Origin of the sequence: Streptomyces sp. CA2R106 (genome assembly GCF_037034245.1) — a bacterium.
GTDB lineage: Bacteria > Actinomycetota > Actinomycetes > Streptomycetales > Streptomycetaceae > Actinacidiphila.
This window is the reverse complement of the sequence record NZ_JBAGKC010000019.1, coordinates 1-57,671: the sequence shown is the minus strand read 5'-3', so window position 1 is coordinate 57,671 and position 57,671 is coordinate 1. Positions and strand designations below refer to the sequence as shown.

Sequence of the window (57,671 nt, the reverse complement as noted above, 5' to 3'; positions counted from 1 at the left end):
GGCGGGCGCAGTGCGGAGTCGCGCAGGTCGGCGTGCATCATGTCGTGCTTGCGGGCGAGCCAGGTCCGCAGATTGGTGAGGCCGCCGATCGTGTAGTCGCTCTCCTTGAGCCGGACGCGCTCGATGCCGGTGAGGTCGCTGAAGATGCGGTCCTTGGCCTGGGCGAGCCCGAGGACGTCGGCCTTGAGGATGGACCCCTTGGCGGCGATGGTGGCCATCAGGTTGACGCACTCGGCTTCGGTGACGCCGTTCAGGAACTCGGCCGCGCGCCGGGCGTCGTCGTCGTCCCACTCGATCGGGATGTGGCCGCTGTGGTCGCCGAGGAAGGCGGTCAGGGTGCCGTACATCTCCTCGGTGTTCGGCAGGTCGAGGGTCAGGCTCATGCCCAGGCGCTGGAGGCCGCTCCAGATGGGCGCGTCCGTGATCAGCACGATGCTGCCGGAGTTCTCGTCGGCGAGCCGGGCGAGTTCGGCGATGTGCCGGGTGACGGGGGTGTCCTCCTCCAGGTGGTCGGGGCTGACCAGCACCACGGTGGCGTTGGCCCGGCTGCCGAACTGCTTCCCGGCGAACTCCATGGCGCCGACCAGTGAACGGTCCTCCTGGACCGGGGAGTTGGTGCGCAGGTCGCGCAGGCCGGTGGCCCGGGTGTAGATCCAGAACGGCATGCTGCTGCGGCGGGGCTGCCCGGCCGCCTCCCGCAGCAGCCGCAGGGCGCGCTGCTGCTCGATGGAGCGCATCCCGATCACGGGCACCCGGGCGGAGATGTAGCTGTCGAGGTGGGCCAGGCTTTCGGAGTAGTTCGACATGCGGGCCTTCGGTCGCGTGGGCGGGTGGCGGACAGGCAGGGCGGGCAGCGTGCAAGCAGCGGGGCGGGCGGCGGACATGGAGCGGAAGAGCGGAAGGGGCGGAGGAGCGCGGCCGGCGTACGGTCCCGGGTCCGTTGCGGTCCCGGGTCCGTTGTGGGATCGGGTCCGCGTCTGTCCCGGCCCGCGTCAGTCGGTGATCACCCGGCGGCGCGGCCGGTCCGGGGGCAGCCGCCCCCACGGATCGGGCGCCGGGGCGGCGGAAGCGCCGGGCGGCGACCCGGACTTGGCGCCGCGCCGGCGCCCGGACCCCGCACCAGGCGGCCGGCCCGGCGGCGCCCCCTCCGCGCCGCCCTCCGCCCCGCCCGCCGGGATCGCCGCGGTCAGCGGATTGTCCCGCAGCGTCCGCCGCCGCTCCTCCACCCCGCGCGGATCGGCCCCGTCCTGCCCGGCGGCGTCGTCGAGCGACCGCTCCAACTGCTCCTGCACGTCCCGGATCTGGCCGTCCACCATGCCCGTCAGCTGCTCCCGTAGCGAGGCGGGCAGCCCGGGGTGACCGGCGAGTGCCCGTACGGCCAGCAGCCCGCCGCGCGCCTGGGCGAGCGCGCGGCCGGCCGAGAACTCGTCCGGGGCCGCCTCCAGCGCACCGGTGAGCTGCTCGGCCCAGACCCTGAGCCGGAGGTCGAGCGCCTGACCGAGGTGCAGCCCGAGCCGCGCCCAGGTGTCCGGGGGGAAATCCGGCTCGGCGAGCGGCGGCAGGGCGCCCGGGTCCGCCTCCTCCTGTGCGGACCAGCGGCGCAGGAACTCCACCCACGTCTCGTACGGCCCGCCGCGCCCCCAGTACGCGGTCACGTCCGGCTGCCGGGGCGCCGTACGAGGGTCTCGCCCGGCGGGAGCGGCTCCCAGTCGGGCAGGCCCTCGGCGATCTTGCGGACCCGGCTGGTCACACGTTCGGCGCCGGGCGCCCGGGAGGCGGCGGCCCACGGCGAACCACTGCGGGGAGCAGGCCATGGGGAGCGCGCCGCCGCAGGGGACGCGAGGTGCGGTTGGGAGTCCGTGGCACTCATGACGCGGTTTCCTCCTTCGCTACGGTGCGGCCCTCGAAGCGCGAACCGCCGCTCATCGCGGTGCGCAGGGAGCGGATCAGCTCCCGGCAGGCCGGCTCGGTCTCCTCGGCCGCGGCCAACTTCGCCTTCCAGTCCGTGAGTTCGGCGGACGCGGCGCGCAGCTGGTGCACGGACTCCAGTTTGGCGCTGTCGAGGATCGTGCGGGCGTCGTCCTGGAGCCGGCGGGCGGTCTGCGAGCCGTTGTACAGGACCAGGCCCCACACGGCGCCCACGATCGCCGCGATGATCAGCGCGGCCGTCATCCGGAAGGACCCGATGATCACCAGGATGCCCGCGAGGGTGAGGGCCAGTGGCGCCGCCTTCCGTACCCAGGGGAAGGCGTATCCGGCGATGAAGGGGGCGGCGTGCCGGTCCCAGTGCGCGGTGAGCGACTTCTCCAGCTCCTCCATCGCGAGAGTGAACGAGCCGGTCCACGAGGGGAGTTGGAACGTCCTGGCCGCCACCGTGTACCCCGTGCCGAAGTGCGCCTCGACATCGGGCGGTACGGCGGCGCGGTAGTCCCGGGTGAAGCCGGCGTGCGCCTGCGCGAACCACTCGTGGCAGGCGGCGACGGCGAGTTGGCGGGTGGCGGCCGAGGTGCCGATGGCCGCAGGGTTGAGCGCGGCGGTGGTCTGCACGGTCAGGTAGTCGAGCGTCTCGTCGTAGGAGGCGGCGTCCGCGTCGGCGGCGGTGCGGGCGGCGTCCAGGTCGCCGCCGTGGTCGATGACCGCGTGGTGGAAGGCCAGGTCGCGCCGGAGCGGCAGTTCTTCGTTGTCGTAGTTGGAGACGAGCTGGTCGAGGATGTCGTCGACGGCGTCCTCGATGCGCTCGGAGGGCCGTACGGCGTGGTCCATGACGGCCCGGTACCGCTCGGTCAGCGGCCGGTGGACGCGGGCGCGGCGCAGGACGTCGTCGAGCCGCGGCCACTGCGGGCTGACCTGGGCCAGGCGCGGGAACTCGGCCGCCGTGGACGCCGGGACGAGCGAGTCGACCTCGCCGCGCCAGCGGGTGATCTGCCGCTGCTGGGCGTCCGCGTCGTCGAGCAGGTTCTCCCGCCAGCCGGTCAGGGTGCGGTCGAGCAGTTCGCGCCCCGCGAGCCCGAACGCGCCCTGGGCGATGGACTCCAGGATGACGGCGAACTCCCGGCCGAGCGCGGCCGGGTCCTGGGCGGCCAGGTAGTGCCGCAGCCAGCGCACGGCCGCCTCCCGGCGGCCCTGGCGGCGCAGCACCAGCGCGAAGAACAGCGAGGTGCGGTCGGGCGCGCGCCGGAACGCCTCCTCCACGGCCTTCTCGCACAGCGCGCGGTCGTCGGCGGACCAGGACGCCAGGGCCACCAGGGCGGGCGCGAGCCAGTAGCGGGGTGTCTGGAGCATCAGCTGGTCGCCGACCTGCCGCACGGTGTCCTCGGAGACCAGCCCGAGGTCGAACGCCTGGAGCATGCCGACCGCGGTGCGCCGCACCGTCCGGTGGTGGCCGAACTCGTGGTCGACCTGGTCCTGGATGACGCCGATCCGGGTCTCGGCGCGCTGGACGTTGGCGGTCAGCTGCGCGGTCCTGACGAAGGCCAGGAACTCCGCGCGCAGCTCCTGGAGTTCGGTCCGGGTCTGCTGCTGGTGCGACTCGACGGCCGCCACCTGGCCGGACACGTTGCCCACCTGCTCGCTGAGCCGGACCACGAGGTTGCTGACCTGCTGCACCTTCTGGTGAAGGGCGTAGTCCACCTCGGACATGCGGTTTCTCCGATCACGTATGCGGTGCGGGGTGGCGGTGCCGTGCCGGTGCCGGGGACGGCCGCCGGTGCTGTCAGGGCCGTACCACCGTGCCGTCGTCGAGGACCGGCAGGAGCAGCCCGCCGGAGTAGACCTCGACGAAGGCGTAGCCGCCCGAGCGCACCAGCATCCGGGCGCGCGCGAACGGCTCGGGCACCGGGTCGGCGGGGGCGAAGTGGCGGACGATGGTGTGGCGGAGGTCGAGTTGGTGGTCGACGTACGGCGGGCCGAGGTGGCAGACGGCGAAGAAGCCGACCGGGACCTCGCCGTAGTCGGCCAGGTAGGTGTCGTGCAGCCAGCCGGCCAGGCGCGCGCACCCGGCCTCGTCCAGCCCGGCGTCCAGGCGGCCCACCGTGGCGCGCAGTTCCCGCGGGCGCGGGGCGAGGGCCGCCCGGCGCAGCGCGCCGCCGGTGCCGCCGGTGCTGTGCGGCCCTGCGGCCGGGCCGCCCACCCGGCGGCCGGTGCGCCCGGCGGTGGGTGGCGCGGTCGGTGGCGCCGGCATGGTCGGGGTGGCCGGCGTGGTCGTCGGCGCGGTGGTGTCCGGCCGTACGATCCGCCGCGGCCGTTCGAAATACCCCATGCGTCCCCCGAGTCGAGTCAAGGCGTCACCGCCCCCGTCGCGACCCGCCGCCCGGCCGGAACCGGGGTGGCGGTGCCCATCGGTGACGCCACGTCAATTCTGCGCCAGAACGGCGGATCGGTGGCCGGAAGCCCGAATTCCGCCCCGGATTCGCCCCGTTGCCGACCAGTCGGGCCGTACGGACGGAGGGGCGTGGCTGGCACACTTCCCGCCATGGGGTCGATCCATGCGTTCATGACGGGTGTCAACGCCTATCCGGCGGCCGTCGCCACGCCGCTCACCGGCTGCGTCAACGACGTCACCGAGGCCACCCGGCTCCTGGCCGACCGCACCGGCGGCACCGCGAGGGTGCGCACCCTGCTCGACGGCGCGGTGACGGTCGCGGCGGTGGAGGACGGCATCCGCAGCCACCTGGGGGCCGCGGCGGCGGGCGACACGGCGCTGTTCTGGTTCTCCGGGCACGGCACCGACGCGCCCGCCTCCGGCGCGGACCTGCTGGTGGAGGCGACCGGCCGCACCCAGGCGCTGGTCTGCGCGGACGGCCCGCTGCCCGACAAGCGGCTGGGCGCGCTGCTCGACGAGGTCGCGGCCCGCGGGGTCCACGTCCTGGCGGTCCTGGACTGCTGCTACTCCGGCGGCGCCACCCGCGACGGGGCGGGCCCGGCCGGCAGCGCCGCGCGCTTCGCACCACCGCGCCCGCAGTGGCGGCGGGCACTGGCGGCCAAGGACATGACGCTGCCCGAAAGGACCCCGGGACACCTGCTGTTGGCGGCCAGCCGACTCGACCAGGTTTCCTACGAGGGGGACTTCGGCGGGCGGCGGCACGGCGTCTTCACGTATGCGCTGCTGGACGCGGTGCGGGCGGCCGAACCGGGCACGCCCTACCGGCAGTTGATGGCGCTGGCCGAGGCGCGGGTCCGGCGGTCCGGCCACCGGCAGCGGCCCGTGCTCCACCCGGAGGGGCCCGGCGCCGCCGATCTGCCCTTCCTCGGCGGGGCGGACACGGGCCCGGCGGGTGACCACCTGCTGCGGTACGGCGCGGACGGGTGGGAGGTCGACTGCGGCACCGGCCACGGGCTACGGGACGGCGCCGGGGCCGACGGCACCGAGTTCACCGTGGTGGCCGCGGACGGTCCGGACGGTCCGGCCGGGGCAGGGAGCGGCCGGGTGCTGCGCGCGCGGGCGGTCCGCGCCGACCGGACCCTGGTGGACCCCGTGGACTGGGCGCCGGAGCGGGAGCGCGCCTACCCGGTGGTGCTCTCCGCGCTGGCGTCGGCGCCCGCGACCGTGGAGGTGGTGGAGGACGCCCGGACCGAAGGGCAGGCGGATGCGCGGCCGGGTCTGGCCGAACGGCTCGCGGCGGCCCTCGCGGGGTCCGGCCCCGGCAACAGTCCCACCCCGCTGCTGCGCCTCACGGACACGCCCCCGGCAGGCGGCGCCCCGCACTTCCGCGTGGTCGCGGACCGCGGCGGCACCCACGTACGCGACCGGGCGGGCACACCCCTGGTCGCGCCGCTGCCCCGCGCCGCCGACCCGCGGACCCTCGCGGACTGCCTGACGCACCTCGCCGGCTGGCACCGGCTGCGGGACTTCACCTCCCGGCCCTCCCCGCTCGACAACCGGATACGGGTGGACGTGGTGCCCTGGGACACCCCGGACGGGCCGCCCCTGCTCCCCGACGGCCGGGGCGAGATCGTCTGCTCCTACAGCGCCCCGGACGGCGAACGGCCGCGCGAACCCTGGGTCGCGATCCGCCTGCACAACCGCGGGCACCGCCCCCTGTGGTGCGTGCTGCTCGACCTCACCGACAGCTACGCCGCCAACTCCGCACTTTTCCCCGGCCACTTCATCGGACCCGGCCGCACCGGCCACGCCCTGGACGGCGACCCGGTGCAGCTCTCCCTGCCGCCCGGCCGGCCCGCCGTACCGGGCGCGCAGGTCCGGGACTGGCTCAAACTCATCGTGGCCGAAGGCGAGTTGAACACGGTGCCGTTCCACATGGCGGCGTGGGACCCGGAGCGTACGGCCGAGGTGCGCGGCCCCTCCGGCACGGGGCGGCAGCCATGGGCCGCGGGTGCGCTGCGGTTCGAGCACCCCGGGCGGCCCGGCGCCGTACGCGACGCGGGGCGGGTCGGCGGGGGCGGCCCCGTACGGTGGGCCACACGGACGATCGCGCTGCGTACCGTCGTACCGCGGGAGGCTACCGGCCCAGGTGCGTGAACCCGGCCCAGGCGCTGAGGTCGTCGGGGTCGATGTGCGGGACCCGCGCGGCCAGCGACGGCGGCAGGGTGGCGGGGAGCGCGCGGGCCGGGTCGAGCATCCACAACTGGCCGCGCCGCAGCGCCGTCGCGGGCGGCTCGCCCTCCGCGCGCAGGTAGTGGTGGACCATGAACATCAGCAGCGAGGTCGCCTCGTCGGGCACCGGCCACAGCGAGCCGACCACCGAGCGCGCCCCCGCCACCAGGAAGGCGGTCGCCAGGCTGTACGCCTCGTTGTGGCCGCGGCCCGAGACGTGGCTGCGGCACGCGGCGAGCACCACGAGCCCGAGCGCCCCGCCCGCGGCCCCGCCGTCGGCGCCGTCCCCTGCCTCGGTCAGCTCCTCGGCCGCCAAGTCGCCTCCGTGCAGGGCGAGATGGGCGCTGTGCCGCCCGCCCCGCGCCACTGCCGCATGGCACGCCAGGTGCAGCATCGCGCCCGGCTCGGCCCCGGCCGCGCCGCCCGCCATCCAGGCCAGCACCTCCGCCGCGGTGCCGGGCCCGTCCGGCGCCCCGCTCCCGCGGTGGCCGAGGAAGCGGCCGCGCGGGTAGAACGCGCGCTGCACCGCGTCGGCCTCCTCACCGGCGTACCGCAGGTCCCCGGTCGGGTCGCCCACGACGAGCGCCGCACCCGTGTGCGCGACGGGCGGCCGGGCGGCGACGTCGCACAGCAGCCGCGCGGAGGCGGCGTACGAGATCTCCGCCTCACGCAGGGCGTAGCGGCGTCCGCCGTCCGCGCCCCGGCCCCACGCGGCGTGCCAGGGCACGAGGCTCAGCGTGCCCATCGGCACCAGCACCAGCCGCGGCGCCCGCCCGGTCCGGGTGGCGAACACCTCCAGCATCGGCCGCATCGCGGTGTACCAGGCCCACCCGCAGACCCGGTCCAGCCGCTCGCGCAGTGCCGGGGCGGGGGAGCCCGCGGCGCCGGAGGCGAAGCCGGGCACGGGACCGAGGTCCCGACCGGGCCCGCCGCCCGGGCGCAGCCCCGCACTTGGCTCCGCACCCGCACCCGCACCCGCGCCCGGGGCCAGCCCCGGCCCCGGCCCGGCACCCGCATCCGGACCCGGCCCCAGTCCCGCACTCGGCCCCGTGCCCGCACCCGGCCCGACACCCGCACTCGCATCCGGCCCCGCACTCGCATCCGGCCCCGGGCCCAGTCCCGCACTCGGCCCCGTGCCCGCACCCGGCCCGGCACCCGCACTCGCATCCGGACCCGCACTCGCATCCGGCCCCGGACCCGTGCTCCGGCCTGCTGCCGCCGCACCCTCGGCGTCCGCGTCCAGCGCCGCGGCGAAGTCCCGCAGCGCGGCGGCGTCCTCCTTGAGCGCCGGCAGCGGCACCGCGTGCACCGCGCCGGAGGAGGTGGCGACCACCGCGGTGCCGGGCGTGTCGTCCGTCGCCGGGACGAGGTAGACCAGGGCGTCCTTGCGCAGGGCGCGCAGCGCGGCCGCGATCTCCGCCGGGCCGGGCGGGTCGAGCAGGTCGTCCTGGACGGAGTCGGTGCCGGTCAGCGCAGCCAGCACGCGGCGGCGCAGGCTGCTGGGCACGGCGGCCGGGCGCCGCGCCCCGGCCAGCAGGTCCACCGCGGCGCCCTCGTCGAACCCCGCGGCCCGCCACTCCTCCGCGAGGGCCGCGTGCCCGGCGGCGGCCAGGCGTTCGGGCACGGTGCGGGAGGTGGTGGCGGCGTGCAGCACCAGGCCGCGGCAGGCGTCGAGGGCCCGGACGGCCTGCTCGGGCACATCGTCGCGCAGGCACCAGCCCGCGACCTCGAGCGCGGTGCCGGTGGCCTGCGCCACAGCCTGCGCGGCGTGTTCGGTGCCCGACTGGAGCAGCGCGGCCCAGGCGTGGCCGCGCAGCGCGTCGAGTCCGATCCGGCGGCCCGCCCCGCGGTCGTCGCGGCGCAGTTCGCCGCGGGTGCGGTAGGCGCGGCCGAGGGCGAGCCCGGCGAGCGCGTACAGGCGGTGCTCCGGCCCGCCGGCCATCGCGAACGCGGACTCCAACAGCTCGATCCCTCGCGACAGATGGCGGGCCCTGGCCGAGGGCAGCCGCTGGATCTCCGCGAGCGCGCAGTGCCCGAAGCCCAGGCAGTGGGCGTACCGCAGCTTGCTGTCGGTGCCCTCGTCCACGAGGTCGTGGGCCTCCTGGAGCAGCTCCATCATCGCGGCGAGCTCCACCGGGTCCTGGCGCTCGGTGGCCCGGGCGAAGCGCACGATGGCGTTGTCGCCCAGTACCCAGGCCCGGTGGTCGCGGGGCAGGTGCCGTGCCGCGGCGCGCAGTTCGGCCACGGACGGGCGGCCGGTGAGCGGCGGCGCGGGCGGGGCGCCGAGGGTGCGGGCGAGCTGGTCGCGGGCGGCGCGGGCGTTCTCCAGCAGCGTCCACAGCTCGATCCGGGACGGGTCGTCGGCCGTGAGGGCCGTATGTGTGGCGTGCAGGTCGGCGAGGTGGCGGTCGGCGGCGGCGAGGTCCGCGCGCTGCACGGCGCTCTGCGCGTCGGCCGCGGCCTGCTGGGCGTCGAGCAACTGCCGCAGATACGGCGTGACATGGGCGCTGTCGCGCAGCCGCTGCCACTGGGCGCGGGCGGAGACGGCGTCGTCGCCGGTCGCGGTGATCTGCCCGCGCAGGCCGGTGGCGACCAGCCGCATCAGGTCGATGCCGCCTCCGGAATCGTCGGTGCCGTCGGCACCGACAGCCGTCCCGGTGTGCGCGAGGTGGTCGATCACCGCGTCGATGCCGTCGCCCGAGCGGGCGTCGTTGCCGAGCAGCAGGGCCTGCGCGGCCACGCTGTGCGCGCGGCTCTGCCACCGCGGGTCGTCCCGGTCGTGGGAGACGGCGCACGTGATCAGCTCGTCCTTCTGCGCGGCGGTGACGTACCTGCCGTGCGGGTCGACGAACACCAGGCTCTGGAGCAGGGTGACGGCCAAGCGGGCCCGGTCCCGCGGCGAGGTCAGCGCACGGAACCGCGCGTACTGCGTGTCGAAGAACCGGCCCCGCCGCCCGTCGTGGCCCGCGCTGTCGAAGATGCCCGGGAAGTCGTCGTCGGCGTCCCGGAAGTCCAGGAAGGAGCGGCCCTGTTCGACGTCGCCGAGCATGCGCCGGAACGCCTGGAACGCGTCGTCGAGGTGGTCCTGCCGCGCCGCGCCGGCCGGGCCCTCGGCGGTGATGCCGTGCGCCTCCTGAAGGGCCAGCCGGGCCACGGCGCCGATGAGGCCGACCATCCCGCGCAGGTCCTCGTTCAACTGCTCGTCGCCGAGGGCCAGGTCCGCGGCCCGGGCCGCGTCCCGCAGCCGCGCCGGGTCGGGGTCCTGCTGGTAGCGGTACTGCTGGAAGACGGCGAGCATCAGGGCGGTGACGCCGATCCGGCCGTCCCGCGCGGGCTGCCACGTGTCGAGGGCACGCCGGATCAGCCCGATCGCCCGGTCCTGCTGGGCGGCGTCGCGCCGGACGCCGCCCCGCTCGTACAGCAGCCGCCCGAAGCCGTCGAGGAACTGCGGCGGCAGCCGGCCGACGTCCGCGGGATCGGCCAGCAGGCCGGTCCGGCCGGTCAGTTCGGCCTCGGCAGCGGTGGCCTGTGCCTGGTCCTTCCAGGTGGACCAGATCAGGTAGCGGACGAAGGCGCTGCGGACGCCGGCCTCCCAGGCCCAGTCGGGGCGTCCGCCCGCCGACCGGTGCGCCTCCAGCAGGGCGGTACCGAACTCGACGCGTGCTTCCTCCAGTTCGTCCCGGTCGCGGGTGGCCCGGCCGTGCACCATCAGGGCCACGGCACGGCTGTAGCGCAGGAACGGCGGGTCGTACCAGGGCAGTTCGGCCTCCCTCGCCTGCCCGTAGTGGTGGGCCGCGGCCGCCGCGTCCGCCGGGTCGGCGCTCAGCTCGCACCGGGTCAGGTGCAGCCAGGCCCGCGAGGCCGCCACCTCCACGGCCGCCTCGCTGCCGGGCGCCAGGTCTGCGGCGGCCTGCTCGTAGCGGCGCAGGGCCTCGTCGAGGAGTACGGCGCGCCGCTCCGGCGGTTCCGCGCAGGTGGTGACGCGCTCCTTGGCGCAGGTCGCGAAGAGCAACCGCCCCAGCGTCCGGGCGGACGCTGTGTCCTCGTCCCCGGCCGGAGGCTCCGCCGGCCCGTCCAGCCCGGCGAGTCCCGCCCGCAGCAACTCCTCTGCCTTATCGAGGAGTTCGGAGTCCGGCGCCGCGTCGTACTGCCCGGCCCGCACATGCCCGAACCGGATGCGCCACACCGCCCAGTCGGCGCCGTCGCCGGGCGAGCGGAACGCCGACTCGAACGCCTCCGCGGCCAGTTCCAGGTCCTCCGGGCGTTCCTCCAGCAGCCACAGGCGGTGGCTGACCCCACCGGCGGCGGCGCACAGCGCGGGGGCCTCGGGGCTGTCGGACGCGGTCGCGGCCAGCGTGCGGAGGATCTCCTCGCGCCGGGCGCGCAACTCCTCGCCCGTCTCCTCCTGTTCGGGGGCAGGGCTCGATCGCGGCGCAGTCATGGCACGAGGGTCCCAGGCCCGGGCCGGGCGCCGCGGGCCGTTCGCCCGTTTCCGGCCCCGCTTTCGCGATGACGCGTCTCAGAGCGCGGGCACACGGCCCGTCACGGCGCGAGCCGGACGACGTACGGCTGGAGCACCGCGTCCAGCCACGCCCGCCCCTCGTCCGTGTCGAAGTCCACCACGTCCTCCTCCTCGGCGCCCAGCACGTGGGCCGGGACCCGGTCGCCGAACAGCACCACCGACCGGTCCGCCGGCTCCCGCTTGGACGACCACAGCAGCCCCTGCGCCCACGGCCCGGCCTGCCGCCGCAGCCAGTGCGCCCAGTCCCGGGTGTACGGGTACTCCTGCGCCTCGGCGTGCACCAGCCAGGTGTCCTGGTGGACCGCGGCCAGGTCGCGCGCGCTGACCAGCGGCAGCAGCCGCAGCTCCGCGGTGAGCCGCAGCGCGCTCAGCCGGCGCCCCTCGACCGCGCGGCGCGGCAGCAGCCGGGGCCCGCCCGCGGGGTCGAACGGCAGCGAGCGCAGCAGCGTCTCGCACACCGCGGCCGCGGTGCTCAGCCCGGCGTAGAGGTATCCGTACCGGTCGCAGGAGGTCGCGTCGAACCGGCCGCCGCCGTAAAGGCAGTGCGCGGGGCGGGGGTTGAAACCGTCGGCCGGACGGTGTGAGCCGTGCACGCGGTGCAGCAGCGTCCCGGCGGGCAGCACCACCGGGGTGGGGGAGCCCGTGAGGGCGTCGGGCGGGCGGTAGTTGGGCACCGGCTAGTCGTCCTCCCGCAGAAAGCCCGCGGCGTCGGCGAGTTGCCGCTCGCGGTGCGTGCCGAGCAGGTCCACCGGGCGCGCGCCGAGCCAGGCGTTCGCCGACAGCCACCAGTCGGCGGCGCCCCAGGGGTCGCGGCCGGCGGCCAGCAGCGCGTTGACCTCCAGCACGGGCGGCAGCGGGCGCAGCCCGGCGGTGAACTGGAAGCGCGGCAACCGCAGGCGGCCGCCGGCCGCCGGCAGCCGGATCAGCTCCGGCCGGTACGGGTCGCCGCCCCGCGCCGCCACGGCCGCGGCGTCCACCGCGCTCTGCGCGAGCAGCCGGTCGCGTACCGGGCCGAGCACCGGCCCGACCATGCGGTGCCCGTCGGTGAGCAGCACCCCGAAGTCCTCGGCGCTGAACCCCTCGACGGTGAGCAGCGCGGCGAAGTCCGCCGCCCCCGGGTGCGCCTCCACGGCGGTCGCGACGAGCCGCTCCCCGCCCGGCCCGAACTCCTCCGGCAACCGCGCGCGCAGCAGCCCGGCGGCGTCGGCGGCGGCGCGGTCGCGTGCCCCGGCGGTGTCCTCCCGGTCGCGGACCACGCCGAGCAGCGCCGCCAGCCGTGCGCGCAGCGGCGGTTCGAGCCGCGGCTCGATCCGGTCCCAGCGGGCCGCGGCGGCGGCGAGGACGGCGTACGGCTCGGCCGCCGCGCCCGGGTCGGGGTTCACACGCTCCCCTTCTGGCCGGCCAGCAGGCGTTCGAGCAGGTCGGCGCGGTCGTGGCGGCGTACGACGAGGTGGACGTCCCAGTCGGCGCCCCGGGCCAGTTCGGCTTCGACCGCGGCCCACAGCGCGGCGAAACTCGCCGCCGGGGTGAGGCCGCCGCGTCCGGCGCCGAGCAGCGGCAGGCACACCGAGCGCAGCGGCGGGTCGTGCCGTGCGGACTCCTCGGCGAGCAGGGCCAGGGCCCGGGCGACCCCGCGGGTGATGTCGGCGGGCTGCACTTCGTAGTCGTTGCTCTCGGGTCGGGGCACGGCCAGGGCGACGTGGTAGATCCGGCGGATGCCCTGCCGGGCCAGCTCGCCGCCGGACGTCACGGCGACGGTGCCTGGTTGGGCGGCCCGGCCGGGGCTGCCGTGCCGGGCCGCCCACTGCCGCAACTCGTCCTCGATCCGGTCGTCCATGAGCCCGCCCATCGCGTCCCGCCGCGCCCCCGCGCGCCGCAGGGCCGCGGACACCGACGACTTGTAGGGCGGCGGCAGCACGAAGTAGGTGTTCGACGGCGAGACGACGACGTCCACGTCCCGCAGCAGGTCGACGGCGTGGACGTGCACGGTCACCGCGACGGTGCGGCCGTGCACCCGGACGTGCGCGGTCCGGTGCGCTGCGGGAGCCGACGCCGGGGCCGGAGCCGGAGCTGGTACGAGAGCCGGGGCAGGGCCCGTAGCCGGAACCGGGGCGCCCGGGGAGGGGACGGCGCCGCCGCCAGGAGCCTGCCGCGCGAGCAGCGCCACCTGCTCGGCGACCTCCCCGAGGACGATCAGCTCCTGGTGCTTGCGGAAGCGTTCGACGCTCACCCCGTACACCTGCGCGGCGCGCCGGCGCCGGTCGGCCGCCGGCCAGTCCCGGGTGCCCGGGTGGAGCCCGAGCCCGTAGGCGGCGGCGGTCCGCAGGGTGCCGCCGTCCAGCCGTGCGACGGCCAGCCGCAGGACGCGTTCCACCGCGCCGCCCGCCGGGTCGGCGCCGTCGAAGGGGACGTCCCGGGCGAGGTCGGCGATCCCGGCGAGCCCGGGCAGGTCGAGAGTGCGCAGCCGGACGAGGCCGGCCCGCCGCACCCGCCGCACCTCCGCCAGGATCGCGCCGTGGTCCGGCACCCGGCCGGGCGCGTGATCCGGCGCGTCGGGAAGCGGGGCCATGGCGGTCAGCATCGCACCGGCCCCGCGGGCCTCACAAGCCCGACGCGGACCCGGACCGGCGAGGCCCCTGGGGACGCCGCAACTCCGGTTTCCCCAGGGGCAGTTCACCGTGCGGCCGGGGTGATCAGGGACCAGAGTTCAGATAGGTCACCGTGCTGCCGCCGGTGACCTTCCCGCCGGAGTTGTTGATCACATGGCTGATGGTGCCGTCGCCGCCCAGGGACACGGTCACCATGTCCTTGAAGGACGAGCCGCTGCCGGGCACCTCGATGGCGCGGTCGGCCACCACCGACGGGTTGGTGCTCATGTAGCAGTAGACGCCGAGCCCCCACGCCTGGTGCGAGGTCACCGCGTCCGCGACCTTGTACGAGGGGTAGCCGTTCTCGCCGCCGCCCGGTGTCCAACTGGCGTTGTCCGGCACGTCGTAGGGCATCTCGGACTGGTAGAAGTACGTCCGGCCGCCGTTGCCGTTCCAGAGGGTCTGGTACTTCTGGTAGTGCTCGACGGCCAGGCCGTACATGGTGACGTCGTCGCCATTGACCACCAGCCCATTGGCCGCGGTGTTGGTGTTCCAGCCGACGGTGCCGCTGTTGCCGTGGTCCGCGCGCCAGATCCACAGGTCGCTGCCGATGGTGTCGTCGCTGTTGACGACGAGCGACGCGGTGGCCTTGCCCGCGGCGTCGCCGCCGACCCGGAAGAAGACGTCCTGGAGGGCGATCGGGTCGGCCGCGTGGTCGGCGGAGGAGCCCGACGGGCCGATCTGCACCAGGGAGTTGCTGTTGGTGGTGCCCGCGCTGACGATCAGCCCGGCGATGTCGATGCCGTTCACGTCGGCGGTGGTGATCGCGGTGACGCCGTTGTCCGGCACCAGCGTGGCCAGGCCGAGTCCGAGCACGACGGTGTCCGGCCGGGTGATGTCGATCGGCGCGCTGAGGTGGTACACGCCGGGGGTGAAGAGCAGGTTGGACCCTGCGGCCAGCGCCGCGTTGATGGTCGCCGCGGTGTCACCGGACCTCACCACGTAGAACTTGGTGATCGGGATCGAGGTGCCCGCCGTCGAACCGCCGGTCCAGTCCGGGCCGGTGGCGTTCGTGCGCAGGCCCGGCACCATCACGTTGTACAGGCCGGTCGAGTCGGTGTAGAGGTACGGCTTCTCGCGCACGGCGGGGGACTGCCCGACCGTGGTGTAGGTGGGGAACGACTGGGCGGGGGCGCCGTTGTCGCCGACGAAGACCATGTTCCAGTTGGAGCCGGCCCAGCTGCCCATGGCGGTGTCCTGGGTCAGGAACTGCTGCTGGGTACCGGAGTTGATCTGGCCGGAGACGCGCGAGTCGCCGATGAAGCCGCCGGAGGACCAGTTGCTGCTGGTGTTCCCGGAGGAGTTGTCGTCCAGGACCATGTTGCCGTGCACGTCCACCCGCCGGAACGGGTCGGCCTGCGAGACGGCGTACTCCAGCGTTCCCGAAGCGGGCGTGTCCGACAGGTTCTCCACGTCGCGCCAGAAGTTCTGCGTGGCGTTGCCGCCCGACCAGCCGGCGTCCACGTGCACCCCGCCGCCGGTCAGCGAGACGTCGTCCGGGGACGCGCCGAGCCCGGCCACCTGGGTGTAGAAGCCCACCGGCACGTCCACGTCGTAGCTGCCGGGCGTGAACAGCAGCGCGTAGCGGTTGCCGCCGAACTGGTTCGACTCCTGCGTGTCGTAGACCGAGTCGATGGTCGACTGGATGGACGACGCGGACATCGAGGGGTCGAAGACCTTGACGTTGGGCCCGAGGTCGGGGTTGTCGGGGTTGGTCGGCGGGGCGGTGCCGCTGCCGCCGCCGGCGTCGTCGAGTGCGAACGACTGGGCGCTGGTGCCGTTGCAGGTGTACTGCTGCAACTGGACCGCGTTCGCGGTCGAGGCGCTGGGCACGTCGAGGCACAGCCCGCTGTAGTGGTTGACGAAGTGGTAGCCGCCGCCGGCCTCCTGGACCGGCTTCCACTCCTGGCTGCTCCAACCGCCGTCGGACCACAGGTGGATGAGGGCGCCGCTCGCGGTGGACGGGCCGTCCACGTCGATGGCCGGCTGGTCGCCGCCCGCGTTGACGATTCCGTAGTAGCCGGCGTCGGCGGCAGGGCGCAGCTGCCACTGCTGGGCGGCGGTGCCGTTGCAGGTGTACTGCTGCACGGCGGTGCCGTCGGCGGTGGCGGCCGAGGCCGCGTCCACGCACTTGCCGCTGTTGGCGGCGACCAGGTTGTACCAGCTCGACGGGGAGACGGCGGCGTGCGCGCCGGTCGCGCCGACGGTCGACAGCGCGGTGGCGACGAGCACCGCGGCCACCGCGGGGCCGGCCGCGCGGCGCGCCGCCCGGCCCGGTTTCAGGAAACGTTTCATGAGGCCCTTCCCGGCAGGGTTCGTGTTTCTGAAACAAGAAAGTGCGGCACATCCCGGACCAGCGCCGGTCGGCGGCGTGGTCGCGCGCCGACGGCTGAACGACCGTCCGGCCTCTCGAGCAATGTGTGTTTCCCGAAGGAAGCAGAGCGGTCGCAGACATGTCAAGACGTGGGTACGGCGCCGTGGCTTCACTTGTCGGACGCTTCCAGTGCCGGGTGGGACGGGAGGAGGGCAACGGGCCGCGGGTGCCTCCAGGTTGTGAACGCACAGGTCGGGGCCGGGAGCGGCCGGCGGGAGGCGGCCGGGCGGCGGGCGCGGCGGTGTGGCCGGAACCCGTACGGCCGCGCTGGGCCGCCCCCTCAGGTCAGGAAGGTTTATTTACAGACGTCTTGACGCGGTCTCGTGTTCCGGCGCAGACTCCGGTTCTGCTCGGCCGACATGAAACACCCCCCCCACCAACCGGCCCCCGGAGCCCACGCATGCGCCTCAGACACTGCATCGCGTCCCTCGCCACCACGGCCCTCGCCGCGACCGCCGCCTTCCTCGGCACCGCCGGCGAAGCCCACGCCGCGACGGGCCTGCCCGCCCACTTCGCCGCCCCCTACCTCCAGATCGACGGCACCACGGCCAACGACATGGCGGCGGACCTCAACGCCACCGGCCTGAAGTACTACACGCTCGCCTTCCTCATCCCGAAGTCCGGCTGCACCGCGCAGTGGGAGGCCAGCGGCGACGCGGTCGGCGCGTACTCCGCGCAGATCAACGCGCTCAAGGCGGCCGGCGGCACCGCGATCGTCTCCTTCGGCGGCGCCGAGGGCGGTGAGCTCGCCCAGACCTGCACCTCCGTCTCCTCGCTCACCGCCGCCTACGCCAACGTGGTGAACACCTACGGGATCACCCGGCTCGACTTCGACATCGAGGGCGGCACGCTGGGCGACACCGCCGCCAACCAGCGCCGCAACCAGGCGCTCGCCGCGCTCCAGGCGCAGAACCCGGCCGTCCAGGTCGCCTACACCCTCGCCGTCGACCCCGGCGGGCTGCCCTCGCAGGAGTACAACGTGCTCACCGACGCCAAGAGCAAGGGCGTCGACGTCAGCGCGGTGAACATCATGACGATGGACTTCGGCGACGGCGAGAACGCGCTCAACGACGCCGAGTCCGGCGCCCGCGCCACCGCCGGCCAGCTCGCCGGGCTGTACGGCATCTCCACCTCCGCCGCCTACGGCCGCCTCGGGCTGACCCCGATCGCCGGCCAGAACGACGACAACGAGTACTTCTCGCAGTCCGACGCGCAGACCCTGGAGAGCTTCGCCGCCTCCAACGGCGTGCAGGAGCTGTCGTTCTGGGAGGTCGACTACTACGACAAGCCCGTCGGCTACGCCTACTCCCGGATCTTCGACCAGCTCACCACCGGCAGCAGCGGCGGCGGGACCGGCGGCGGCACCACCGGCGCGATCACCGGCTACGGCGGCAAGTGCGTGGACGTGGCCGCCGCCTCCAGCGCCAACGGCGCCGCGGTCCAGCTCTACGACTGCAACGGCACCAACGCGCAGCAGTGGACGGTGGGTTCGGACGGCACCCTGCGGGCGCTGGGCAAGTGCATGGACGTGACGTCCGCGGGCACCGCCGACGGCACCCAGATCCAGCTGTACGACTGCAACGGCACCGGCGCGCAGGTCTGGCAGGCCCAGTCCAACGGTGAGTTGGTGAACTCCGCCTCCGGGAAGTGCCTGGACGCGACCGGCCCCAGCTCGGCCAACGGCACCCGGTTGCAGATCTGGACCTGCTACGACAGTGCCAACCAGCAGTGGAGTCTGCCGAGCTGACGCTCTGTCAACTCAGGTTCACAACTCGGCTTCACAGCAAGCGAATTGATCGGCCGGCCGGACCGGCCGGGGAGCGTACCTGTGCCCCCGGCCCGGTCCGGCCGTCCGTGTTGCGTCGTTACGACCCCGGTATCCACTGGGGTGCTGCCGGCTGCCCGCTGTTCGGCAAGTGTTCAACTCGCGGCCTGTGGAGGGGCTGTGTGCGGTCTTTATGGTCCTTGAGGCTCAGCTGGGGAAGGGACTCATGGACACACCGCTCGCGGTCCGGGCTCAGGGAATCACCAAGTGCTTCGGCGACGTCGTCGCCCTCGACGGCATCGATCTGGAGGTGGCGCAGGGACAGGTGCACGGCCTGGTTGGGCCGAACGGCGCGGGCAAGACCACGCTGCTCGGCCTGCTGCTGGGCCTGGCCGTCGCCGACGGCGGCCGGCTGGACATCCTGGGCACGCAGGTCGGCCGGGCGCTCGCCGCCCCCGACGGCGTCGCCGGCTTCGTCGACGGCCCGGGCCTGTACCCCTCGCTCACCGCCCGGCAGAACCTCGCGGCACTGGCCGCGCTGCGCGGGCAGGACCCGCGCGGCGGCGCGATCGCCGAGGCGCTCGACGAGGTCGGGCTCACCGACGTGGCCGACGACCGCGTACGCGGCTACTCCCTGGGGATGCGCCAGCGGCTGGGACTGGCCGCCGCGCTCCTGACCAGGCTGCGGCTGCTGGTGCTCGACGAGCCGTCCAACGGCCTGGACCCGGCGGGCAAGAAGCACGTGCACGACGTGCTCGGGCGGCTCGCGGCCGACGGCGCGGCCGTGGTCGTCTCCAGCCACCGCATGGACGACATCGAGGCGCTCTGCTCCCAGGCGACCCTGCTGGCCACCGGCCGGGTGGTCTTCTCCGGCCCGCTCAGCGGCCTCGCGGCGGCGAACTCCGCGCTCGACTACCGCCTGCTCACCTCCGACCTGCTCGCCGCCCGCCGCGCCGCCGCAAAGACCCCTGGGATCGACGTGGTGGACGGCGCCCGTCCCTGGCGCGGCGCCGAGATCCTCGTCGTCCGCGCCGAAGTCCCCGCGCTCGACGCCCTGGTGGCCCGCCTGGTCGGCGCCGGCGTCGCGATCCGCGAACTCGCCCCCGTCACCTCGCCCCTCGAAGCAGCCTTCCTCACCCTCACCGCGCCCCAGGAGACCGCACGATGACCGCCGACCCGGACGCCACGGAAGCGATGACCGCCGCCCCGGCCGCGGCCCCGCCGGCTGCGGAAGCCGTGGACGCGCCCGTCACGGCCCCGTCGGCCGCCGACGCGCCCGCTGCCGCCGCAACGGTCGCCGCCAGCCCCGCCGGCAGGCGCCCCGTCTCGGTCGCGCGCGGCTACCACGCCCCGGCCGCGGCCCCGCCGGACGTGGAAGCCGCAGAAGCCGCGGACCCGCCCGTCACGGCCCCGCCGGCCGCCGACGCGCCCGCTGCCGACGCGCCGGTCGCCGCCGCGCCGGCCGCCGACGCGCCCGCTGCCGACGCGCCGGTCGCCGACGCGCCAGCCGCCGCCGCAACGGTCGCCGCCGGCCCCGCCGGCAGGCCCCCCGTCTCGGTCGCGCGCGGCTACCGCTTCGAGCTGGTGAAGCTCGTCTCGCAGTGGCGGGTCCGGCTGCTGGTGCTGGTGTGCTGGCTCGCGCCCGGGCTCTTCGTGGCCGCGGTCAGCATGCAGAGCACGCTGCCGTCGGACACGCTGTTCGGCCGGTGGATGCACGGCACCGGGTGGGCCGGGCCGCTGGTGGTGCTGGGGTTCGCCGGGAGCTGGGCGCTGCCGCTGCTGACCTCGCTGGTCGCCGGGGACGTTTTCGCCGCGGAGGACCGACTCGGCACCTGGCGGCACCTGCTGGTCGCGGTCCGCTCGCACCGCCGGATCTTCGCCGCGAAGGCCCTCGCCAGCCTGACCGTCATCCTGCTGCTCGTCGTCGGGCTGACCGCGTCCGGTATCGCCGGCGGCCTCGCCGCGGTCGGCGACCACCCGCTGGTCGGCCTGGACGGGCACCTGCTGTCGCCGTCCGCCGCGGCCGGACACGTCCTGCTCGCCTGGGCCTGCGCGCTCGCCCCGACCCTGGCGCTGGCCGCGATCGGCCTGCTCGGGTCGGTCGTGCTGGGCCGCTCCCCGATGGGCCTGCTGCTGCCCGCGCTCGTCGCGCTGGCGATGCAGCTGGCCCAGCTGCTGCCGCTGCCCGTCGCGGTGCGCCTGGCCCTGCCCGGCTACGCCTTCATCGCCTGGAACGGCCTGTTCACCGCTCCGGCGCAGCTCGCCCCGCTGCTGATCGGCGTCGCGGTGAGCCTGGTGTGGGCCGTCACCGCGACCGTACTGGCGTATCTGCTCTTCGTGCGCCGGGACTTCACCAACCTCACCGGCGACGGCTCCGGGCGGCGCGCGCTGACCGCCGGGCTGCTGCCGCTGGCCGGGCTGCTCGCCGCGACGTGCGCGGTGATCGCGCTCGCCACCCCGTCGACCGGCTCCGGCATCGACCAGGACAAGGTGCAGCGGTCGGTCGCCACCGCCTTCGGCCACCTGTACCGGATGCAGACCGCGCAGCTCAACCGCCCCGCCGTCACCGAGGCCCAACTGCGGGTCGGTGCGGCGTGCGACCGGAGCGACGGCCATGTCGCGGCCAAGGGCGCCGGCAACGACTGGCGCTGCGTCGTCACCTGGCACCTGCCGGGCGTCCAGGCCCCGGGCACCGCGATCTACCAGCTCGATGTCACCTCGGACGGGCGGTTCGTGGCCGACGGCGACGGACCGAAGGACGTGAACGGCTACTTCCTCGTACGGTCCGCCACCGGCGACGCCCCGAACCCGCTCTGGCAGTTCGACGGCACTGTCGAACTGCTCCACACCACCCGGAAGGGATAATCGGATGCAGGTAACACGCCGCAGAAGGCGTGTCGAGAAGGCGGGCCTCGTCTTCCTCGGCCGGCGCATCGGCCGCCGGACCGCCCTGGTCACCGCGGGCCTCACCACCCTGGCGCTGGGCGCCACCGGCACGGCCTTCGCCCAGACCCACCAGTTCGGCACCGAACAGGTCGGCCAGAGCACCGACAAGGGCCAGGTCATCTCCAGCGACCAGTACCTCGCCCCGTACGGCACCCGTACGGTCATCGACAACGGCAAGATCATGTCGTCCGCGGTCAGCCCGGACGGCACCCACCTGGCGGCCGCGGTCACCGACGGCGGGGTCGCGCTGACGGTCCTGGACCTGAAGACCTGGAAGGTGCAGCAGGTCGTCGGCAACTCCGCCGCCGCGGACCTGCGGATCAGCGGCAACGACGTGGGCCAGGAGGGCCCGACGTACTCGCCCGACGGCAAGCAGCTGTGGCTCGGCCAGACCGACGGCTACACCCGTTTCACGGTGAACACCGACGGCACCCTGGCCGACCCGGTGGCCGTCAAGATCCCGGCGGACGGCGCCAAGCACGCGCTGGTCGGCGCGGCCGTCTTCTCGGCCGACGGCTCGACCGTCTACTCCGCGGTCAACGGCCAGAACCGGGTGGTCGCCATCGACGCGGCCACCGGCACGATCGAGCAGAGCTGGGCGGTCGGCAACGCGCCCCGCGACATCCTGCGGGTCGGCGGCAAGCTGTACGTCAGCAACGAGGGCGGCCGCCCGGCGAAGAGCGGCGACACCACCCTCAACTCGTACAACACCCAGGTCCCGGCGAGCCCGGTGACCGGCGCCACCACCACCGGCACCGTCAGCGTCATCGACCTGGCCAAGCCCGCCGCCGCCCCCGCGAGCATCACCGTCGGCCTGCACCCGACCGCGCTGTACGCGAAGAAGGGCGCGGTGTTCGTCACCGACACCGCCTCCAACGACGTGTCGGTCATCGACACCGCCCGCGGCAAGGTCGTGCAGACCATCGCCACCCGGCCCTGGCCCGAGGCGACGGTCGGCTACGAGCCCGACGCGGTCACGCTCACCGACGACGGCCACCTGCTGGTCACCCTCGGCCGCGCCAACGCGGTCGCCGTCTACCGCTACCACAGCGCGCAGGAGCCGGTCAGCTACGTGGGCCTGCTGCCGACCGACTACTTCCCCGCGGAGATCGCGACCGTCGGCAAGCAGGTGGTGGTCTCCAACACCCGCGGCATCGACGCCCGCCGCCCCACCACCAGCGCCGGCCACGCCACCCACGACACCACCTCCAGCCTGACCCACTTCACGCTGCCGAGCGACAACGCGATCCGGGCCCAGACCGCCAAGGTCTTCCAGCAGAACGGCTGGACCAGCACCGACGTCCAGCTCGCCAAGGGCCGCAAGGCGAAGGCCGTGCCGGTCCCGGCCCGGCTGGGCGACCCGTCGACGATCAAGCACGTCTTCCTGATCGTCAAGGAGAACCGCACCTACGACCAGCTCTACGGCGACATGGCGCAGGGCAACGGCGACCCGGCGCTCACCGAGTTCGGCGAGAACGTGACGCCCAACCAGCACGCCCTGGCAACGCAGTTCGGGCTCTACGACAACACCTACGACATCGGCACCAACTCCGCCGAGGGCCACAACTGGCTGATGCAGGCGGACAACCCGGAGTACACCGAGTCCTCCGCCGGTGAGTACACCCGCAGTTACGACACCGAGGACGACGCGCTCGGCCACCAGAAGAGCGGCTTCCTGTGGACCGGCGCGCAGGCGGCCGGCAAGACGGTGCGCGACTTCGGCGAGTTCCAGCAGTTCCTGACCAAGCCGGCCGACGCGACGTGGCAGAACCTCTACTGCGACGCGAAGAACATGAAGGCGACCGGCCAGAACACCGCCTACCCGCTCGACTCGTCCTCGCCGATCCCGTCGCTCAACAACGTGTCGGTGCCCGGCTTCCCGAAGTTCGACACCAGCGTCCCGGACATCTACCGGGAGCAGATCTGGCAGCAGGACTTCGAGAAGAACGGCCCGGCCGACCTCAACATGTTCTGGCTGTCCAGCGACCACACCGGCGGCCCGGCCAGCCCGGCCGCGCAGGTCGCCGACAACGACCTGGCCGTGGGCCGGATCGTCGACACCATCTCGCACAGCTCCTACTGGAAGGACTCGGCGATCTTCGTCGTCGAGGACGACTCGCAGGCGGGCCTGGACCACGTCGACGGCCACCGCGCGCCGATCCAGATCATCAGCCCCTACGCCCAGCACGGCGTGGTGGACGACCACTACTACTCGCAGATCACGATGATCCGCACCATCGAGCAGATCCTCGGCATCCACCCGATGAACCAGAAGGACAGCGCGGCCAGCCCGATGACGGCCGCGTTCACCGCCAAGCCGGACTACACGCCGTTCACCGCGGTGCCCAACCGCACCTCGCTGACCGACGGCCTGAGCACCGCGCCGTCCTGCGGCGTGGACACCCCGGCCGCGCAGGACCCGACGGCCGCGGCCGTGCCGAAGGCGAGCGTGCCGGCGGCCGAGAAGTCGGTGGCGGCGCAGTGGAACACATGGAAGTCGAAGCAGCGGCTGACCGGGCCCAACGCGGTGCCCGACTACGCGCCGCCCGCCCAGATGAACCACCTCACCTGGTACCAGACGCACAACTGGACCACGCCGTACCCCGGTGAGAGCAGGATCTACGCCCCGAACGACGTGCCGGGCGCCTACCTCCCCTCCTCGGACAACGACGACTGACCGGCGCCACCGCTACGACCGGGCCCCGGCCGGCATCGCGCCGGCCGGGGCTTTGCCGTGCCCGCCGTGCCCGCCGTCCCCGCCGTCCCCGCCGTCCCCGTGCTCGCGGCGGCGGTCAGCGCGGCGCGAGGACCTGCTCGGTCCAGATGGTCTTGCCCTCGGGCGTGTAGCGGCTGCCCCAGCGGTGGGTGAGCTGCGCGATGAGGAACAGGCCGCGGCCGCCCTCGTCGGTCAGCCGGGCCCGCCGCAGATGCGGCTGGGTCTGGCTGGGGTCGGAGACCTCGCAGATCAGCCGCTGGTCCCTGATCAGCCGGACGGTGATGGGGGAGCCCGCGTACCGGATCGCGTTGGTGACCAGCTCGCTGACGATCAGCTCGGTGCTGAACGCCAGCTCGTCCAGGTCCCAGGCGGCCAGCTGCGCGGTGACACCGGAGCGCACCTCGGCGACCGCCTCGGGCCCCGCGGTCACCCGCCACCCGGCGGTCCGGTCGCTCGGCAGCTCCCTGGTCCGGGCGAGCAGCAGCGTCTGGTCGTGGTCGGGCGCCGGGTCGGAGAGCCGGCCGAGCAGTTCGCGCCCCGCGTCCGCCATCGGCCGGCCGGACGCCGCCGCCGAGCGCGCCACCTCCTCGACCGCGGCCCGCCGGCGCGCCGCGGCCGGGTCGTCCCACACCTGCGCGGCGTCGCTGTGGAAGGCCAGCACGTCCCCCGCGGACAGCAGCAGCTCGGTCATCTCGAACGGGCCGCCGCCGGTGCCCAGCGGCGGCCCGGCACTGACCTCGACCTGCTCCACCGCGGCCGGCTCTCCGCCGGCCCCGCCCCGCACCAGCACCGGCCCGACGTGGCCCGACGACGCGACCAGGCAGCGGCCGGTCAGCGGGTCGTAGGTGGCGTAGACGCAGGACGCGCCGCGCAGCGCGGTCTCGATGCCCGCGTGCACCGGGTCGTTGTCCTCGGTGCTCGCGAAGCGCACCACCAGGTCGTCCAGATGGCTGAGGAGTTCGTCGGGCGCCGGGTCGAGGTCGGCGAGCGTGCCCACCGCGGCCCGCAGCCGGCCCATCGCGGCGGTCGCGCCGAGCCCGTGCCCGGGCACCCGGCCGACCAGGAACGCCACCCGGGCGGAGGACAGTTCGATGACGTCGAACCAACTCCCGCCGATGCCCTCGGGGGTGCCGCTGGGGACGTACACGCCGGACGTCTCGGCGGCCGTGCTGTCGCCCACCACCCTTGGCAGCAGGCTGCGTTGCAGCGTCTCGACGGTGCGCCGCTCCTTGGTGTAGCGGCGCGCGTTGTCGATGCTGAGGGCGGCGCGCGAGGCGATCTCGTCGGCCAGCGCGGCGTCCGACTCGTCGAACCGGCGCCGCGTGCCGATCCGCCACAGCAGCACCGTGCCGAGCACCAGACCGCGCGCCTGCACCGGCATCAGCAGCAGCGAGCTGGCATCGCGCGGCAGCGACCGCCGGACCATCTCCTCCTCCGGCAGCAGCGCCCGCAGGTCGGCGAGGTCGGAGAGCACCCCGGAGGCGCCGTGCCGCACCTGCTGGCTCGCGTCGCTGCCGATGGTGAGCGTGGCGCCGGGCGGATAGAGCTCGGGCGGCCACGCGCCGGTGCCGGCCACGGCCACCCGGCGCAGCGGCGTGTCCCCGGTGAACGGGCCGGGCTCCTCGCCCTGGAGCACCGACACGGTCAGGTCGACCGCGGCCAGGTCCGCGAAGGCGGGTACGAGCACGTCGGCCAGGTCCTCGGCGTTGCGGGCGACGTCCAGCGAGCCGCCGATCGCGGCGGCGGACGCGTACCGCAGGCCGGACGGCTGCGCGTCGCCCTCGTCCGCGGTGGCCAGCCGCGGCAGCCGCAGCGGGCCGTCCTCGGCGCGCGGCCCGTCGCCGTCGGCGCCCGCCGCGTCCGGCTCCGCCAGGCCGCCGGAACCCGGCGGGCCGCCCTGCGCCATCCGCAGCAGCAGCGGCGGGCCGTGCGCGCTCTCCGGCGCCAGCACCGACACCCGCAGCCGCACGTGGAGCGTCCCGCCGCCCGGCCGCAGCAGCACCACCCCGCCGGTGTTCTGCCGGCCCTCCAGCGCCCCCGACCTCAGCACCGGCCAGGTCTCCGGGTTCTCGAACAGCTCGGTGACGTCCCGGCCGCACAGCGTGTCCGCGGCGCAGCCGAACAGCGCCGCGGCCCGCCGGGTGCAGCTCACGACGGTGCCGCGGGCGTCCACCACCAGCGCCGCGTCGCCCCGCGCCCGGCGCACCGCTTCCTCCGGCCCGGCGGCGTCGGTCGTTCGCCCAGGCCCGCTCGAACCCATACGCCCATTGAAACGCGCCCCCCTCCGGCCCGCGCGCCGGAGAAGCCGCACCCCCGCCCGCGGCGGCCCGGAGCTCGTACGGGGAGGCGTTGCGGGCTCGGATAAGGCTCGGATCGGGCGCCTACTACGGCACCCGTGTCAGCAGGGGGCGGAGCTTCCTGCCCCGCACCCGCACTGCGCAATCTTTCTGCAAGTCGAGGAAAACTGTTGCAGCACGTCTTGACGGCACCGCCGCTCCGGAGCATGGTCTACCTCGCGTTCAACCGCCGTGCCCGTCACGGCGGTTGGCTGCGGCGGCCCACGGGAGGGCCGCCGGACCGCTCGTCCGAGGCGCGTCGGAGCCGGGTGGTCGCGTACGCAGGCCGTAGTCCGCCACGATCAGCGGGAGCCCTCCATGCTTCGCTCACCAGACCGCGCCGATCCCCCCCACGGCGCGGAACCGCCCACCGCGCAACCCCCCACCCCGCAACTCCCCTCCGCACGACCGCCGTCCGCCCGCTCGCGGGTCCGCCGGGCGCTGCTCGCCGCCGCCGCGCTCGTGGCCGGCTCGGTGGTACCGCTCGCCGCCGTCCAGGGCACCGCGCACGCCGGCCCCGCCACCGCGGCGGCCACCGGCGGCAACGGCAGCGACGTGACCGCCAACCTCTTCATGTGGAACTGGCCGTCGGTGGCCAGTGAGTGCACCACCGAACTCGGCCCGAAGGGCTACGGATCGGTGCTCGTCTCCCCGCCGGAGGACTCGATCCGGCTGTCCGGCTCGCACCCGTGGTGGGAGATCTACCAGCCGGTCGGCTACGACCTGGACAGCCGGATGGGCACCGAGGCGCAGTTCGAGGCGATGGTCTCCGCCTGCCACGCCGCCGGGGTCAAGGTCTACGCCGACGCGGTGATCAACCACATGTCCGGCAACGACCAGTCGAGCACCGACTCCTACGGCGGCGACAGCTTCGACGTCGGCGCGAAGACCTACGGCGAAGTCCCGTACGGCCCCTCGGACTTCCACACCTCGCCGGCCAACTGCCCCAACTCCGACCTGGCCATCGACGACTGGAACAGCCAGACCCAGGTCCAGGAGTGCGACCTGTCCAACCTCGCCGACCTCTACACCGAGACCGACGACGTGCGGGGCAAGATCGCCGGCTACCTCAACAAGCTGATCGGCTACGGCGTCGACGGCTTCCGGGTCGACGCCGCCAAGCACATCAACCAGTCCGACCTGGCGAACATCGAGTCCCGGCTCTCCGACACCCAGTGGGGCGCGCGGCCCTACGTCCTCCAGGAGGTCGCGCTCGGCGGCAGCGGCAACCTCGCGCCGTCCGCGTTCGAGTCCAACGGCAGCGTGATCGGCTTCGACTACGCCAACGCGATGAAGTCGCAGTTCCAGGGGAACATCGCGGGCCTCAAGACGTTCGGCCAGAGTTGGGGCCTGGAGCCGTCCGACAAGGACGGCGCGATGGTCACCAACCACGACACCGAGCGCAACGGCAGCACCCTGAACTACAAGAACGGCTCGCAGTACACGCTGGCCACCGAGTTCATGCTCGCCTGGGGATACGGCGCCCCGACGGTGTATTCCGGCTTCGCGTTCAACAGCTCCGACGACTCCCCGCCGGCCGACGGCAACGGCTTCGTCACCGGCACCGACTGCTCCTCCGCCGCCTGGGTGTGCACCGACCGGGTGCAGGGCATCGCGAACATGGTCGGCTGGCACAACGCAGCCCAGGGCCAGAGCGTCGCCAACTGGTGGGACAACGGCGCCGACGCGATCGCCTTCAGCCGCGGCGACCAGGCGTGGATCGGCATCGACAACGGCGACTCCGCGGTCACCGAGACCTTCACCACCGGCCTGGCCGCGGGCACGTACTGCGACGTCATCCACGGCGACCCCACCTCCTCCGGCGGCTGCACCGGGTCCACCGTCACCGTCGGCCAGGACGGCACCGCCACGGTGACCGTGCCCGCCCACGACTCGGTGGCCCTCTACCAGGCCGGCACCGCCACCACCACGCCCCCGACCAGCCCGCCGACCGGCACCGTCGCCGAGACGTTCCACGAGACCGAGGCCGCGCCGTCGGGCGAGCAGGTCTACGTGGCCGGGTCGATCGCCGGACTGGGGGAGTGGGACACCGGCCGGGCCGTCGCGCTGGACTCCACCGACGGCACCGACTGGAGCGCCACCGTGGACCTCCCCGCGAACACGTCCTTCGAGTACAAGTACATCCTCAAGGACGCTGCGGGGAACGTCACATGGGAGTCGGGCGACAACCGCACCGCCGACACCGGCGGCTCCGGCGGCACCCTGGACGACACCTGGAAGTAGCGCCGCGCAGGCACGAGGACGCGCGCACCCCGGTTCGCCCGGACGGGCGAACCGGGGCCGCGCTCCGGTTGCGGGGGCGGCAGGCGCGGCCTTGACTGCTGCTGATACCTGCCGGACGGTGAGAGGAGCATGGGGATGCTGTCGGTCCGCAGCCTGTTCACGTCGATCGTGGACAACGACGACTCCTACCGGCTCTTCTGCTCCATCGCCGCCAGCGGGGAGGCACAGGGCGGCTGGGAGAACGGCCGGATCGCCGCGCTGGTGCCGCCCTCGCAGCGTGAGCTGGCCCCGAAGATCGCCCGGCACGGCGCCGACGAGGACAAGCACGGCCGCATCTTCACCGCGCTGCTGCGCAAACGCGGGCTGGAGCCGGTGCCGGTGCCCGCCGACACCGACTACACGATGCTGCTGGAGCGCGCCGGGATCGGGCTCGCCCACAGCCGGCTGCGGCGCGACGAGGCGCTGAGCGAGCAGGACATCGTCACGTACCTCGCGCACAGCCGGGTCACCGAGCAGCGCGCGTCCGAGCAGATGGCCGTGCTGCTGCGGTACTTCGCCGGGCACCCCGAGATCGGCCGCGCGATGCGGGTCATCTCGCGCGACGAGGACAACCACCTCGCCTACTGCCACGAGGAGTTGCTGCGGCTGGCCGCTGCCGGGCACGGCCGCGCCATCCACCGCGTGCTGCGCGCTTGCGCGCACGCCGAGATCCGGGTGCACCGCGACGTGAGCCTGGCGGTGATGGCCCGCATGGGCCGCATCCTGCACTGGCCCGCGCCCACCGCGGCGCTGCTGCGCTTCGGCATCCACCTCACCTACCTCTACGACCGCCTCCACGGCTGGCGCCGCATGACCACGCTCACCATGCCCGCGCGCCGCAACGCCCTCGGCACCACCCCGGCCCCGGAGCCGCAGACCGCCGTCTGACCCCCGTACGGCGGCCGCACTTATATGAGGAGCCGTCCCCCGGGGGACACGGATAGCCTGCGGGGCATGGGCGAGGGTGTGGACACGCGGATCGGGCCGCCGAGCTTCGGCACGGAGCGGGAGACGCTGCGGGCGTTCCTGGACTACCAGCGGGCGACGCTGGCGATGAAGTGCGAGGGGCTGGACGACGAGCAGTTGCGGCGGCGGTCGATGCCGCCGTCGGCCTTGACGCTGCTCGGCCTGGTCCGCCATATGGCCGAGGTCGAACGGACCTGGTTCCGCCGCGTCTTCGAGGACCCCGGTGCCCCGATGGTGTGGGCGAAGGACGGCGAGGTCGACTTCCAGGCGGCGTACGACGCGAGCGCGTCGACCCGGGCCGAGGCGTTCCCGGTGTGGGAGGCCGAGGTCGCCGCGTCCCGGCGGATCGAGGCGGCGGCCGCGTCCCTGGACGTGTCCGGCCACCAGCCCCGGTGGGAGGAAGACGTGAGCCTGCGGATGGTGATGGTGCACGTGTTGCTGGAGTACGGGCGGCACAACGGGCACGCGGACTTCCTGCGCGAAGGAGTCGACGGGACCGTGGGGGCGTAGGGGTAAGGGGATCGTAAACTCCCCTGGTGGACATATCCCCGCCGCCGCCCCCCGAGGACCTTCCGCCGCCGCCTCCCGCACCCGCCCCGCCCTACTCCGGCTCGGGATCGCCGTACGACTCCGGCGCGGCGTACGGCGCCGGGCAGCCGCCCTACGGGCAGTCTTCGCCGTACGCATCGGACGGTGCGCCGCCCTACGGCGCGGGCCCGGGGCCCTACCCGCAGCAGCCGAACCCGTACCAGAACCCCAATCCGTACGCGGCGCCCGGCGGCCCGGGGCTGCCGGGGCCCTACCCGGCGCCGTACCCGTACCAGAATCCGCAGGGCTGGTACGCCGCCGAGCGCACCACCAACGGCCTGTCGATCGCCTCGCTGGTCACCTCGTTCACATGCGTGCCGCTGCTCGGCATCGGGCTGGGCATCGGCGGGCTGAAGCAGGGCCGGCGGCAGGGCCAGCGCGGCCGCGGGCTGGCCATCGCGGGCATCACGATCAACTCGGTCACGACCCTGCTCGTCGTGCTGCTGATCGTCCTCGGCGCGACCGGCGCGCTGGACGACGGCAACACCGAGGTCGCGGACATCAAGGCCGGCCAGTGCTTCAACACCACCGGGCACTCCCTGGAGGAGATCGAGCGCGGGGAGCGGGTGTCGCGCTCGGTGAACGTCGTCGACTGCGCCAAGCCGCATGACGCCGAGGCGTTCTACACCTACACCCTCGACCCGAGCACCAACGGCTCCTATCCGGGCGAGGCGGCGATCACCAGCGAGGCCCAGGCCACCTGCGGCAAGCAGATGGGCGAGTACCTGGACGGCCGCTCGCTGGACGACGGGATGCGGCTGTTCTTCTTCGGACCGCAGAAGTCCCTGTGGGACGACGGCGACCGCACGGTGACCTGCTTCTTCGGTGACGTCGACGCCAAGGTGACCGGTTCGGTGCGCGACGGCGGCGGCTCCTCGTCCGGCGGCAGCGGTGACGGGGGCTCCTCCGACGGCGGTTCCTCGTCCGACGGGGGCTCCTCCGACGGCGGTTCGTCCGACGGGGGTTCGTCCGACGGCGGCGACGCGGGAGGAGTGGGCGTCTGACCGCTCACGCGAGCCCGCACCGAGCCCGGCGGCGGCACACGTCGGAGCACCTTCCGCTCTGATCCGGCCACCACACGCTGGGTGATACCCAGGGGAGGGCTTGCGGTTGCGCACCGAGGGTTGCCAAGCTGTCGCACACAGTCAACCCCTGGGAGGGGCACGTGGCCTTCGGTGAGCAGCCTGCCTACCTTCGTGTCGCCGGGGACCTGCGGCGCAAGATCCTCGACGGCACCCTGCCGCCGCACGCCCGCCTGCCCTCGCAGGCCCGTATCCGCAGCGACTACGGCGTCTCGGACACCGTGGCCCTGGAAGCCCGCAAGGTGCTGATGGCGGAGGGGTACGTCGAGGGCCGTTCCGGCTCCGGCACCTATGTGCGGGAGCGGCCCGAGCGGCGCAAGGTCGTCCGCAGCGGTTTCCGGCCGACCGGCGCGCCGAGCCCGTTCCGGCAGGAGCAGGCGGACGAGGCGCGCACCGGCAGCTGGGAGTCCCACAGCGTGCAGGGCCCGGCCTCGGCCGATGTCGCCGAGCGGCTGGGCATCCAGACCGGCGACCGGGTGATGTGCACCCGCTACCTCTTCCGCGCCGAGGGTGAGCCGTCGATGCTCTCCACCTCGTGGGAGCCGCTGGCCCTGACCGCGCGCACCCCGGTGCTGCTGCCGGAGGAGGGGCCGGTCGGCGGCCAGGGCGTGGTGCCGCGGATGGCCGCGATCGACGTCCTGGTCGACCACATGGCCGAGGAGGTCGGCGCCCGCCCGGGCCTGGCCGAGGAGACCGCGGCGCTCGGCGGGGTGCCCGGGCACATCGTGATCGAGATCCGCCGCACGTACTTCGCGTCGGGACGGCCGGTCGAGACGGCCGACGTGGTGATCCCGGCGGAGCGCTACCGCGCGGTCTACCACCTTCCGGTACGCTGACGGGCCGTCACGTTCCGGTCGAGCGGGTGGCCGAATCGATCTCTCTTCGTGTCAATCCGTACCCGCCGGGTGATCCTCGGGCGTAGGGTCGGGCATATGCGCGCCGCCGTTTCCCCGAGCACGGGGCCGGACCGGACGCGGTGGGCGGGCGCGAAGGAGGGGTGGCGCGGTGACGTCGGAGTTCGGTTGGGTCCTCATACGGCAGGATGAGGGCGGCAACCGCTACCGGGTGGGCCGGTATGCGACGCGCGCGGAGGCCGAGCGGGTGGCCGAGGCGCTGACCTATCCCGCCGACCGGGTCGGCCCGCCGCAGCAGTACGTGATCGAGCCGGTGGTGCCCCGCGCGGCCGACGCGTGAGGGCTCCCTCCGCGCGCACCCGCGCAGAAAGGGGCAATATCGGGTAAGAGGGGAAAACCTCTCACGGTGGCCGGGTGCGCCCATGCCCGGCCCGACCCGGTCGGGGGTGCGACGGATGAGCGCCAGCGGCGACGACCCGCGGACGCCGCCCGACCACGCCCCGCCCGGCCACGCCCCGCCCAGCGGGCTCGAGGCGAGCGCCTTCGCCGGGCCGCGGGCGTCCGGGCCGCTGCTGGACACCCTGCGGGTCGCGGTCGTGATGCTGGACACCAGCGGCCGGGTGCTGCTGTGGAGCCCGCTGGCCGAAGAGGTCCTGGGCTGGGCGGGCGAGCACATCGTCGGCCGCAGGGTGGGCGGCCTTTTCGGCCCGCCCGAGCCCTTCCCCGAACCCGAGCCCTCCGCGGACGCACCGCCGCCGGCAGACACCGCCGACGCCCCGCCGTCCGAGCAAGCCGCTGAGGACGCCCCGCCGCCGGAAGCCGCCGAGGACGCCCCGTCCGCCGCCACCGACGCGGCCCGCCCCGAGCAGATCATCGCCGAACTCCTGCGCACCGGCCGCTGGAGCGGCGTCCTGTCGCTGCGCCACCGCGACGGCCACACCGTGCAGGTCGACACCCGCACCAGCCTGCTCGTCGACGGCGACGGCCGCCCGTTCGTCCTCGCCTCCCTGGTGGAGACCAGCCGCCTGCGCACCCTGGAGCACGACCTCGCCTCCCTGGACGCCCTCTTCGACTCCTCCCCGCTCGGCGTCGCGATCCTCGACCGCGACCTGCGCTACGTACGGGTCAACGACGCGCTCGCCGCCATGAACGGCATGCCGCGCGAGGAGCACCTGGGCCTGCGCGTCAACGAATTGCTGGACGGCGCCACCGCCCGCGAACTGGCCACGATCCAGCAGCACGTCCTCCGGACCGGCAAGCCCGTGGTCGACGTGGTCGCCCCCGGCCCGAACGGCCGCGGCCACCGCTCGCTGTCCTACCACCGGCTGGTCGACCGGGCCGGGCGGGTACTGGGCGTCAGCGCCACCGTCATCGACGTCACCGAGCGGATGCAGGCCGCCGAGCGCGCCGAACGCGCCCGCCGCCGGCTCGCGCTGCTCAACGACGTCGGCTCGCGGATCGCCGGCGTGCTGGACGTGCGCCGGATCGCCGAGATCTTCGCCGAGGTGCTGGTGCCCACCTTCGCCGAGTACGCCTCGGTGGTCCTGCACGCGCCGGTCGCCGTCGGCGGCGACCTGCCGCCCGCCGGGTTCCGCGAGAGCCAGCCGCTGCGGCAGTTCGGCGTCGGCGCGGTGCGCTGGACCCCGCCGGCCGAACGGATGCTGCAACGCGGCCAGTCGGTCGGCTTCACCCGGCGGTCCGTCTTCGGCACGGTGCTGGCCGGCGGCGAACCGGCGCTGCTCGACGGCGAGGAGCAACTGCGCGCCACCACCTACCCCGGCGACCCCAAGGTGCTCGCCGCCCTGGAGCTGGGCGTCACCTCGGCGCTGGTGCTGCCGCTGCGCGCCCGCGGTGTGGTGCTCGGGCTGCTGATGCTCGCCCGGACCCGCGACCGCGAGCCCTTCGACCGGGACGACCTGGCGCTCGGCGTCGAACTCGCCGACCGGGCCGGCGCCGCCCTGGACAACGCGCGGCTGTACGTCCGCGAGCGCGAGGGCGCCCTCACCCTCCAGCGCAGCCTGCTGCCGCGCGCCCTGCCCGAGCCGCCGGGGGTGCGGATCGCCTACCGCTACGTGCCCGGCAGCAGCGGCGCGGAGGTCGGCGGCGACTGGTTCGACGTCATCCCGCTGGGCGGCGGCCGGCTCGCCTTCGTCGTCGGCGACGTGATGGGCCACGGCATGGTCGCCGCCGCCACCATGGGCCGGCTGCGCACCGCCGTCCGCACCCTCGCCGGACTCGACATGCCCCCCGACGAACTGCTGCGCCGGGTCAACGAGTTGGGCGACGACCTCGCCCAGGACCGGACCGAGGGCTGGATGGCCACCGCGGCGTACGCCGTCTACGACCCGGCGACCCGGCGCTGCGCGATCGCCCTGGCCGGGCACCCGCCGCCGGTGCTGGTCGAGCACGGGGCCGACCCGGCGCGCTGCCTCGCCCGGGTCCTGGACCTGCCCACCGGGGTGCCGCTGGGCGTGGGCGGCGTCCGCTTCGAGGCCGCCGAACTCGACGTCCCCGACGGCGCGGTCCTGGTGCTCTACACCGACGGGTTGGTCGAGTCCCGCGGCCACGACATCGGCCAGGGCATCGAGCGGGTCCGGCGCACCCTGTGCGGGCGGACCGGCTCGCTGGAGGACACCTGCGACGCCCTGCTGGCCTCGATGGACCCCGACCGTGAGCCCGACGACGTCGCGCTGCTGCTGGCCCGCCTGGGCGGCCTGCCGGCCGGCTCCACCGTCGCCTGGACCTTCCCCGCCGAGGCCAGCGCGGTACGGCTGGCCCGCCGCCGGGTGCGCGACACCCTGACCGCCTGGGGCCTGCCGTCGCTGTCGGACGTCACGGTGCTGCTCGTCAGCGAGCTGGTCACGAACTCCCTGCGGTACGCGCACGGTCCGATCGGGGTGCGGATGGTGCGCGGCGCCTCGCTGCTGGTGGAGGTCTCCGACCCGCTGCCGGACCCGCCGCGGGAGCGGGTGGCCGGCGAGGAGGACGAGGGCGGCCGCGGCCTGCAACTGGTGGCCGGCGCCTCCCGGCGCTGGGGCACCCGGCACGGATCGCTCGGCAAGACCGTCTGGTTCGAGCTGGCGTTGCCCTGACGCACCGGCATCCGGGGCACCATGGGCACGAGGGTTCGGAAGCCCTGTCGCGGGTATGCCGAAGGGGCGGGAGCGCGAGGTGCGACCGTGGTGTTCCGGGGATGGCCCCGCGCCCCAGGAGCTGAGATGATGCTGTGATCCACAAGACCGTGTGCTGGACGGTCCGCATGCTGAATACTCGGTTCCAACCGGTCCAAGTGTGCTGAGCTGGAGGGGTCGGGCGAGTGAGCGACATGCCAGCAGGGGCGGTTTCGCCCGGCGACGACGACGCGGACGCGGCACATGCCGGCGTCTGGCAGTCCAGCCCGCCCGGGTCCCTGTATGACTACATACGTCTCGCGTCCTTCTCCCTCGACCGCGAGGGCCGCATCGACCAGTGGAGCGAGCGCGCCACCGAGTTCTTCGGCCTGACCGCCGCCGAGGCCGTCGGCATGGACCCGATCGCCGCCTTCGCACCCCCGGACGTCCAGCCGCGCGCCCACGAGCGGCTCGCGCAGATCCTCGACGGCCGCGAGTGGCAGGGCCTGGTGCCCTACCGCGACGCGTCCGGCGCGGAGGGCCGCGCCGAGGTCTACGTCATGCCCGCCGACCACGGCGCGCTGTGCCTGGCGGTCGACGTCGCCGCGCTGCGCCAGATCGAGACGGACCTGGCCGCCTCCCAGGCCGTCTTCGGGCAGTCCCCGATGGGCTTCGTGCTCTTCGACACCCGGCTGCGCCTGGTCCGGGTCAACGAGCGCTTCGCCGCGGTCTTCGGCCGCCCCACCGAGCAGCCCGGCCGCGGCCCGCAGGACTTCCTGTCCCGGGTGGAGGCCGACCGGCTGTCCGCCGCGCTGCGGCAGGTGCTGGAGACCGGCGACGCGGTGCTGGACATGCCGCTGGTCGGGACCGTGCCCGGCGACCCGGCCCGCCGCCGCTGGTCCATCTCGCTGTACCGGCTGCACAGCAACTCCGGCCGCCCGATCGGCGTCGCCGGCCTGGCGATGGACGTCACCGGACGGCAGCGCGCCGAGCGCGAGGCCGCCCACGCCCGCCGCAACCTCGCGCTGCTCAACGAGGCCGGCTCGCGCATCGGCACCTCGCTCGACCTGGAGACCACCGCCCGCGAACTGCTCGACGTGGCGGTGCCGCACTTCTGCGACCTCGCCTCCGTGGACCTCTACCAGGCGCTGCTGTCCGGCGCGGAGGACCTGGCCGGCACCACCGACGGCAGCGGCGAGGTGCGCCGGGTCGCCTTCGCCAGCTCGGTGTCCGACGCCCCGGTGGCGATGGCCGGCGACGACGACGTGGAGCCCAGCGACGGACCGGTGTCGGTCGGCTCCGTGCACCGCTTCCGCTTCTCCTCCGCGGCCGCCCGCGCGCTGCGCACCGCCCAGCTCCAGGTGCTCGACGGCGAGGGCGGCCACGACCTGGGCGGCACCCCGCTGGTCCAGTCCACGCTGGTGGTGCCGATGGTGGCCCGCGACACCGTGCTGGGCCTGGTGCAGTTCTCCCGGGCCAAGGGCAGCGAGCCGTTCACCGAGCGGGACCGGATGCTCGCCGAGGAACTGGCCGCCCGCGCCGCCATCTTCCTCGACAACGCCCGGCTCTACCGGCGCGAGCACGAACGCGCCCTGATCCTCCAGCGCAGCCTGCTGCCCCCGGACGACCCGGAGGCGACCGGCCTGGACATCGCCTGCCGCTACCTGCCCGGCAGCATGGAGACCGAGGTCGGAGGCGACTGGTTCGACGTCATCGAACTGCCCGGCCACCGCACCGCGCTGGTCGTCGGCGACGTGATGGGCCGCGGGCTGCGCGCGGCCGTCGCGATGGGCGAACTGCGCACCGCGGTGCGCACCCTGGCCATGCTCGACCTCGAACCGGCCGAGGTGCTCGGCGCGTTGGACGAGGTCGCCGAAGGGCTCGGCTCCTCCTCCGCCGGCCGCACCCGCCGCTCGAAGAACCCCGCCGACATGGACCTCGCCGAGGTCTACCTCGCCACCTGCATCTACGTCGTCTACGACGCGGTGACCCGCCGCTGCACCATCGCCAACGCCGGCCACCTGCCGCCGGTCCTGGTCGAACCGGGGGAGGACCCGCTGCTGCTCGAGGTGCCGCGCGGGGTGCCGCTGGGGGTGGGCAGCGAGCCGTTCGAGGAGGTCGAGGTCGAACTGCCCGAGGGCGCCCTGCTCGCCCTGTACACCGACGGGCTGGTCGAGTCCCGCAACCACCCGCTCGACGAGGGCCTGGACGCCTTCCGCGCCGCACTGGCCGGCCCGCAGCGGCCGCTGGAGGACGTCTGCGACCACGTCCTGGCCACCCTCGACACCGCCCACGGCGAGGACGACATCGCGCTGCTGACGGCCCGTATCCGCGGGCTGCCCGCCGACCAGGTCGGCGACTGGACGCTCGCACCGCAGCCCACCTCCGTCGCCCGCGCCCGCGAACTCGCCCGTGACCAGCTGCTGGACTGGGACCTGGGCGACCTGGTGGACACCACGGAACTGCTCGTCAGCGAACTGGTCACCAACGCACTGCGGCACGGCTACGGCGACATACGGCTCCGGCTGCTGCTGGACCGCACCCTGGTCTGCGAGGTGTGGGACAACGCGCTGATGCAGCCACGCCGCCGCCGCGCCCGGGACACCGACGAGGGCGGCCGCGGCCTGCAACTGGTCGCGATGCTCAGCCAGAGCTGGGGCAGCCGCCGTACCCACCGCGGCAAGACCGTCTGGTTCGAGCTGGCGCTGCGCGGCGGCGACCAGCCGGGGCCGGCCGGCCCGTCCGTGGACGACCTGCTCAGCATGTTCTGACCCCGCCGTACGCCCCGCCGCACGCCGGCTGCCGCACGGCGGGGCGCCTCAGGCGGCGCCGGACTTCAGGCGGGCCAGCCGGGCGTCGATCTCCGTGCGGTCGCCCAGGGCGTCCAGGGACTCGAACTGGGCGTCCAGCGAGGAGGCCGCCAGCTCCCGGCGGCCCTGCGCCCGCGCCTCCTCGCGCCGCACCTTGTCCTCGAAGCGGCCCAGCTCGCTCGTCGGGTCGAGCACGTTGACGCTCTTGACCGCGTCCATCATGGTGTTCTGCGCGTGCGCGCTGCGCGAACGGGCCACCAACTCGTCCCGCTTCGCCTGGAGCTGCCGCAGCCGCTCCCTCATGTCGTCCAGGCCGCCGCGGAGTTGGCCCACCACCTCGCGCTGCGAGGCGATCACCGGCTCGGCGGCCCGCGCCTCCTTCTCCGACTGGAGCTGCCGGCCGAGCGCCACCTTGGCGAGGTTGTCGAACCGGTCGGCCTCCTCGCTGCCGCCCGCGGCCCGCAGCTCGTCCGCCTTGCGGCTGGCCGCGGCCGCCTTGCCGCCCCACTCCGCCGCCGCGGACACGTCCTCGGCGTGGTCCTGCTCGGCCATCCGCAGCTGGCCGATGGTGCCGGCGACGGCGTCCTCGGCCTCCCGGATGTTGTCGGTGTACTCCCGGACGAGCTGGTCGATCATCTTCTGCGGGTCCTCGGCCTGGTCGAGGAGCGCGTTGATGTTCGCCTTGGCGAGCTGCGCCACCCGGCCGAGGATCGTCTGCTTCGTCATCGCCACTCCTTGGCTGACCTGGTGTCCACCTGGTGTCCTACGGTTCTCGATGTCCTGTGGGGGAGGGCCGGGCGGTCTAGAACCTCCCGCCCCCGCCCATCCGGCCGCGGGTTCCGCCGCCGCCGAAGCTGCCCGGGCCCGCGCCGCCGCCCCTCCCGCTCCCGTACCCGCTGTAGCCGCCGTACCCGCCCATGCCGGCGCCGCGGCTGCGGCCCCCGCCGAGCAGGTCGCCCAGCAGGATGCCGCCGAGCACCGCGCCGCCGACCCCGGCCATGCCGCCCATGCCGCCGCCCGCACCGCCGCGCCCGCGCCGCCCGCCGAAGCCGGAGACGTCGTCCTGGGCGTACGCCTGCGCCTCCCGTGCCAGCCGGTCCGCCTCGCGGGCGTGCTCCAGCGCCTGCCGCGGGTCGTCCGCCGCCAGCGCCTCCGCCCGGTGCAGCCGGCGCTCGGCCTCGGTCAGCCGGGTCCTGGCCCGGCTGCCGATCGCGCCGCGGTGCGTGGTGACCGTGTCCCGCGCCGCCGCGACCTCGCTGCGCGCCGCCAGCAGCGCCTGCTCCAGCAGCCCCGCGGTCCGGCGCTGCCCGGCCTCCTCCTCCCGGGCCCCGGCCAGCGCCCCGTCGAGCGCCGCGTCCGCCTCCTCCACCCGGCGCAGCGCCGCGATCGGGTCCGGCCGCCCCTGCGCCAGCTCCCCGCGCACCGCTGCCAGTACGCTCTCCACCCGCGCCACCCGCCCCCGCAGCTCCGCGTGCGCCAGCCCGCCCGCATCCCCTGCACCGCCCGCGCCGTTCGCGCCGCCCGCGCCGGGTCCGCCGAGGACCGCCCGGGCCTCGGCGAGGTCCGCCTCGGCCTCCGCCAGGGCCTCGGCCAGCTTCGTGTCGGCCGCGCGCAGCTCCTGCTCCCTGCGGATGACGGAGTCTGCGAGGACCGCCGCCTGGTCCAGGGCGCCCTCCGCGGCGCGGACGAAGACGGCCGCGCGGCCGTGGTCGGTGCCGATCGCCTCCTGCGCCTGCTCCAGGCTGGTGCGGGCGAAGCCCAGCCGGTCGCGGGCCTCGTCCGGGTGGCCGGCCACCGGCTCCAGCGCGGAGTCGGCGTACCGCTCGGCCAGCGGGCCCAGCGCGGCCGCCGCGGCGTCGATCCGGGCCGGCAGCGCCACCGCGGCCTCCTCGGCCCGCGCCAGCACCTGCGGCGCGTTCGCCTCCATCGCGCGCAGCCGGTCGAACGCCTCCGACTCCGCGTCCAGCCGCCGGTTCGCCTGGGTGCAGCGCGACAGGATCTCGCCGAGCATCTGCCGCCGGGTCTCGTCGTCCTCCGGGTACGCGTCGTCCAGCTTCTGCCGCAGCCGGAACGCCGCGGTCAGCTCGTCCTTGGCGTACTCCACCGCCTCGCCGAACGGCCGCGCCGCGTCATCCCCGAACTGCGCCGCCGCGAACCCCACGTCCTCCTCGCTGGTGCGCACCGCGTCGTCCGTGGCCACCAGCAGCTCGCGCGCCTGCGCGTCCAGCTCCGGCAGCGGCGTGACCGGCACCGGCTGCTTCGGCCGCGCCCGCCACTGCTCTGCGCCCTGCCCCGCGGAGGTGCGCACCGGCCGCTGCTGCGCCGCCCGCCTGCGGTACGCCCATATGCCCAGCAGCAGCGCCGCGCCCAGCGCGACCACCGGAATCCACACCGAACCGGTCGAGCGGCTGTGCGCGCCGCCCGGGTCCGCCGCGCCCGGGGTGATCACCGGGGCGGCGACGGGGTCGCCGCCGAGCACCGCGTCGTAGCCGTTCGCGGCGCCGACCGCCGCGCCCGCCCAGTCGTTCTGCCGCAGCGCCGGCTCGATCGCCCGGTCGTTCACCTCGTCGATCTGCTGCTGGGACAGCCCCGACTGCTGGTCGGCGGAGACGGCGTACTGCCGGTCGCGGGTGGCCACCGCCAGCAGGACGTCCTTGCGGCCCAGCCCGTTGCGCTCCGCGGTCGCGTCCGCCCAGTCCTGCGGGGAGGCACCGGAGAAGCCGTTGACGTAGACCGTGAAGAGCTGCACCCGGTGCTGGTCGTAGAGCCGGTCGAGTGCCAGGCGCACCTCGCCGGCCCGGTCCTGGAGGGCGTCCACCTGGTCGGTGACCTGCCCGGTCCTGGCCAGGGGTATCGGCGTGTCGGCGGCCGCCGGCGGCGACAGGACCCCGCCCACCGCCAGAGCGGCCAGCACGGCCAGAGCGGCGGCCGGCGACTTACGTGTGTGGCGCACCGCGTTGCCTCCCGCTGTCCGCGCCACGGCCCACCGCGTGGCTCTTTTCGGGAGCGTATGTGCGGCGTATGCGTCGCGCGACCGGGGAGCGGGCCCGCACCCGGGCCCCCGACCTGGCCCGATACCACCGCGGTGCGCGGCGCGCGGGCGAGCGGCGCGGGAGTTCCCCGAAAGGGGAAGGCCGTCCGTATGCGGGACGGGTCCCGACCGGCCGGGTCTAGTCTCCGGATTCCGCCGAACGGGGGAGCCGGTTTCCACGCCGCGCGGAGACCGGCCGCGGAGAACACCGTGGCGCGCTGCCGCGGAAAGGCCGCGCGGAGTACCGGGCCGCCCCCCGTTCGGTGCCCGTGGCGCCCCGGACGGGACGAGGTCGTTCCGGCGGCGCGGGCACGGGGGACTGTTTCCTGACAGCCGGAGGCACGGGAGATGACGGACGGCAGGCTGTACGGCCGGGTACGGGTGGTCGAGTTCGTGCGGGACGCGCTGAGACGCTCCGGCGTGCCCGGCGGGCCGCTGCCCGTGGTGCTGCTCGTCGGGTCGCACGGCAGCGGCGGCACGGTGCTGCTCGACCGGCTGTGGCGGGAGTTCGGCGGGCGCTGCCTGAGCGCCCGCCTCGACCTGGATCGGGCCGAGGCGGTCGAGGACATCGTGCTGGCCGCCGTCCGGGGCTGGGGGCGCCGGGTCCCGGGCATCCACCCGGTCCGCTTCTGCCGCACCCGGATGATCTTCAAGGCGCTGAGCTTCGTGGACGACGGCGGCGGGCGCGCCGCGTTCGAGAAGTACCTGGCGGCCGACCCGCAGGACGCCGCCGCCAGTTCCGCGCTCGACGGCCTCGCGGCACGCGCGGCCCCGCTGCTCCCCGCCGACCAGCAGGTGCTGCTCTCGGCCGCCGCCAAGGTGGTGGGGACGCTGCTGTCCGGAATCGGCCGGCGGCGGCGCGGCGACGCGGCGGCCCGGCAGTGGCTGGAACAGCACGCGCCCGGCAGCGGCAGCGCCACGGACCGGCTGTGGGAGGTCCACCGCCGCCACCACGGGCGCAGCAGTGTGCCGGACGCCGCCCGCTCGGCACTGAAGACGGTCTGCGCCGCCCTGCTCGCGGACCTGCGCGCGGACTTCAACGGGCGGTCCCTGCGCGGCCAGCGGCCCGCCAACTGCCTGCTGCTGCTCGACGAGGCGGGCAGCCGGGCCGGCGAGCTGTTCCTGGAACTGGTCGCCGAGTGCCGCCGGGAGAGCCACCGGGCGCGCGAGCGGCCCGACCCGGTGCTGGTGGTGGCCGCCAGGCGCGGCCGGGCGCACACCTCGATGGCCCCGCTCGCCTCGACCGACGACCGGCTGGCCTTCGCCGTCCGGCACCCCGCCGCTCCGGCCGGCGCGGACCACCCGGTGTGGTGGTATCCGATCAGGCTCACCGACCTCGGCCGCGAGGACGTGGTGGTGATGTGCGGCAGCAGCGTCCTGGGCAGCCAGAAGCGCGACGCGAGCCACCTGCGCGACCTGACCGGCGGCCACCCGGAGGCGGTCGACCGGCTAGCGCACCTGCTGGCCCGGCCCGAAGCGGCCGCGCGGGACCCGCGGCTGCTGCTGGACCGGCCGCTGCCTCTCGCCGAGGACCTGCCCGACCACTGGCCGCCGCCCGGCCGCCCGGCCCGGCCGGGGGCCGCGGCACCGGACCGGGACGGGGGCCCGACCGTGGCCGCATACCTGCTGCGCCGCATCCTGGCGGACGACCACGGCGACGGCCTCACCGACGGCCTCGACGACAGCCTCGCCGCCCTCGGTGCCGACCGCCTCGCCGGCATCGGGGGCGGCCCCGCCGCGGACCCCGGCGGCGGCTCGCTGCTGGACACCATGGCCGTGCTCGCGCTCACCCCCGGCCTCCGGCTGGGCGCCGGCACCGCGGCGCTGCACTTCCTGGGCTGGACCCGGTTCTCCGCGGCCGCCGCCCGCCACCGGCTCGCCGCGACGCTGTGGTTGCAGGAGACGCCGCCCGAGCCGCCCGAGGAGCAGCCCGGGGGCCCGGCCGCACCGGCCGCGGCCCCCGGGCCCGCAGTACGGCTGCACCCGCTGGCGGCCGTCCTGCTGCACCGCCGGCTCGCCGCCGTCCCCGAGGTGTGGGACGGCGCCCACCAGGGCTACGCCGCGCACTACTCGGGCCGCGACGACGAGCCGCTGCGCCACCACCACCTCCTGGCCCGGGTCACCCTCTCCCACCGCGAGCTGCTCGCCGAGGTGGCCGGCTACCTGGAGCGGGAGTACGACCGCTGCGCGACGACCGAGCAGTGGCAGTCGCTCCTGGGCCAGGTGGCCGCGGCACCCAACCGGCTGCGCACGCAGGGCGATCCGCGCACCTTCGTCACCGGCCTGGCCGGGCGGCCCGACCCGCGCGACCGCGGTCGGACCATCGGGCGGCTGGTGGCCGCGCGGTGGCTGCACGGGGACCGCTCGTTCGACCCGCACCACCACCTGGCCGGGCTGGTCGCCGCCGAGTACGGCAACCTCGCCGCGATCGCCGGCGGCAACGAAGCGCTGTTCGAGGAGTCCGGCAAGTACCACCTGGTCGAGGAGGAGTGGAAGCAGCGATGAGAAGAGTTCCGCGCGCGCTCAGGACCTACGAGCAGTGGTACGGCAACCTGCCCCGCCCGATGCGGGCGGCCGTGGCCGCGACGGTCGCGCTGGGGCTGGTCGCCGCCCTGCTCGGCGCGGTGGTGGCCGTCGACCGGGTCCGCCACCGGCCGTGCATGCGCTCCGGCGCGACCACCGTCACCCATGAGGGCGCGAACGGCGAGTGCGTCGGAATCACCGACGGCGCCTACGCGTTCGACCCGCGGATGCGCGGCGTGGAGCAGCGGGTCCGCGAGGAGAACCGGGCCGTCACCCGGGAACACCCGAAGGACTACGTCAGCGTGGTGCTCCTGCTCCCGATCTCCGACCACAGCGGCAGCATCATGTCGATGGCCAGCATCGTCGAACAGGTGCGCGGCGCCTACACCGCGCAGTACGCCGCCAACCGGCAGAGCGTCGAGGGCGTCGCGCCGTACATCCGGCTGCTGATCGGCAGCGACGGGTACCAGGCCAACCAGTGGAAGGCGGCCACCGAGACGATCGAGCACGCCACCGCGCAGCACGTGGCGGCGGTGACCGGGCTCGGCCTGAGCCTGGACGGCACCAGCCGCGCGGTGCGCGAGCTGACCGGCCGGGGCATCCCCGTGGTCGGCGCGACCATCACCGCCGACAGCTTCAGCAACATCAGGAACTTCGTGCGGGTCGCCCCGAGCAACCAGGACAACATGGCCGCCGCGCTGTCGTACGTCCAGGCGCGGTACCCGCGCGCGGTGCTGGTCGAGGACGGCAACGCCGGCGACAGCTACGACGCCACCCTCGTCAGCGGCTTCCGGAAGTTCGCCGCCCTGCCGCACCACCGGATCGTGGACGTGGAACCGTTCGACACCACCAGGCGCGACCGGGCCGTCTCGGAGTCGGACCAGGCCGACGCCGAGCAGGAAGTCGCCACCCGGATCAGCCAGATGGCGCTGGACATCTGCGCGCAGCAACCCGCGGTGGTGCTCTTCGCCGGCCGCGGCCAGGACGTCGGGGTGCTCGTGCACGCCTTCGCCACCACCTGCCTGGACAAGCGGATCGAGATCGTCAGCGGCGACGACGTGCCCAACCTGGCCATCACCCCGCAGCTGCGGCGCGACCTGGACGGCCACGTCGAGGTGGACTACGCGGGCGTCGCCCACCCCGACGAGTGGGCCTCGGCCGACGGGCCCGGCGCGACGCGGGACGAGCAGGACGGCGCCCGCGGCTTCCACGCCTTCGACCAGACCTTCCAGCGGCTCTTCCCCGGCGGCGCCCTCACCGACGGCAACACCATGACGGCGTACGACGCGACCCTGACCGGCGTGTCCGCGATCCGGCTGACCGAGCAGCGGCAGCCGCCCGCCGAGGCGGTGGCCGGTGAACTCGGTGCGCTCCAGGGCGCCCACCAGGTGCTCGGGGCGAGCGGCCCGATCCGGTTCACCGCGAACTACCAGACCAGTCGTACCGGCAGCGATCCGGTCGGCAAGGCCGGCCCGATCCTGCGGCTGGGACCGGACGGCAGCCCGCGCGTGCTGAGGGTGACATGGCCGTCGGCCGCGCCCCCGGTCGGATGAGCCGCCGGCCGGCGGGCACGGCGTGGCGCGGGAGCTACCGGTCGCGGCGCCTGATCTTCGCGCCCAGCCACACCAGCGGGTCGTACTTGCGGTCGACGGCGCGCTCCTTCAGCGGGATCAGCGCGTTGTCGGTGATGTGGATGTGCTCGGGGCAGACCTCGGTGCAGCACTTGGTGATGTTGCAGTAGCCCAGCCCGTGGTCGTCCTGTGCGGACTCCGCCCGGGTCGGGCCGCCGCCGGCGGCAGCCGCGTCCAGCGGGTGCATGTCCAGCTCGGCGACGCGCATCAGGAACCGCGGCCCGGCGAACGCGTCCTTGTTCTCCTCGTGGTCGCGCACCACATGGCAGGTGTCCTGGCACAGGAAGCACTCGATGCACTTGCGGAACTCCTGCGAGCGCTCCACGTCCACCTGCGCCATCCGGTACTCCCCGGCCGCGACGCCCTCCGGCGGCACGAACGCCGGGATCTCGCGGGCCTTGGCGTAGTTGAAGGACACGTCCGTGACGAGGTCGCGGATCACCGGGAAGGCCCGCAGCGGCGTGACGGTCACGCTCTCGCCCCGCTCGAAGACCGACATCCGGGTCATGCACATCAGCCGCGGCCGCCCGTTGACCTCCGCGCTGCACGAACCGCACTTGCCCGCCTTGCAGTTCCAGCGCACCGCGAGGTCGTTCGCCTGGGTGGCCTGGAGCCGGTGGATGATGTCGAGCACCACCTCGCCGTCGTTCACCTCGACGTCGTAGTCCGCGAGGCCGCCGCCCTCGGCGTCGCCCCGCCACACCCGGAACCGGGCCGTGTACGTGCTCACGCGTCCACCTCCTCGTCCGTCAGGTACTTCCGCAGCTCGTCCGGTTCGAACAGGGCGAGCAGGTCGGGCCGGATCGGGGCGGTCGCGCGGCGGCGCAGGGCCACCGCGCCGCCGGCCGCGTCCGACAGCTCGCAGACCAGGTTGACCCGGCGCCAGGCGCGGTCCATGTCCGGGTGGTCGTCGCGGGTGTGCCCGCCGCGGCTCTCGGTGCGCTCCAGCGCCGCCCGGGCCACGCACTCGCTGACCAGCAGCATGTTGCGCAGGTCGATCGCCAGGTGCCAGCCCGGGTTGAACTGCCGGTGCCCCTCCACCCCGGCCAGCCCGGCCCGCTCCCGCAGCACCGCCAGCCGCTGGAGCGCCTGCTCCATCTCCGGGGCCCGCCGGATGATCCCGACCAGGTCGTTCATCACCTGCTGCAACTCCTGGTGCAGGGTGTAGGGGTTCTCGACGGCGGCGCTCCCGGCGGCTCCCGCGGCCCCGCTCTCCCGGCCGGCTCCGGCTGCTCCGGCCGCCCCCGCCTCGTCGGCCGCGGTGAACGGCCGCAGCGCCTCCGCCGCCGCCTCGTCGATCTGCGCGTCGTCCGCGACGGGGCGGCCCCCACCCAGCCCGGCCGCGTACCGCGCCGCGTACAGCCCCGCGCGGCGGCCGAACACCAGCAGGTCGGACAGGGAGTTGCCGCCCAGCCGGTTCGAGCCGTGCATGCCGCCGGCCACCTCGCCGGCCGCGAACAGCCCCGGCACCCCGGTCGCCGCCGCGGTGTCCGGGTCCACCTCGACCCCGCCCATCATGTAGTGGCAGGTCGGCCCGACCTCCATCGCCTCGGCGGTGATGTCGACATCGGCCAGCTCCTTGAACTGGTGGTGCATCGACGGCAGCCGGCGGGTGATCTCCTCCGGCGACAGCCGGGTGGACACGTCCAGGAACACCCCGCCGTGCGGGGAGCCGCGCCCGGCCTTCACCTCGGAGTTGATCGCGCGGGCCACCTCGTCGCGCGGCAGCAGCTCCGGCGGCCTGCGGTGGTGGTCGGGGTCGGTGTACCAGCCGTCGGCCTCCTCCTCGGACTGCGCGTACTTCTCCTTGAACACCTCCGGCACGTAGCCGAACATGAAGCGCTCGCCCGCGCTGTTGCGCAGCACCCCGCCGTCGCCGCGCACCGACTCGGTGACGAGGATGCCCTTCACCGACGGCGGCCAGACCATCCCGGTCGGGTGGAACTGGATGAACTCCATGTTGATCAGCGGCGCCCCGGCCAGCAGCGCCAGCGCGTGCCCGTCGCCGGTGTACTCCCAGGAGTTGGAGGTCACCTTGAACGACTTGCCGACCCCGCCGGTGGCCAGCACCACCGCGGGCGCGTCGATCACGAACAGCCGCCCCGACTCGCGGACGTACCCGAAGACCCCGGCGACCTCGCCGCCCGGGCCCTTCAGCACCCGGGTGACCGTGCACTCCTGGAAGATCCGCAGCCGGGACTCGTAGTCGCCGCCGGCCGCGCGGTCCTCCTGCTGGAGCGCGACGACCTTCTGCTGGAGGGTGCGGATCAGCTCCAGGCCGGTACGGTCGCCGACGTGCGCCAGCCGCGGGTACTCGTGGCCGCCGAAGTTGCGCTGCGATATCCGCCCGTCCGCGGTGCGGTCGAACAGCGCGCCCCAGGTCTCCAGCTCCCACACCCGGTCCGGCGCCTCCTTGGCGTGCAGCTCGGCCATCCGCCACTGGTTGAGGAACTTCCCGCCGCGCATGGTGTCGCGGAAGTGCACCTGCCAGTTGTCGCCGGAGTTGACGTTGCCCATGCTCGCCGCGATGCCGCCCTCGGCCATCACCGTGTGGGCCTTGCCGAAGAGGGACTTGCAGATCACCGCGGTGCGCAGGCCCTGCGCGCGGGCCTCGATCGCGGCCCGCAGCCCCGCGCCGCCCGCACCGACCACCACCACGTCGTAGGCGTGCCGTTCCACATGACTCATCTCAGAAGAACCTCGGATCGTCGAAGACGCCGCTGGACACCAGGTACACGTACAGGTCCGCGACGCCGACGCTGACCAGCGAGGACCAGGCGAGCAGCATGTGGCGGCCGTTGAGCACCCCGACCCAGCCCCACAGCCGGTAGCGCACCGGGTGGGCGGAGAAGTGCCGCAGCTTGCCGCCGATGATGTGCCGGCAGGAGTGGCAGGACAGGGTGTACGCCCAGATCAGCGCGATGTTGACCAGCAGCACCAGGGTGCCCAGGCCCGCGTGGCCCCAGTGGCCGTGCCGGTCGCGGAAGGCGAGCACCGTGTCGTAGCTGAGGATGCCCGCGACCACCACGGCCAGGTAGAAGAAGTAGCGGTGGACGTTCTGCAGGATCAGCGGCAGCCGGGTCTCCCCGCTGTACGACGCGTGCGGCTCGGCCACCGCGCAGGCCGGCGGCGACAGCCAGAACGAGCGGTAGTACGTCTTGCGGTAGTAGTAGCAGGTCAGCCGGAAGCCCAGCGGGAAGACCAGCACCAGCAGCGCGGGCGAGGGCCCCCACCAGTTCCCGAACAGGTGCCAGTCGGCGCCGCCGTTCATGTCGGTGCAGTTCGAGGCGAGGCAGGGCGAGTAGAACGGCGACACGTACGGCGCCGCGTAGTAGTGCGCGCCGGCGAACGCCCGCCAGGTCGAGTAGCCGACGAACGCGGCCAGCCCGAGCACGCTGACCAGCGGCGGCAGCCACCAGCGGTCGGTTCTCAGGTGCGGCGCGGAGATGGCCGCGCGGCCGGGGCTGCCGACGCCGCGGGCGGTGCGCGCGGGGGAGGGCGGGGTGGTGGGGGAGTTCGGTGCGGTTCCGGTCGACAAGGGTCACTCCGCGGTGGAGGGCGGGGAACGCACCCGCCGGGCGGGGCGGCGGGTCGGGGCCGGGATGAGGCCGCGCGGCGCGGCGCCGGCGTCGTACGCCGGGACCGCCGGGGCAGGGACCGGTCGGCGGGGCGCCGCTCAGGGCGCGTGCCGGTGCGGGGAGCCGAGCCCCTCGTCCTCGGCGTCGGCCCACAGCCCGCGGTCGTAGGGCGCGTCCGGCACCGGTACGACCTCGGGCACGCGGTGCCGGGCGGCCGCCGGGACCGACTCCCGCAGCAGGCTCAGGCTCTCCCGCAGGTGGTCCGCGGCCGACCGCACCCGGCGCATGTCCAGGGTCTCGCCGGCGTGCTCGTCGAGCCGGCCCACGCAGCGCATCAGGTCGTCCAGCCGCCGCTGGACCGAAGTCAGGTCGTCGTGCAGGGACATGGGTGCCCTCGCCATCGGTCGCCGTGCGAAGTTACGGAGCTGCGAAGGTGCGAAGGTGCGAAGCAGCGCTGCGAGTGTCGCGTGTCACACCGGCTCTTGTGAAGACCGCTGCACGGACCGGGCCCGGAACCGGCCGGACCCGCACGGCCCGCCCGTACGGCGGTCGGCGGCGGTTTCTGAGCCGTCCGGGTGGACCCCGGGCACAGGTGCGTCGTGTCCCGGGCCGCAGCGGGCACAGCTCTTCTTGCAGCGAGGGCGGAGCCCCCGCTGCCCCCGTCCCGTGCTTCAGGCCGATCGATGACGTCCCGGTCGTGCGCCGTAGAGCGGCGCCTGCCGGGCCGCGGAGGTGTCCGAGCCCATGAACCGCAGCGCGCAACCGACCGCCGTACCGCCGGCCCCTCCTCGGCGGCGCCGCCGTGCCGTGTCGACCACGGTGTGCGTCGCCGTGGCGGTGGCGGCCGGCGCCACCGCGCTGACCGCCTGCTCCTCGTCCGGGACCAAGGCGGCCGGCACCGCCGGGACCGACGTGGCCGCCGTCTCCCGCGCCGGGGTGCGCGACGGCGGCACCCTGACCTGGGCCGTCGACGCGATGCCGAAGACCCTCAACGCCTACCAGTCCGACGCGGACGCCGGCACCACCACCGTCACCGGCGCGACCCTGCCCGCGATGTTCCGGCTGGACGCCCACGGCACCCCGCAGCTCGACACCGACTACGCCACCGCCGCGAGCGTCACCGCCCAGGACCCGCGCCAGGTCGTCACCTACGACCTCAACCCGCGGGCGAAGTGGAGCGACGGCCGGGCCATCGGCGCCGACGACTTCGTCGCGCAGTGGAAGGCGCTCGGCGGGAAGAACAGCGCGTTCTGGACCGCCCGCAACGCCGGCTACGACCGGATCTCCGCGATCAGCCGCGGCGCCGACGCGCACCAGGTCAAGGTCACCTTCGCCACGCCCTACGCCGACTGGCGCTCGCTGTTCGCGCCGCTGTACCCGAAGTCGGTGACCGGCAGCACGGACGCCTTCAACGACGGCGTGCGCACCTCGCTGCCGGTGTCCGCCGGGCCGTTCACGGTGAAAGCGGAGGACACCGACGCCGGGACCGTCACCCTCGCCCGCAACGACCACTGGTGGGGCGCGCGGGCCAAGCTCGACAAGATCGTGCTGACCGCGGTGCCGCGCGACAAGCGCCCGGCGCAGATGGCCGCGGGCAAGCTGGACGTCGCCGAGATCGACCCGGACGAGCTGGCCGCGGCCAAGCGCACCACGGGCGTCGGGGTGCGCACCGCGCCGGACGCCGCCTATGCGCAGCTCGCGCTGAACGGCAGCTCCGGTCCGCTCGCCGACGAGAAGGTGCGGCACGCGGTGGCCCGCGCGATCGACCGGAAGAAGATCGCGGCGACCGTCCTCACGCCGGTCGGGCTGACCGCCGAGCCGCTCGGCAACCACCTGGTGCTGCCCTCGCAGGAGGGTTACGTGGACCACAGTTCGGCGCTCGGCAAGGCCGACACCGAGCAGGCCGCGGCGCTGCTCGCGGACGCCGGCTGGCGGCAGCCGGCCGCCGGGAAGACCGGGGAGAAGGCGGCCGGGCCGGCCGGGTCGGGCCGGGTCACCGCGTCCGGCGCGCTGACCGTGGTGGAGCCGGCGCGGGCGGCGACGAAGGACGGCAAGGACCTGACGATGCGGTTCGTGCTGCCGGCGGACTCGCCGACGCTGGACCAGGTCGGCGGGCAGATCGCGCGGATGCTCTCGCGGATCGGCATCCGCACGGAGATCAGCAAGGTGGCGGAGGACAGCTACTTCCAGGACCACGTCGCGTCCGGCGACTTCGACCTGGCGCTGTACTCGTGGCCGGGCACCGCGTTCCCGGCGACCGACGACACGCCGATCTTCGCGAAGCCGGTGCCCGCGCCGGACGGGTCGCTGGCGGTCGCCGAGAACTACACGCGGGTCGGCACCGACCAGATCGACCAGCTCATGGCGCGGGCCGGCACGGAGCTCGACGCGAAGCAGGCGCGGAGCCTGACGGACCAGGCCGACGAGCGGATCTGGGCGGCCGCGGCGTCGATCCCGCTCTACCAGCGCCCCGAGGTCGTCGCGCTGCGGACCGACGTGGCCAACGCGGGGGCCTTCGGCTTCGAGACGCCGGCGTACCAGAACATCGGGTTCCGCCGGTAACGGGACCCTCCGGCTCGGGTGGTCCTGTCGGTTCCGGGACCACCCCCGGTGGGTGGCTTGTCGCGCAGTTCTCCCCCAGAGCTTCGCCTGGGAGGTACCCCCACGCGCCCCTGTATTCGCTCGGCCCCCTCCGTGCCCACCCGGAGGGGGCCGCAGTCGCTCGGGTACCCCGTGGCTCGCCTACCATAGGGTGAGGCCGTGGCGTGACCCTGCCCGGCGGGCGATTCGCGTTGAAGGAGAAGGCGCGACGCCATCCACGATCCCGGGAGAAGCGCCGCAGTCATGTCCACGCGCCACGACATCCGTAACGTCGCCATCGTCGCCCACGTCGACCACGGGAAGACGACCCTGGTGGACGCCATGCTGAAGCAGGCGGGCGCGTTCGCCGCGCACCAGCATCTGGACGACCGGATGATGGACTCCAACGACCTGGAGCGCGAGAAGGGCATCACCATTCTCGCGAAGAACACCGCCGTCAGGTACCACCCGAAGGACGGCGGCGACCCGGTCACGATCAACATCATCGACACCCCCGGCCACGCCGACTTCGGCGGCGAGGTCGAGCGCGGCCTGTCCATGGTCGACGCGGTGGTGCTGCTGGTGGACGCCTCCGAGGGCCCGCTGCCGCAGACCCGCTTCGTGCTGCGCAAGGCACTGTCGGCACGGCTGCCGGTGATCCTGTGCATCAACAAGACCGACCGCCCCGACTCCCGGATCGACGAGGTCGTCAACGAGACGTACGACCTGTTCCTGGACCTGGACGCGGACGAGGACCAGATCGAGTTCCCGATCGTCTACGCGTGTGCGCGCGACGGCATCGCCTCGCTCACCAAGCCGGAGAACGGCACGGTGCCGGCCGACAGCGACAGCCTGGAGCCGTTCTTCTCGACCATCCTGTCCACCGTCCCCGCGCCGACGTACGACGAGGACGCGCCGCTCCAGGCCCACGTCACCAACCTCGACGCGGACAACTTCCTCGGCCGGATCGCGCTGCTGCGGGTCGAGCAGGGGCACCTGGAGAAGGGGCAGACGGTCGCGTGGATCAAGCGGGACGGCACCGTCTCCAACGTCCGCATCACCGAGCTGCTGATGACCGAGGCGCTGACCCGCAAGCCCGCGGAGTCCGCCGGCCCCGGTGACATCTGCGCGGTGGCGGGCATCCCCGACATCATGATCGGCGAGACGCTCGCCGACCCGGAGAACCCGATCGCGCTGCCGCTGATCACGGTGGACGAGCCGGCCATCTCGATGACGATCGGCACCAACACCTCGCCGCTGGTCGGCAAGGGCGGCAAGGGCCACAAGGTGACCGCCCGCCTGGTGAAGGACCGGCTGGAGCGCGAGCTGGTCGGCAACGTCTCGCTGCGGGTGCTGCCGACCGAGCGCCCGGACGCCTGGGAGGTGCAGGGCCGCGGTGAGCTGGCGCTGGCGATCCTGGTCGAGACGATGCGCCGGGAGGGCTTCGAGCTGACCGTCGGCAAGCCCGAGGTGGTCACCCGGGAGATCGACGGCAAGCTGCACGAGCCGATCGAGCGGATGACCATCGACTCGCCGGAGGAGCACCTGGGCGCGATCACCCAGCTGATGGCGACCCGCAAGGGCCGGATGGAGACGATGACCAACCACGGCTCGGGCTGGATCAGGATGGAGTGGATCGTGCCGTCCCGCGGCCTGATCGGATTCCGGACGGAGTTCCTCACCCAGACCCGCGGCACCGGCATCGCGCACTCCATCTTCGAGGGCCACGAGCCGTGGTTCGGCGAGCTGCGCACCCGCAACAACGGCTCGCTGGTCGCGGACCGCGCCGGTGTCGTGACGCCGTTCGCGATGACCAACCTCCAGGAGCGCGGCGTGCTGTTCTGCGAGCCGACCACGGAGGTCTACGAGGGCATGATCGTCGGCGAGAACTCCCGCGCCGACGACATGGACGTGAACATCACCAAGGAGAAGAAGCTCACCAACATGCGGTCGTCCACCGCGGATGTGACCGAGTCGATCGTGCCGCCGCGGAAGCTGTCGCTGGAGCAGTCGCTGGAGTTCTGCCGCGACGACGAGTGCATCGAGGTCACCCCGGAGACCGTGCGCATCCGCAAGGTCGTCCTGGACCAGAAGGAGCGCGGCCGGGCGGCCGCCCGCGCCAAGCGGTAGCCACGTCCACCGGAGGGGCGCTGGGCGCGATGCCCGGCGCCCCTCCGGCATGTCCGGCGGCGGTGCCGCCGGCCCGAGCGGCTGTCCGGTCAGCGACCGGCGGCCGCTGTCGCGCGTCCGAATATCGGACACACCCGTCCGTTAGTTAATTCACATTTCCCGTTTTGTTGGTGTCTGTATACGTTCCAGATTGTCCGGATTTCAGGATGGCATATGCCTGGCGCCGTGATCTGGGCGTGACCAGGGCTGCTCCGAGGCCGTCCACCGTGACGGATAGTGGATCGGGTTGAGCTCGGGTCAATGGGTCACGCGCGGTCACACCGCCGACTCTCGGGCGCGGTAGGCCGCAGTCGCTGTCAGGGGTGTCAGAGGCGTTCGGCCTCCGTACATCGACACACGTATCGACAGTGACTCCTGAGGAGGCATACCCATGCGCGGTGCCAAGAGCGCCAAGTGGGTCGTAGGAGCGGCAGTGGTGGCGCTGGCCGCGACCGCCTGCGGTTCCGGCAGCACGGACAACGCCGGCGGTTCCGACGACGGGATCGTCCGCGCCTGGTGGGGCGACCCCCAGAACCCGCTGGAGCCGGCGAACACCAACGAGGTGCAGGGCGGCAAGGTCCTGGACATGATCTTCATGGACCTCAAGGAGTACGACCCGAAGACCGGGAAGGCCAACCTCGAGGCGGCCCAGTCGATCACCACCACCGACCAGCAGAACTTCACCATCAAGCTCAAGCCGGGCCTGAAGTTCTCCGACGGCACCGCGGTGACCGCCAGCTCCTTCGTCGACGCCTGGAACTACGGCGCGCTGCTCACCAACAAGCAGCTCAACGCGTACTTCTTCGAGGACATCGACGGCTACGACCAGGTCCACCCGGCCAGCGGCTCCCCGACGGCGAAGACCATGTCCGGCCTGAAGGTCGTCGACGGCTCCACCTTCACCGTCAAGCTCACCCAGAAGTTCTCCACCTGGCCGGACCGGCTCGGCTACAAGGCGTTCGCGCCGCTGCCGAAGTCGTTCTTCACCGACCACGCCGGGTACCTGAACAAGCCGGTCGGCGACGGCCCGTACAAGGTCGTGTCGTACAGCAAGGGCTCCAGCATGAAGCTGGTCCCGAACCCGTACTACACCGGCCCGAGCAAGCCGAAGAACAAGGGCGTGCTGCTCAAGGTCTACACCGACTCCAACACCGCCTACGCCGACCTCCAGGCCGGCAACCTGGACGTGCTGGACGACATCCCGGCCGAGCAGCTCACGCACGCCAAGTCCGACCTGGACGGCCGCTACCTCAACCAGCCGGCCGGCATCATCCAGACCGTCTCCTTCCCGCTGAACCAGAAGTCCTGGAGCAAGGCGGGCATGGAGAAGGTCCGGCTCGGCCTGTCGATGGCGATCGACCGCAAGACCATCACCCAGAAGATCTTCCAGGGCACCCGCACCCCGGCCGGCGACCTCACCTCGCCCGTGCTCGGCGCGGCCGGCGGCTACAGCGCGACCATCGCGGGCGACGCGGTGACGTACAACCCGGCCAAGGCGCGCGAGCTGATCAAGGCCGGCGGCGGCATCCCCGGCGGCCACATGACGATCGGCTACAACGCCGACTCCGGCTCGCACAAGCAGTGGGTGGACGCGGTCTGCAACAGCATCAACAACGTGCTGGGCGACAACAAGGCGTGCGTGGGCGCCCCCACCGGCACCTTCGCCGACTTCCGGAACCAGATCACCAAGGGTGAGATGACCAACCCGTTCCGGTCGGGCTGGCAGATGGACTACCCGCTGATCGACGACTTCCTGACGCCGCTGTACGCGACCAACGGCAGCTCGAACGACTCGCACTACAGCAACCCGAAGTTCGACGCGCTGATCAAGCAGGCGAACGCCGAGCCGGACACCACCAAGGCCACGCAGCTCTACCAGCAGGCCGAGAAGCTGCTCTTCACCGATATGCCGGTGATCCCGCTCTGGTACCAGAACGGCGAGGCGGGCTGGTCCTCTCGCGTCTCGAACGTGACCGAGAACGCGTTCAGCTACCCCGTCTACACGGACATCACGGTCAACAGCTGACCTGATGCCGTGCCGCGCCCGCCCCGGCGACCCCGGGGCGGGCGCGCACCACCGTCTGGTCCGATCCCTGGAGGACACATGGGGCGCTACGTCATCAGGCGACTGCTCCAGATGGTGCCGGTCTTCATCGGCACGACGTTTCTGATCTTCGTCATGGTCTACGCCCTCGGCGACCCCGTGGCGGCCATGTTCGGCGACAAGGCGCCCGACCCGGCGACCGCCGCGCAGATCCGGCACGCGATGTACCTGGACCACCCGCTCCCGGCCCAGTACGTCCACTACATGAAGCAGATCTTCACCGGTGACTTCGGCACCTCGGCCAACGGCCAGCCGGTCACCGAGCTGATGGGCACCGCGTTCCCGGTCACCATCCGGCTGACCCTGGTCGCGTTCGTGATCGAGGCGGTGGCCGGTGTCGGCCTCGGCCTGATCGCGGGCCTGCGCCGCGGGCGGCTGGCCGACTCCGGGGTGCTCGCGTTCACCCTGATCGTGGTGGCCGTCCCCACCTTCGTCACCGGCTACCTGCTCCAGTACTTCTTCGGCGTCAAGTGGCACGTCGCCAACCCCGCGGTCGCCGAGGGCGCCCCGATCGGCGACCTGATCATGCCGGGCCTGGTGCTGGCGGGCGTCTCGCTGGCGTACGTGGCCCGGCTGACCCGGACCTCGGTCGCGGAGAACTCCCGCGCCGACTACCTGCGCACCGCCGTCGCCAAGGGCCTGCCCCGGCGCCGCGTGGTCACCGTGCACCTGCTGCGCAACTCGCTGATACCCGTGGTGACCTTCCTCGGCACCGACGTCGGCGCCCTGATGGGCGGCGCGGTCGTCACCGAGCGGATCTTCAACATCCACGGCGTCGGCTACCAGCTCTACCAGGGCATCCTGCGGCAGAACCCCCCGACGGTGGTCGGCTTCGTCACCATCCTGGTGATCATCTTCCTCGCCGCCAACCTGCTCGTCGACCTGCTCTACGCGGTCCTGGACCCGAGGATTCGGTATGCCTGAGATGACCGACAGCCAGGCGGTGGCCGACGCCGCCGGCACCGTCCCCACGCCGTCCGCCGTGACCGGCGGGGAGCGCGCGAAGGCGCGCAGCCTGTGGTCCGACGCGCTCCGGGACCTCAGCCGCAAGCCGATGTTCTACGTCTCCGGCCTGCTCATCCTCTTCCTGGTCTTCATCGCCCTCTGGCCCGGCGCGATCGCCAGCGGCAACCCGCTCTCCTGCGACCTGGCCAAGTCCCAGATGGGGCCGACCTCCGGGCACCCCTTCGGCTTCGACACCCAGGGCTGCGACGTCTACACCCGCACGGTGTACGGCGCCCGCGCGTCGGTGTCGGTGGGCATCTTCTCCACCATCGGGGTCGCGGTGCTCGGCTCGCTGCTCGGCGGCCTCGCCGGGTTCTTCGGCGGCTGGTGGGACGCGATCCTCTCCCGGATCAGCGACGTCTTCTTCGGCATCCCGATCCTGCTGGGCGGCGTGGTGTTCCTGTCGGTGGTCAAGGGCGGCACCGTCACCACCGTGTCGGTCTTCATCGTGCTGCTGGGCTGGCCGCAGATCGCCCGGATCGCGCGCGGCGCGGTGATCACCGCCAAGCAGCAGGACTACGTCCAGGCCGCCCGCGCGCTCGGCGCGAGCAACACCCGGATGCTGCTGCGGCACATCGCGCCCAACGCGCTCGCCCCGATCATCGTGGTGGCCACCATCGCGCTGGGCACGTTCATCTCGCTGGAGGCGACGCTGTCCTTCCTCGGGGTGGGCCTCAAGCCGCCGGCCGTCTCGTGGGGCATCGACATCTCCCAGGCGTCCAGCGAGATCCGCAACGCGCCGCACATGCTGCTGTGGCCCGCGGGCGCGCTGAGCATCACCGTGCTGGCGTTCATCATGCTCGGCGACGCGGTCCGCGACGCCCTCGACCCCAAGCTGCGCTAGGAGGCGTCACGTTGACTGTCACCGACGAGAGGGCGGGCGCCGCGGCGCCCGCGTCCACCACCCCGCTGCTCGACGTGCGCGACCTGCACGTGGAGTTCCACACCCGCGACGGGGTGGCCCGCGCCGTCAACGGCGTGAACTACTCCGTGCGCGCGGGCGAGACGCTGGCGGTGCTCGGCGAGTCCGGGTCCGGCAAGTCCGTCACCGCGCAGACCGTGATGGGCATCCTGGACATGCCGCCCGGCCGGATCACGCACGGCGAGATCCTCTTCCAGGGCGAGGACATGCTGAAGATGTCCGCGGAGCAGCGGCGACGGATACGCGGCCGGAAGATCGCGATGATCTTCCAGGACGCGCTGTCCTCGCTCAACCCGGTGCTGAGCGTGGGCTACCAGCTCGGCGAGATGTTCCGGGTGCACCAGGGGATGTCCCGCAAGCAGGCCCGCGCCAAGGCGATCGAGCTGATGGACCGGGTGCGCATCCCGGCGGCGAAGGACCGGATCGGCGACTACCCGCACCAGTTCTCCGGCGGTATGCGCCAGCGGATCATGATCGCGATGGCGCTGGCCCTGGAGCCGGACCTGATCATCGCGGACGAGCCGACCACCGCGCTGGACGTCACCGTGCAGGCGCAGGTGATGGACCTGCTCGCG

At 74.0% G+C, this 57,671-nt stretch carries 38 protein-coding genes (1 of these 38 running past the window's edge); 21 read left to right on the top strand and 17 right to left on the bottom strand.

All coding sequences use genetic code 11. From position 1 onward, the window contains the following. The 5 genes from WA788_RS24015 to WA788_RS23995 form a co-directional block, all read right to left on the bottom strand. A protein-coding gene (locus WA788_RS24015; protein WP_335980689.1) for an AAA family ATPase crosses the window boundary here: on the bottom strand, positions 1–806 show its 5' portion. The gene continues 760 nt to the left of window position 1, outside the view; the window shows 806 of its 1,566 coding nt (coding positions 1–806); it begins with the start codon at positions 804–806; its stop codon lies off the left edge, out of view. A gap of 186 nt (positions 807–992) precedes the next feature. Further along, positions 993–1,655, bottom strand: a complete 663-nt coding sequence (locus WA788_RS24010; RefSeq protein ID WP_335980687.1) for a hypothetical protein — start codon at positions 1,653–1,655, stop codon at positions 993–995. Further along, positions 1,652–1,870 (bottom strand): hypothetical protein, encoded by a 219-nt coding sequence (locus WA788_RS24005; RefSeq protein WP_335980685.1) that lies wholly within the window; start codon positions 1,868–1,870, stop codon positions 1,652–1,654. Before WA788_RS24005 ends, WA788_RS24010 begins: the two co-directional genes overlap by 4 nt. Beyond that, complete coding sequence (locus tag WA788_RS24000) at positions 1,867–3,639, bottom strand: hypothetical protein (protein WP_335980683.1); 1,773 nt, start codon at positions 3,637–3,639, stop codon at positions 1,867–1,869. Before WA788_RS24000 ends, WA788_RS24005 begins: the two co-directional genes overlap by 4 nt. 73 nt (positions 3,640–3,712) lie before the next feature. Next, complete coding sequence (locus tag WA788_RS23995) at positions 3,713–4,258, bottom strand: hypothetical protein (protein WP_335980681.1); 546 nt, start codon at positions 4,256–4,258, stop codon at positions 3,713–3,715. Between the two features lie 213 nt (positions 4,259–4,471). On the opposite strand from WA788_RS23995, the gene WA788_RS23990 reads away from it, so the two are divergent. Further along, positions 4,472–6,478 (top strand): caspase family protein, encoded by a 2,007-nt coding sequence (locus tag WA788_RS23990; protein WP_335980679.1) that lies wholly within the window; start codon positions 4,472–4,474, stop codon positions 6,476–6,478. Here the strand turns inward: WA788_RS23990 and WA788_RS23985 are convergent. The 5 genes from WA788_RS23985 to WA788_RS23965 form a co-directional block, all read right to left on the bottom strand. After that, positions 6,459–10,994, bottom strand: coding sequence for a CHAT domain-containing protein (locus tag WA788_RS23985; protein WP_335980677.1), 4,536 nt, complete (start codon positions 10,992–10,994; stop codon positions 6,459–6,461). The two genes, WA788_RS23990 and WA788_RS23985, sit on opposite strands and share 20 nt — an antisense overlap. A 101-nt stretch (positions 10,995–11,095) precedes the next feature. Further along, positions 11,096–11,749, bottom strand: a complete 654-nt coding sequence (locus WA788_RS23980; RefSeq protein ID WP_335980676.1) for an RES family NAD+ phosphorylase — start codon at positions 11,747–11,749, stop codon at positions 11,096–11,098. Between the two features lie 3 nt (positions 11,750–11,752). Then, the gene (locus WA788_RS23975; protein WP_335980675.1) at positions 11,753–12,457 is read right to left on the bottom strand and encodes a hypothetical protein; all 705 of its coding nucleotides are present in this window, start codon (positions 12,455–12,457) and stop codon (positions 11,753–11,755) included. Then, the gene (locus WA788_RS23970; protein WP_335980674.1) at positions 12,454–13,644 is read right to left on the bottom strand and encodes a macro domain-containing protein; all 1,191 of its coding nucleotides are present in this window, start codon (positions 13,642–13,644) and stop codon (positions 12,454–12,456) included. Before WA788_RS23970 ends, WA788_RS23975 begins: the two co-directional genes overlap by 4 nt. A gap of 124 nt (positions 13,645–13,768) precedes the next feature. Next, positions 13,769–16,018 carry an RICIN domain-containing protein gene (locus WA788_RS23965; RefSeq protein WP_335980672.1) on the bottom strand — a complete coding sequence of 750 codons (2,250 nt, stop codon included), beginning with the start codon at positions 16,016–16,018 and terminating at the stop codon, positions 13,769–13,771. Positions 16,019–16,497: 479 nt separating this feature from the next. On the opposite strand from WA788_RS23965, the gene WA788_RS23960 reads away from it, so the two are divergent. The 4 genes from WA788_RS23960 to WA788_RS23945 all read left to right on the top strand — a co-directional run bounded on the left by WA788_RS23960 (position 16,498) and on the right by WA788_RS23945 (position 23,485). Next, positions 16,498–17,844 (top strand): ricin-type beta-trefoil lectin domain protein, encoded by a 1,347-nt coding sequence (locus WA788_RS23960; RefSeq protein ID WP_335980669.1) that lies wholly within the window; start codon positions 16,498–16,500, stop codon positions 17,842–17,844. A 244-nt stretch (positions 17,845–18,088) separates the two neighbouring features. Beyond that, on the top strand, positions 18,089–19,030 hold the full coding sequence (locus WA788_RS23955; RefSeq protein ID WP_335980667.1) for an ABC transporter ATP-binding protein: 942 nt from the start codon (positions 18,089–18,091) through the stop codon (positions 19,028–19,030). Then, complete coding sequence (locus tag WA788_RS23950; protein WP_335980665.1) at positions 19,027–20,727, top strand: ABC transporter permease; 1,701 nt, start codon at positions 19,027–19,029, stop codon at positions 20,725–20,727. Before WA788_RS23955 ends, WA788_RS23950 begins: the two co-directional genes overlap by 4 nt. 4 nt (positions 20,728–20,731) lie before the next feature. Next, positions 20,732–23,485, top strand: coding sequence for a bifunctional YncE family protein/alkaline phosphatase family protein (locus WA788_RS23945; protein ID WP_335980663.1), 2,754 nt, complete (start codon positions 20,732–20,734; stop codon positions 23,483–23,485). A gap of 115 nt (positions 23,486–23,600) precedes the next feature. On the opposite strand, the gene WA788_RS23940 is transcribed toward WA788_RS23945, so the two are convergent. Next, positions 23,601–25,784 (bottom strand): ATP-binding SpoIIE family protein phosphatase, encoded by a 2,184-nt coding sequence (locus tag WA788_RS23940; protein WP_335980660.1) that lies wholly within the window; start codon positions 25,782–25,784, stop codon positions 23,601–23,603. A gap of 394 nt (positions 25,785–26,178) precedes the next feature. Here WA788_RS23940 and WA788_RS23935 point away from each other — a divergent pair, with 394 nt between their 5' ends. From WA788_RS23935 to WA788_RS23900, 8 genes are all read left to right on the top strand, one after another. Beyond that, positions 26,179–28,104 carry a carbohydrate-binding module family 20 domain-containing protein gene (locus WA788_RS23935; protein ID WP_335980658.1) on the top strand — a complete coding sequence of 642 codons (1,926 nt, stop codon included), beginning with the start codon at positions 26,179–26,181 and terminating at the stop codon, positions 28,102–28,104. A 135-nt stretch (positions 28,105–28,239) separates the two neighbouring features. After that, positions 28,240–29,031: a ferritin-like domain-containing protein gene (locus WA788_RS23930; protein WP_335980656.1), complete on the top strand. Its 792-nt coding sequence runs from the start codon at positions 28,240–28,242 to the stop codon at positions 29,029–29,031. A gap of 66 nt (positions 29,032–29,097) precedes the next feature. Then, a complete protein-coding gene (locus tag WA788_RS23925) occupies positions 29,098–29,619 on the top strand; it encodes a DinB family protein (RefSeq protein ID WP_335980653.1) in 522 nt (173 codons plus the stop codon). A 26-nt stretch (positions 29,620–29,645) separates the two neighbouring features. Continuing rightward, positions 29,646–30,701, top strand: a complete 1,056-nt coding sequence (locus WA788_RS23920; RefSeq protein ID WP_335980651.1) for a DUF4190 domain-containing protein — start codon at positions 29,646–29,648, stop codon at positions 30,699–30,701. A gap of 161 nt (positions 30,702–30,862) precedes the next feature. Then, positions 30,863–31,615, top strand: coding sequence for a GntR family transcriptional regulator (locus WA788_RS23915; protein WP_335980650.1), 753 nt, complete (start codon positions 30,863–30,865; stop codon positions 31,613–31,615). A gap of 169 nt (positions 31,616–31,784) precedes the next feature. Then, positions 31,785–31,973: an SPOR domain-containing protein gene (locus tag WA788_RS23910; RefSeq protein ID WP_335980649.1), complete on the top strand. Its 189-nt coding sequence runs from the start codon at positions 31,785–31,787 to the stop codon at positions 31,971–31,973. Positions 31,974–32,088: 115 nt separating this feature from the next. Further along, complete coding sequence (locus tag WA788_RS23905; protein ID WP_335980646.1) at positions 32,089–34,725, top strand: SpoIIE family protein phosphatase; 2,637 nt, start codon at positions 32,089–32,091, stop codon at positions 34,723–34,725. 233 nt (positions 34,726–34,958) lie between these two features. Next, positions 34,959–37,514 (top strand): SpoIIE family protein phosphatase, encoded by a 2,556-nt coding sequence (locus WA788_RS23900; RefSeq protein WP_335980784.1) that lies wholly within the window; start codon positions 34,959–34,961, stop codon positions 37,512–37,514. 48 nt (positions 37,515–37,562) lie between these two features. Here WA788_RS23900 and WA788_RS23895 read toward each other — a convergent pair whose 3' ends face one another. Together WA788_RS23895 and WA788_RS23890 are read right to left on the bottom strand one after the other, a co-directional pair. Beyond that, positions 37,563–38,279, bottom strand: a complete 717-nt coding sequence (locus tag WA788_RS23895; RefSeq protein ID WP_335980643.1) for a PspA/IM30 family protein — start codon at positions 38,277–38,279, stop codon at positions 37,563–37,565. A 76-nt stretch (positions 38,280–38,355) separates the two neighbouring features. Further along, positions 38,356–40,506, bottom strand: a complete 2,151-nt coding sequence (locus WA788_RS23890) for a TPM domain-containing protein (RefSeq protein WP_335980641.1) — start codon at positions 40,504–40,506, stop codon at positions 38,356–38,358. A gap of 426 nt (positions 40,507–40,932) precedes the next feature. Here WA788_RS23890 and WA788_RS23885 point away from each other — a divergent pair, with 426 nt between their 5' ends. Further along, positions 40,933–43,089, top strand: a complete 2,157-nt coding sequence (locus tag WA788_RS23885) for an ATP-binding protein (protein ID WP_335980639.1) — start codon at positions 40,933–40,935, stop codon at positions 43,087–43,089. Continuing rightward, on the top strand, positions 43,086–44,660 hold the full coding sequence (locus WA788_RS23880) for an ABC transporter substrate-binding protein (RefSeq protein ID WP_335980638.1): 1,575 nt from the start codon (positions 43,086–43,088) through the stop codon (positions 44,658–44,660). The genes WA788_RS23885 and WA788_RS23880 overlap by 4 nt, the downstream gene beginning before the upstream one ends. A gap of 34 nt (positions 44,661–44,694) precedes the next feature. Here the strand turns inward: WA788_RS23880 and WA788_RS23875 are convergent, their stop codons facing one another. From WA788_RS23875 to WA788_RS23860, 4 genes are all read right to left on the bottom strand, one after another. Further along, positions 44,695–45,468: a succinate dehydrogenase/fumarate reductase iron-sulfur subunit gene (locus WA788_RS23875; protein WP_335980637.1), complete on the bottom strand. Its 774-nt coding sequence runs from the start codon at positions 45,466–45,468 to the stop codon at positions 44,695–44,697. Further along, the gene (locus WA788_RS23870; protein WP_335980636.1) at positions 45,465–47,426 is read right to left on the bottom strand and encodes a fumarate reductase/succinate dehydrogenase flavoprotein subunit; all 1,962 of its coding nucleotides are present in this window, start codon (positions 47,424–47,426) and stop codon (positions 45,465–45,467) included. Before WA788_RS23870 ends, WA788_RS23875 begins: the two co-directional genes overlap by 4 nt. 1 nt (position 47,427) lies before the next feature. After that, positions 47,428–48,276 carry a hypothetical protein gene (locus WA788_RS23865; RefSeq protein ID WP_335980634.1) on the bottom strand — a complete coding sequence of 283 codons (849 nt, stop codon included), beginning with the start codon at positions 48,274–48,276 and terminating at the stop codon, positions 47,428–47,430. A 138-nt stretch (positions 48,277–48,414) separates the two neighbouring features. Then, positions 48,415–48,702 (bottom strand): hypothetical protein, encoded by a 288-nt coding sequence (locus tag WA788_RS23860; RefSeq protein ID WP_335980632.1) that lies wholly within the window; start codon positions 48,700–48,702, stop codon positions 48,415–48,417. 421 nt (positions 48,703–49,123) lie between these two features. Between WA788_RS23860 and WA788_RS23855 the strand changes: the two genes are divergently transcribed. The 6 genes from WA788_RS23855 to WA788_RS23830 form a co-directional block, all read left to right on the top strand. Beyond that, a complete protein-coding gene (locus tag WA788_RS23855) occupies positions 49,124–50,878 on the top strand; it encodes an ABC transporter family substrate-binding protein (protein ID WP_335980630.1) in 1,755 nt (584 codons plus the stop codon). A gap of 282 nt (positions 50,879–51,160) precedes the next feature. Continuing rightward, on the top strand, positions 51,161–53,026 hold the full coding sequence (gene typA / locus WA788_RS23850; protein ID WP_335980627.1) for a translational GTPase TypA: 1,866 nt from the start codon (positions 51,161–51,163) through the stop codon (positions 53,024–53,026). Between the two features lie 430 nt (positions 53,027–53,456). Beyond that, positions 53,457–55,091, top strand: coding sequence for a peptide ABC transporter substrate-binding protein (locus WA788_RS23845; protein ID WP_335980625.1), 1,635 nt, complete (start codon positions 53,457–53,459; stop codon positions 55,089–55,091). A gap of 78 nt (positions 55,092–55,169) precedes the next feature. After that, entirely contained in the window at positions 55,170–56,093 is a 924-nt protein-coding gene (locus tag WA788_RS23840; protein WP_335980622.1) for an ABC transporter permease, read from the top strand. Then, the gene (locus WA788_RS23835; RefSeq protein ID WP_335980621.1) at positions 56,086–57,018 is read left to right on the top strand and encodes an ABC transporter permease; all 933 of its coding nucleotides are present in this window, start codon (positions 56,086–56,088) and stop codon (positions 57,016–57,018) included. Before WA788_RS23840 ends, WA788_RS23835 begins: the two co-directional genes overlap by 8 nt. An 11-nt stretch (positions 57,019–57,029) precedes the next feature. Continuing rightward, positions 57,030–57,671, top strand: a 642-nt coding sequence (locus WA788_RS23830) for an ABC transporter ATP-binding protein (protein ID WP_335980619.1), incomplete at its 3' end; no start/stop codon positions are given.

Bases quoted from the DNA above. Each gene is read 5' to 3' on its own strand.
- WA788_RS24005 (WP_335980685.1), bottom strand. From the start codon at position 1,870: ATGAGTGCCACGGACTCCCAACCGCACCTCGCGTCCCCTGCGGCGGCG.
- WA788_RS24000 (WP_335980683.1), bottom strand. From the start codon at position 3,639: ATGTCCGAGGTGGACTACGCCCTTCACCAGAAGGTGCAGCAGGTCAGC.
- WA788_RS23995 (WP_335980681.1), bottom strand. From the start codon at position 4,258: ATGGGGTATTTCGAACGGCCGCGGCGGATCGTACGGCCGGACACCACC.
- WA788_RS23990 (WP_335980679.1), top strand. From the start codon at position 4,472: ATGGGGTCGATCCATGCGTTCATGACGGGTGTCAACGCCTATCCGGCG.
- WA788_RS23985 (WP_335980677.1), bottom strand. From the start codon at position 10,994: ATGACTGCGCCGCGATCGAGCCCTGCCCCCGAACAGGAGGAGACGGGC.
- WA788_RS23970 (WP_335980674.1), bottom strand. From the start codon at position 13,644: ATGGCCCCGCTTCCCGACGCGCCGGATCACGCGCCCGGCCGGGTGCCG.
- WA788_RS23965 (WP_335980672.1), bottom strand. From the start codon at position 16,018: ATGAAACGTTTCCTGAAACCGGGCCGGGCGGCGCGCCGCGCGGCCGGC.
- WA788_RS23960 (WP_335980669.1), top strand. From the start codon at position 16,498: ATGCGCCTCAGACACTGCATCGCGTCCCTCGCCACCACGGCCCTCGCC.
- WA788_RS23955 (WP_335980667.1), top strand. From the start codon at position 18,089: ATGGACACACCGCTCGCGGTCCGGGCTCAGGGAATCACCAAGTGCTTC.
- WA788_RS23950 (WP_335980665.1), top strand. From the start codon at position 19,027: ATGACCGCCGACCCGGACGCCACGGAAGCGATGACCGCCGCCCCGGCC.
- WA788_RS23945 (WP_335980663.1), top strand. From the start codon at position 20,732: ATGCAGGTAACACGCCGCAGAAGGCGTGTCGAGAAGGCGGGCCTCGTC.
- WA788_RS23940 (WP_335980660.1), bottom strand. From the start codon at position 25,784: ATGGGTTCGAGCGGGCCTGGGCGAACGACCGACGCCGCCGGGCCGGAG.
- WA788_RS23935 (WP_335980658.1), top strand. From the start codon at position 26,179: ATGCTTCGCTCACCAGACCGCGCCGATCCCCCCCACGGCGCGGAACCG.
- WA788_RS23930 (WP_335980656.1), top strand. From the start codon at position 28,240: ATGCTGTCGGTCCGCAGCCTGTTCACGTCGATCGTGGACAACGACGAC.
- WA788_RS23925 (WP_335980653.1), top strand. From the start codon at position 29,098: ATGGGCGAGGGTGTGGACACGCGGATCGGGCCGCCGAGCTTCGGCACG.
- WA788_RS23905 (WP_335980646.1), top strand. From the start codon at position 32,089: ATGAGCGCCAGCGGCGACGACCCGCGGACGCCGCCCGACCACGCCCCG.
- WA788_RS23900 (WP_335980784.1), top strand. From the start codon at position 34,959: ATGCCAGCAGGGGCGGTTTCGCCCGGCGACGACGACGCGGACGCGGCA.
- WA788_RS23895 (WP_335980643.1), bottom strand. From the start codon at position 38,279: ATGACGAAGCAGACGATCCTCGGCCGGGTGGCGCAGCTCGCCAAGGCG.
- WA788_RS23885 (WP_335980639.1), top strand. From the start codon at position 40,933: ATGACGGACGGCAGGCTGTACGGCCGGGTACGGGTGGTCGAGTTCGTG.
- WA788_RS23880 (WP_335980638.1), top strand. From the start codon at position 43,086: ATGAGAAGAGTTCCGCGCGCGCTCAGGACCTACGAGCAGTGGTACGGC.
- WA788_RS23870 (WP_335980636.1), bottom strand. From the start codon at position 47,426: ATGAGTCATGTGGAACGGCACGCCTACGACGTGGTGGTGGTCGGTGCG.
- WA788_RS23860 (WP_335980632.1), bottom strand. From the start codon at position 48,702: ATGTCCCTGCACGACGACCTGACTTCGGTCCAGCGGCGGCTGGACGAC.
- typA (WP_335980627.1), top strand. From the start codon at position 51,161: ATGTCCACGCGCCACGACATCCGTAACGTCGCCATCGTCGCCCACGTC.
- WA788_RS23845 (WP_335980625.1), top strand. From the start codon at position 53,457: ATGCGCGGTGCCAAGAGCGCCAAGTGGGTCGTAGGAGCGGCAGTGGTG.
- WA788_RS23840 (WP_335980622.1), top strand. From the start codon at position 55,170: ATGGGGCGCTACGTCATCAGGCGACTGCTCCAGATGGTGCCGGTCTTC.
- WA788_RS23835 (WP_335980621.1), top strand. From the start codon at position 56,086: ATGCCTGAGATGACCGACAGCCAGGCGGTGGCCGACGCCGCCGGCACC.